Origin of the sequence: Psychrobacter sp. NG27 (assembly GCF_016106655.1) — a bacterium.
GTDB lineage: Bacteria > Pseudomonadota > Gammaproteobacteria > Pseudomonadales > Moraxellaceae > Psychrobacter.
Genome location: NZ_JADGIN010000002.1, coordinates 230,686 through 288,356, shown reverse-complemented (window position 1 = coordinate 288,356; position 57,671 = coordinate 230,686). Strand labels below are relative to the sequence as shown.

General features: G+C 44.2%; 50 protein-coding genes and 1 pseudogene (1 of these 51 running past the window's edge). 22 read left to right on the top strand and 29 right to left on the bottom strand.

Translation table 11 applies throughout. The features are described 5' to 3' along the window. Positions 1-274: 274 nt before the first annotated feature. Positions 275-673 carry a lysozyme inhibitor LprI family protein gene (locus IP485_RS04650; RefSeq protein ID WP_198326232.1) on the top strand — a complete coding sequence of 133 codons (399 nt, stop codon included), beginning with the start codon at positions 275-277 and terminating at the stop codon, positions 671-673. A 119-nt stretch (positions 674-792) separates the two neighbouring features. Here IP485_RS04650 and hemL read toward each other — a convergent pair whose 3' ends face one another. Both hemL and IP485_RS04640 read right to left on the bottom strand, forming a co-directional pair. Beyond that, positions 793-2,094 (bottom strand): glutamate-1-semialdehyde 2,1-aminomutase, encoded by a 1,302-nt coding sequence (hemL, locus tag IP485_RS04645; protein ID WP_198326231.1) that lies wholly within the window; start codon positions 2,092-2,094, stop codon positions 793-795. A gap of 107 nt (positions 2,095-2,201) precedes the next feature. Continuing rightward, the gene (locus IP485_RS04640; protein WP_227669460.1) at positions 2,202-2,555 is read right to left on the bottom strand and encodes a zinc ribbon domain-containing protein YjdM; all 354 of its coding nucleotides are present in this window, start codon (positions 2,553-2,555) and stop codon (positions 2,202-2,204) included. Positions 2,556-2,857: 302 nt separating this feature from the next. Here IP485_RS04640 and IP485_RS04635 point away from each other — a divergent pair, with 302 nt between their 5' ends. Continuing rightward, the gene (locus IP485_RS04635; protein ID WP_198326230.1) at positions 2,858-3,610 is read left to right on the top strand and encodes a YgfZ/GcvT domain-containing protein; all 753 of its coding nucleotides are present in this window, start codon (positions 2,858-2,860) and stop codon (positions 3,608-3,610) included. 75 nt (positions 3,611-3,685) lie between these two features. Then, complete coding sequence (locus IP485_RS04630; RefSeq protein WP_198326229.1) at positions 3,686-5,011, top strand: D-amino acid dehydrogenase; 1,326 nt, start codon at positions 3,686-3,688, stop codon at positions 5,009-5,011. A gap of 112 nt (positions 5,012-5,123) precedes the next feature. Here the strand turns inward: IP485_RS04630 and IP485_RS04625 are convergent, their stop codons facing one another. Then, complete coding sequence (locus IP485_RS04625; protein ID WP_227686415.1) at positions 5,124-7,298, bottom strand: molybdopterin oxidoreductase family protein; 2,175 nt, start codon at positions 7,296-7,298, stop codon at positions 5,124-5,126. A 157-nt stretch (positions 7,299-7,455) separates the two neighbouring features. Then, positions 7,456-8,154 carry a TetR/AcrR family transcriptional regulator gene (locus IP485_RS04620; protein ID WP_198326228.1) on the bottom strand — a complete coding sequence of 233 codons (699 nt, stop codon included), beginning with the start codon at positions 8,152-8,154 and terminating at the stop codon, positions 7,456-7,458. A gap of 210 nt (positions 8,155-8,364) precedes the next feature. On the opposite strand from IP485_RS04620, the gene IP485_RS04615 reads away from it, so the two are divergent. The 4 genes from IP485_RS04615 (at position 8,365) to IP485_RS04600 (ending at position 12,270) form a co-directional block, all read left to right on the top strand. Continuing rightward, the gene (locus tag IP485_RS04615) at positions 8,365-9,603 is read left to right on the top strand and encodes an NADH:flavin oxidoreductase/NADH oxidase family protein (protein WP_198326227.1); all 1,239 of its coding nucleotides are present in this window, start codon (positions 8,365-8,367) and stop codon (positions 9,601-9,603) included. A gap of 479 nt (positions 9,604-10,082) precedes the next feature. Beyond that, positions 10,083-10,286 carry a CsbD family protein gene (locus tag IP485_RS04610; RefSeq protein WP_194363478.1) on the top strand — a complete coding sequence of 68 codons (204 nt, stop codon included), beginning with the start codon at positions 10,083-10,085 and terminating at the stop codon, positions 10,284-10,286. Between the two features lie 780 nt (positions 10,287-11,066). Further along, positions 11,067-11,735: a hypothetical protein gene (locus IP485_RS04605; RefSeq protein ID WP_198326226.1), complete on the top strand. Its 669-nt coding sequence runs from the start codon at positions 11,067-11,069 to the stop codon at positions 11,733-11,735. 154 nt (positions 11,736-11,889) lie between these two features. Further along, on the top strand, positions 11,890-12,270 hold the full coding sequence (locus tag IP485_RS04600) for a hypothetical protein (protein WP_198326225.1): 381 nt from the start codon (positions 11,890-11,892) through the stop codon (positions 12,268-12,270). A gap of 143 nt (positions 12,271-12,413) precedes the next feature. On the opposite strand, the gene IP485_RS04595 is transcribed toward IP485_RS04600, so the two are convergent. From IP485_RS04595 to IP485_RS04560, 8 genes are all read right to left on the bottom strand, one after another. Then, a complete protein-coding gene (locus IP485_RS04595; RefSeq protein ID WP_198326224.1) occupies positions 12,414-12,725 on the bottom strand; it encodes an NGG1p interacting factor NIF3 in 312 nt (103 codons plus the stop codon). Positions 12,726-12,780: 55 nt separating this feature from the next. Further along, complete coding sequence (locus tag IP485_RS04590) at positions 12,781-13,413, bottom strand: DNA-3-methyladenine glycosylase (protein ID WP_198326223.1); 633 nt, start codon at positions 13,411-13,413, stop codon at positions 12,781-12,783. Between the two features lie 280 nt (positions 13,414-13,693). Then, complete coding sequence (locus tag IP485_RS04585; protein ID WP_198326222.1) at positions 13,694-14,608, bottom strand: lantibiotic ABC transporter permease; 915 nt, start codon at positions 14,606-14,608, stop codon at positions 13,694-13,696. Between the two features lie 162 nt (positions 14,609-14,770). Beyond that, positions 14,771-15,484 carry a phosphoribosylaminoimidazolesuccinocarboxamide synthase gene (gene purC, locus IP485_RS04580; protein ID WP_194363473.1) on the bottom strand — a complete coding sequence of 238 codons (714 nt, stop codon included), beginning with the start codon at positions 15,482-15,484 and terminating at the stop codon, positions 14,771-14,773. 133 nt (positions 15,485-15,617) lie between these two features. After that, positions 15,618-15,926 (bottom strand): hypothetical protein, encoded by a 309-nt coding sequence (locus IP485_RS04575; protein ID WP_227669454.1) that lies wholly within the window; start codon positions 15,924-15,926, stop codon positions 15,618-15,620. A 126-nt stretch (positions 15,927-16,052) separates the two neighbouring features. Then, positions 16,053-16,958, bottom strand: a complete 906-nt coding sequence (dapA, locus tag IP485_RS04570; RefSeq protein ID WP_197174767.1) for a 4-hydroxy-tetrahydrodipicolinate synthase — start codon at positions 16,956-16,958, stop codon at positions 16,053-16,055. A 451-nt stretch (positions 16,959-17,409) separates the two neighbouring features. Continuing rightward, positions 17,410-18,618 carry a hypothetical protein gene (locus IP485_RS04565; protein ID WP_198326221.1) on the bottom strand — a complete coding sequence of 403 codons (1,209 nt, stop codon included), beginning with the start codon at positions 18,616-18,618 and terminating at the stop codon, positions 17,410-17,412. A gap of 229 nt (positions 18,619-18,847) precedes the next feature. After that, the gene (locus tag IP485_RS04560; protein ID WP_198326463.1) at positions 18,848-20,239 is read right to left on the bottom strand and encodes a Do family serine endopeptidase; all 1,392 of its coding nucleotides are present in this window, start codon (positions 20,237-20,239) and stop codon (positions 18,848-18,850) included. Positions 20,240-21,068: 829 nt separating this feature from the next. Here IP485_RS04560 and IP485_RS04555 point away from each other — a divergent pair. After that, the gene (locus IP485_RS04555) at positions 21,069-23,372 is read left to right on the top strand and encodes a cation:proton antiporter (RefSeq protein WP_198326220.1); all 2,304 of its coding nucleotides are present in this window, start codon (positions 21,069-21,071) and stop codon (positions 23,370-23,372) included. A 174-nt stretch (positions 23,373-23,546) separates the two neighbouring features. On the opposite strand, the gene tmk is transcribed toward IP485_RS04555, so the two are convergent. Next, positions 23,547-24,194: a dTMP kinase gene (gene tmk, locus IP485_RS04550; protein WP_227686436.1), complete on the bottom strand. Its 648-nt coding sequence runs from the start codon at positions 24,192-24,194 to the stop codon at positions 23,547-23,549. A 178-nt stretch (positions 24,195-24,372) separates the two neighbouring features. Then, positions 24,373-25,662 (bottom strand): endolytic transglycosylase MltG, encoded by a 1,290-nt coding sequence (mltG, locus tag IP485_RS04545; protein WP_198326218.1) that lies wholly within the window; start codon positions 25,660-25,662, stop codon positions 24,373-24,375. A gap of 152 nt (positions 25,663-25,814) precedes the next feature. On the opposite strand from mltG, the gene IP485_RS04540 reads away from it, so the two are divergent. After that, complete coding sequence (locus tag IP485_RS04540; RefSeq protein ID WP_198326217.1) at positions 25,815-26,714, top strand: DNA adenine methylase; 900 nt, start codon at positions 25,815-25,817, stop codon at positions 26,712-26,714. On the opposite strand, the gene IP485_RS04535 is transcribed toward IP485_RS04540, so the two are convergent. Then, positions 26,711-27,391 carry a hypothetical protein gene (locus tag IP485_RS04535; protein WP_198326216.1) on the bottom strand — a complete coding sequence of 227 codons (681 nt, stop codon included), beginning with the start codon at positions 27,389-27,391 and terminating at the stop codon, positions 26,711-26,713. The two genes, IP485_RS04540 and IP485_RS04535, sit on opposite strands and share 4 nt — an antisense overlap. Positions 27,392-27,402: 11 nt before the next feature. Next, positions 27,403-27,615 (bottom strand): helix-turn-helix domain-containing protein, encoded by a 213-nt coding sequence (locus tag IP485_RS04530; protein ID WP_198326215.1) that lies wholly within the window; start codon positions 27,613-27,615, stop codon positions 27,403-27,405. Positions 27,616-27,707: 92 nt separating this feature from the next. Between IP485_RS04530 and IP485_RS04525 the strand changes: the two genes are divergently transcribed. Then, complete coding sequence (locus IP485_RS04525; protein WP_198326214.1) at positions 27,708-27,956, top strand: hypothetical protein; 249 nt, start codon at positions 27,708-27,710, stop codon at positions 27,954-27,956. Positions 27,957-27,958: 2 nt separating this feature from the next. Then, positions 27,959-28,789, top strand: coding sequence for a DNA-methyltransferase (locus IP485_RS04520; RefSeq protein ID WP_198326213.1), 831 nt, complete (start codon positions 27,959-27,961; stop codon positions 28,787-28,789). A 5-nt stretch (positions 28,790-28,794) separates the two neighbouring features. Here IP485_RS04520 and IP485_RS04515 read toward each other — a convergent pair whose 3' ends face one another. Then, positions 28,795-29,778, bottom strand: a complete 984-nt coding sequence (locus IP485_RS04515; protein ID WP_320159114.1) for an aminotransferase class IV — start codon at positions 29,776-29,778, stop codon at positions 28,795-28,797. Between the two features lie 3 nt (positions 29,779-29,781). Beyond that, entirely contained in the window at positions 29,782-30,453 is a 672-nt protein-coding gene (locus tag IP485_RS04510; protein ID WP_198326212.1) for a hypothetical protein, read from the bottom strand. Positions 30,454-30,807: 354 nt separating this feature from the next. Between IP485_RS04510 and aroE the strand changes: the two genes are divergently transcribed. Further along, positions 30,808-31,671, top strand: a complete 864-nt coding sequence (gene aroE / locus IP485_RS04505) for a shikimate dehydrogenase (protein WP_198326211.1) — start codon at positions 30,808-30,810, stop codon at positions 31,669-31,671. Between the two features lie 46 nt (positions 31,672-31,717). On the opposite strand, the gene IP485_RS04500 is transcribed toward aroE, so the two are convergent. Continuing rightward, entirely contained in the window at positions 31,718-32,839 is a 1,122-nt protein-coding gene (locus IP485_RS04500) for an FUSC family protein (RefSeq protein WP_198326210.1), read from the bottom strand. A gap of 394 nt (positions 32,840-33,233) precedes the next feature. On the opposite strand from IP485_RS04500, the gene IP485_RS04495 reads away from it, so the two are divergent. Next, entirely contained in the window at positions 33,234-35,054 is a 1,821-nt protein-coding gene (locus tag IP485_RS04495; RefSeq protein ID WP_194363461.1) for an acyl-CoA dehydrogenase C-terminal domain-containing protein, read from the top strand. Positions 35,055-35,196: 142 nt separating this feature from the next. On the opposite strand, the gene IP485_RS04490 is transcribed toward IP485_RS04495, so the two are convergent. Together IP485_RS04490 and ybaK are read right to left on the bottom strand one after the other, a co-directional pair. Further along, on the bottom strand, positions 35,197-35,565 hold the full coding sequence (locus IP485_RS04490) for a 5-carboxymethyl-2-hydroxymuconate Delta-isomerase (protein ID WP_194363460.1): 369 nt from the start codon (positions 35,563-35,565) through the stop codon (positions 35,197-35,199). An 83-nt stretch (positions 35,566-35,648) separates the two neighbouring features. Next, positions 35,649-36,137: a Cys-tRNA(Pro) deacylase gene (gene ybaK / locus IP485_RS04485; RefSeq protein ID WP_198326209.1), complete on the bottom strand. Its 489-nt coding sequence runs from the start codon at positions 36,135-36,137 to the stop codon at positions 35,649-35,651. Positions 36,138-36,383: 246 nt separating this feature from the next. Between ybaK and plsB the strand changes: the two genes are divergently transcribed. Next, positions 36,384-39,155: a glycerol-3-phosphate 1-O-acyltransferase PlsB gene (plsB, locus tag IP485_RS04480; protein WP_198326208.1), complete on the top strand. Its 2,772-nt coding sequence runs from the start codon at positions 36,384-36,386 to the stop codon at positions 39,153-39,155. Positions 39,156-39,303: 148 nt separating this feature from the next. Here the strand turns inward: plsB and ettA are convergent, their stop codons facing one another. After that, on the bottom strand, positions 39,304-40,965 hold the full coding sequence (gene ettA, locus IP485_RS04475) for an energy-dependent translational throttle protein EttA (RefSeq protein ID WP_194363457.1): 1,662 nt from the start codon (positions 40,963-40,965) through the stop codon (positions 39,304-39,306). 447 nt (positions 40,966-41,412) lie between these two features. Here ettA and IP485_RS04470 point away from each other — a divergent pair, with 447 nt between their 5' ends. The 4 genes from IP485_RS04470 to IP485_RS04455 all read left to right on the top strand — a co-directional run bounded on the left by IP485_RS04470 (position 41,413) and on the right by IP485_RS04455 (position 45,160). Next, a complete protein-coding gene (locus IP485_RS04470; protein WP_198326207.1) occupies positions 41,413-42,669 on the top strand; it encodes a flavin reductase family protein in 1,257 nt (418 codons plus the stop codon). Between the two features lie 159 nt (positions 42,670-42,828). After that, entirely contained in the window at positions 42,829-44,256 is a 1,428-nt protein-coding gene (locus IP485_RS04465; protein ID WP_227686413.1) for a fatty acid desaturase family protein, read from the top strand. Positions 44,257-44,419: 163 nt separating this feature from the next. Then, positions 44,420-44,713: a GNAT family N-acetyltransferase gene (locus IP485_RS04460; RefSeq protein WP_198326206.1), complete on the top strand. Its 294-nt coding sequence runs from the start codon at positions 44,420-44,422 to the stop codon at positions 44,711-44,713. 153 nt (positions 44,714-44,866) lie between these two features. Further along, positions 44,867-45,160: a 4a-hydroxytetrahydrobiopterin dehydratase gene (locus IP485_RS04455; protein ID WP_194363454.1), complete on the top strand. Its 294-nt coding sequence runs from the start codon at positions 44,867-44,869 to the stop codon at positions 45,158-45,160. A gap of 78 nt (positions 45,161-45,238) precedes the next feature. Here the strand turns inward: IP485_RS04455 and IP485_RS04450 are convergent, their stop codons facing one another. Beyond that, positions 45,239-45,394, bottom strand: coding sequence for a DUF1328 domain-containing protein (locus tag IP485_RS04450; protein WP_194363453.1), 156 nt, complete (start codon positions 45,392-45,394; stop codon positions 45,239-45,241). A 464-nt stretch (positions 45,395-45,858) separates the two neighbouring features. On the opposite strand from IP485_RS04450, the gene IP485_RS04445 reads away from it, so the two are divergent. Continuing rightward, complete coding sequence (locus IP485_RS04445; RefSeq protein ID WP_198326205.1) at positions 45,859-47,145, top strand: saccharopine dehydrogenase family protein; 1,287 nt, start codon at positions 45,859-45,861, stop codon at positions 47,143-47,145. Between the two features lie 606 nt (positions 47,146-47,751). Further along, positions 47,752-48,348 (top strand): hypothetical protein, encoded by a 597-nt coding sequence (locus IP485_RS04440; protein ID WP_198326204.1) that lies wholly within the window; start codon positions 47,752-47,754, stop codon positions 48,346-48,348. A gap of 122 nt (positions 48,349-48,470) precedes the next feature. On the opposite strand, the pseudogene IP485_RS04435 reads toward IP485_RS04440, so the two are convergent. Continuing rightward, positions 48,471-49,626: pseudogene (locus IP485_RS04435) on the bottom strand (IS3 family transposase). A 95-nt stretch (positions 49,627-49,721) separates the two neighbouring features. Continuing rightward, positions 49,722-52,259, bottom strand: coding sequence for a Tex family protein (locus IP485_RS04430; RefSeq protein WP_198326203.1), 2,538 nt, complete (start codon positions 52,257-52,259; stop codon positions 49,722-49,724). 398 nt (positions 52,260-52,657) lie between these two features. On the opposite strand from IP485_RS04430, the gene ompR reads away from it, so the two are divergent. Both ompR and IP485_RS04420 read left to right on the top strand, forming a co-directional pair. Beyond that, positions 52,658-53,416, top strand: a complete 759-nt coding sequence (gene ompR, locus IP485_RS04425) for a two-component system response regulator OmpR (RefSeq protein WP_194363449.1) — start codon at positions 52,658-52,660, stop codon at positions 53,414-53,416. 76 nt (positions 53,417-53,492) lie between these two features. Next, a complete protein-coding gene (locus IP485_RS04420) occupies positions 53,493-54,716 on the top strand; it encodes a GTP-binding protein (protein WP_198326460.1) in 1,224 nt (407 codons plus the stop codon). Positions 54,717-54,879: 163 nt separating this feature from the next. Here IP485_RS04420 and IP485_RS04415 read toward each other — a convergent pair whose 3' ends face one another. The 4 genes from IP485_RS04415 to ubiG all read right to left on the bottom strand — a co-directional run. Beyond that, positions 54,880-55,146, bottom strand: coding sequence for a DksA/TraR family C4-type zinc finger protein (locus IP485_RS04415; RefSeq protein WP_198326202.1), 267 nt, complete (start codon positions 55,144-55,146; stop codon positions 54,880-54,882). A gap of 185 nt (positions 55,147-55,331) precedes the next feature. Further along, positions 55,332-56,168, bottom strand: a complete 837-nt coding sequence (locus IP485_RS04410; protein WP_198326201.1) for a YciK family oxidoreductase — start codon at positions 56,166-56,168, stop codon at positions 55,332-55,334. 106 nt (positions 56,169-56,274) lie between these two features. Beyond that, the gene (locus IP485_RS04405; protein ID WP_197174786.1) at positions 56,275-56,985 is read right to left on the bottom strand and encodes an HAD family hydrolase; all 711 of its coding nucleotides are present in this window, start codon (positions 56,983-56,985) and stop codon (positions 56,275-56,277) included. Positions 56,986-57,073: 88 nt separating this feature from the next. Continuing rightward, on the bottom strand, positions 57,074-57,671 hold the 3' portion of the coding sequence (ubiG, locus tag IP485_RS04400) for a bifunctional 2-polyprenyl-6-hydroxyphenol methylase/3-demethylubiquinol 3-O-methyltransferase UbiG (RefSeq protein ID WP_198326200.1). Its footprint extends 251 nt past the window's final position; the window shows 598 of its 849 coding nt (coding positions 252-849); its start codon lies beyond the right edge, outside the window; the stop codon is at positions 57,074-57,076.

Below are 57,671 nucleotides of genomic sequence, written 5' to 3'. Positions count from 1 at the left end.
AGTATGTTTTTCTCAGCATAGCACACTCTAATAACGATTTTTTAAGCGGCTGAGTCACTTTATGGGCTCTGTTATTAGCAGTATTTTTTGGGCCATATGTATCGACTTTTATGACCAGTATATAGGTCAAAAACTTAGCTGAATCAGCCTAAAAATATAGGTGCAATCACATACACACATTTACCAAATCCCTCATAAATTCGAGACATAGCTGAGATATAACCATGTTATGCTCATTTCCTTTTCATAAAAATAATATAAATAACGAGATTATATGTTTATCATGAGTCATATTAAAAAAGTCAGCTGTCTTGCTTTATTGTCAACAGGACTATTTGTCAGTGCTCAAGCGTCAGCAGCAACCACCTGCGACAACGCCTATACTCAAACAGATATGAATAAGTGCGCTGCAGCTAAGTTGGCCGTAGAAGACCAAAAGCTAAACCAGTCTTACCGTGATTTTCAGCGCTTGCTTAGTAGCTCTGAGAAACAACAATTAAAAACGGTGCAATTGGCATGGATTGATTTTAGAGACAAAGCTTGCCAGTTTTCTGCCAGTCCAGTTCGTGGCGGTAGTATTTATCCAATGGTGCTAAATGACTGTTTGACCACTTATACACAACAACGACGCGTACAGTTAGATGCCGATATTAAAAACATTAAAAGTAAATAGATGACTTTAGAAAATAAGTAGCAATAAAAAATAGATGGCAATAAAAAACCAGTACCTTAAGAGGTACTGGTTTTTTATTGCTTTGATCAATGCTACTTATGACGTTGAGTCAGAATAAATTAAGCACTGGCCATTTCAGTAAATATTTCATCAGCCGCTTTGATAGAAATATCAATATCTTCATCGCTATGCTTGATAGACATAAATCCTGCTTCATAAGCAGAGGGTGCAAGATAAATACCACGATCTAGCATGCCATGAAAGAAAGTATTAAATATAGTCATGTCACACTCTGTCACGTCATCAAAGTTCTGAGGCACAGTGGTCGCATTGTCTCTGACGAAGAACATACCAAACATGCCGCCCAATTTATTGGTACGAAGGTTAATACCATGCTTGTCAGCCGCCGCTTGGAAGCCGTCTACTAAACGATCAACTTTCGCGGCTAACTCATCATAGAAGCCATCTACCGTTAAGTCTTCAAACATCGCAATACCAGCACGCATCGCGAGTGGATTGCCTGATAACGTGCCAGCTTGATAGACACCGCCAAGTGGCGCGATGCAAGACATGACTTCTTTTTTACCGCCGAAAGCACCAACAGGTAAACCTGCACCGATGATTTTGCCAAAGCAAGTTAAATCAGGGTCAATACCAAAGTGTGCTTGCGCGCCGCCAAGACCAACTCGAAAGCCTGTCATGACTTCATCAAAGATTAATACCGCGCCATTGGCCGTACACTCTGCACGCAACGTATCATGGAATTCTTGTGTCGGAATGACCATGTTCATGTTGCCAGCGATTGGCTCTAAGATAACGCAGGCGACTTCTTCGCCCCATTTCTCAAAACAGTCTTTAATCGCTTGCGGATCATTATAAGGAATCGTAATCGTGTGCTTGGCAAAATCTGCAGGTACGCCTTTTGAGGTTGGCTCACCGATATCGAGCATGCCCGAACCTGCTTTTACTAACAGGCTATCTGAATGGCCATGATAGCAGCCTTCAAACTTCACGATTTTGTCACGTTGGGTATAACCACGTGCTAGACGAATCGCACTCATGGTCGCTTCTGTACCGGAGCTGGTCATACGAATCATTTCAACGCTAGGAACGATTTCGCAAATCTTATCTGCAACTGTGGTTTCAAACGGTGTAGGCGTACCAAAGCTTAGACCATCATCAGCAGCTTTTTTAACCGCATCAATGACTTTTGGATGTGCATGACCCAAAATCATTGGACCCCAAGAGCCGACATAATCGATATAAGCATTGTCTTCTGTGTCATAAATTTTGCTGCCGTTGGCGCGGTGCATAAAGATTGGCGTACCGCCAACTCCAGCAAAGGCGCGGACTGGCGAGTTGACGCCGCCTGGAATGTGTTTGCTGGCTTGTGCAAAGAGCTGTTCGTTTTTGGTACTCATAGTTATTCTCTACTTATAGGTTCTATGTTTTATAAATTCTATATTTTTTGACCAAATATCTATTTTATATTTGTTTATTATCGAATTTTTCAAGCACGTTTGGCTTACTAGGCTTTTTTGACCACAGAAGACTTGAGCTTCATCGGGCCATAGCCATCAAGTTTGCAGTCAATATCATGACCGTCAGTAGCATCTGGCAACAGACGAATGCTTTTCGCTTTCGTCCCGACTTTAATCACGATTGAAGAGCCTTTCACTTTTAAGTCTTTGATTACAGTCACGGCATCGCCATCTTGTAGCTCATTACCCACTGCATCACGAATAACTGCATCTTGCTCTTCAGCTTGCGCAGCATCGGTCTCAGCCACCGTCCACTCATGAGCACACATTGGACATACCAGTAACGCACCATCTTCATACGTATATTCAGCATCACATTTTGGGCAATTTGGTAAGCTCATTATTTCCTCGGCAGCCATGACAGATTAGGTTTTTACTAGAGCCAACATTGTACCGCAACTGATCATTTTTAACCAATTTGTACGGTTGAAAACTGGGTGCTGAGCCCAATTTAACGCTTAAGTTACCACTTAGTGATGACGTTTTTTATGACAGGGTTTTTTGTGGTACTCTTCTTAGCCTAATTTAGATTTATGTGCACATATATTGTCAATGATAAAAGCGCCCGTATAATTTTTTATCGCTTCGATTTACCCACCATATTATTAATAATAAATAAGCTCTCACCAGAAGGATAATAACAATGACTCAGTCTCCAGACACATCAGCACTGCCGCAGTTTTCACAATTGACCATTCAAGGCGAGGACGCCGAAAAATTCTTTCAAGGACAATTGACCTGTGATGTTACCAAACTTGGGCTTAGCTATCAGGCAGCCGCCATCGGTAACTTAAAAGGTCGTATTGAATTTGGTATTTGGATTAAGAAGCAAGCAGAGAAGCAATATGATGTAGTCATCAGTAGCGACTGCGCTGAGTCATTGCAAGCACACCTTAAAAAGTATGGAGCGTTTTCAAAGTTTGAAACCAGTGCACCAGTCGCGATTTACCCTTGCGTACTCGACAATGTGCCGACTTTTAGCCATAAAGACGATCATAATACGACTGAGGATACACAAGCTTGGATGCAGTGTAGTATTGCCACTGGTAACTATTGGATCGTAGCCGCCACTCAAGGCGAGTTCCAACCGCAAGAGCTGCGTCTGCATCAGCGCGGCGGTATGGATTACGACAAAGGCTGCTATCTGGGTCAAGAAGTCATCGCTCGTATTTATTTTAAATCAGCACCCAAAGCATTTTTGCATTATGTAAAAGGCACTGGCGAGGTACCAGCTGCGGGTGACAAGATTGATAAAATCCAAGTGGTCAATGCAGTTGCTAATGCTGAAGGTTTTGAAGCATTGGTGATTACTCGTCCAGAGTACCTTGTGGATAGCCTACTGACGCCATTGGACTTGCCAGCTGCCCTGCAAGCTGATGTGGCCCGCGCCAAATAAAACTTGCCTGACACAGGGTGTTAGAAGTTTGACCCATTGCTATCAAGCCATTAGACAATCACAGTAGAGAATCCTATGACACATGTTGCAGTACTTGGAGCAGGCGTGGTCGGAGTGACCACCGCATGGTATCTTCGTCAAGCAGGCTATAATGTGACTGTGATTGAGCGCGAATCAGCAGCAGGCATGCAAACGTCATTTGCAAATGGCGGTCAAATATCTGTCTCACATGCCACACCTTGGGCCAATCCTGCGACCCCGATGAAAGCGCTCAAGTGGTTGTTTAAAGAAGATGCTCCGCTACTCTATCGCTTGCGTGCGGACAAAGCACAGCTCAAATGGGCGATGCAATTTCTGCAAGAGTGCCGCGCCGATAGAGCCGATGCCAATCTCGTACAAATGGTACGCTTGGGTTTGTACTCCAGAGATGCTTTGCAGCAGCTGCGTGCGGATATCGGTATTGACTATGAGCAGCAAACACGCGGTATCATGCATTTTTATACCAATCAGGCAGAGTTTGATGCTGCCATCGAACCAACCGAACGCATGCAGGCGCTTGGTTGTGAGCGGCATGTGATTGATATCAATAATGCTGTCAGCTTAGAGCCAGCGCTCTACCCAGTTGCTCATAAGCTGACTGGGGCTACCTATACCAGTCGTGATGAGTCTGGCAATGCGCACCTGTTTACCCAGCGTTTGGCGCAGCGCTGCATCGATGCTGGTGTACAGTTTTTATATGATACCGAGATTTTAGCACTCAATACCGATACAGACTCTTCGCGCCCGCATGTGCACAGTATCACCATTCGCCCAGCAGGTGAAAATGCCCAGACTTTTACTGCAGGTACTTATGTGTTGGCGCTTGGCAGCTATAGCGTATCATTGTTAAAACCTTTGGGGATACACGCGCCAATATTTCCAGCAAAAGGTTATTCAGCCACTTATACCGTTAATCCACGAGCACCACATTTAGCGCCTTTTGTGAGCTTAATTGATGATGAGTTTAAGCTAGTCACCTCACGATTGGGTGACAAATTGCGAGTCGCTGGCACCGCAGAATTTAATGGCTATAACTTAGACTTGAATACCACTCGCTGCGAAGCCATTACTCGACGCGTACAGCAGTTGTTCCCCAAAGGAATTATTGCAAACTCGGTACAATATTGGACAGGACTACGCCCTATGACCCCATCGAACGTGCCTTTGATTGGCCGTGCGCACTGCGGTCAAGTCAAACACGGCAGCCATCATGCCTCAGCTACTTTTGACAATTTATGGCTCAATACTGGGCATGGTACGCTGGGTTGGACGCATTCTTGTGGTTCTGCAAAAGCCCTTAGTTTATTAATCCAAGGCGAAACCCCTAACGTTGATTTTGACTTTGTCGGTATGAGCACTTAATCAAATAAGCGATAGGTTAAGATTTCGTGCAAAAAAGAAGGCGCTTACCTATAGTAAGCGCCTTCTTTTTATTTTAGGACAATTCTTAAGTGATTGCGCTATCCATCAAGGTTTATGATGCCGTAGCCAATGCATCATCCGTTGCTGATTCAAGCGCTTCTAATTGTACCGGTACACCGTTAACTGCCGCGTTGCCACTTAACTGATCTATCAAGGTATCATCAGTCAAATCGTTAACACTCACCCCTGCGTGTGCTTGGGCAATTTTCTGCTTGACGCCTTTACGGCCATGACCAAAGCCATGCGGAATACTAACTACCCCTGGCATCAGCTCATCCGTCACTTCTGCTGCGATGATCACACTGCTGATCCGTGAGGTGACTTTTACAGATTGACCGTCAACGATACCATGCTGCGCCGCTGTGTCAGGATGCAGCATCAATGTACAACGAGATTTTCCTTTTACCAATCGATGGCTATTGTGCAACCATGAGTTGTTACTACGCACATGACGACGGCCAATGAGTAAAATCTCATCATCATTATACTGCTGTACCATCTCTCTAACCCGTGCCAAATCGGCTTGATAGAAATCGACATGAAGGTGAATCTGCTTGTCTGCATGCTTGATAGCGTCTGGCAACATACTATGTAGAGGCCCCAAATCGATACCATGCGGGTTTTCCATGAGTACATCTAACGTGACCTCTTTATAAGGCCCATACTTTAGACCTTGCTCTAAAACAAATTTCGGCCCAAATGCTTTTATCGCTGCACGCTCTTTTTGCGTTGCTTCTGGTGCATCTTTGTCCAAGCGTGCTGCCAGCTCTAAATAAATCTCCCAATCATGTCTCGTTTCTTCTGATCTCTCAAACAAAGCAGGCGAGTATTTGGCGACATTGTGCACTGCAAAACCATTAAACGTCACATCGTAATGGTCGCGCTCTAATGGCGATACAGGCGGCAAGATAATATTGGCATGACGACTGGTCTCGGTCACAAAGTAATCGAGTGACACCATAAACTCTAGTTTTGACAGCGCTTCGTCTAGCTTTTCACCATTTGGTGTACTCAGCACAGGGTTACCCGCAACGGTGACGAATCCTTTTAATTGCCCCTCGCCCTCGACCAACATCTCATCTGCCATCGCGACCACAGGATACTCGCCATTAAAATCAGGCAAGTTGCTCACGCGGCTGTGGCGTTTGCCCAAATAGCCTGGGCCTGAGCTGTTCACAACGTCCATTGCAGGATTAGGGAACATCAGCCCGCCCACTTCGTCTAAGCGTCCTGTAACGATATTAATGACCATAGACAGGTACTGACTCAGTAGGCCAAACTCCTGCACTGATATGCCCATTCGGCCATAACAGACCGAGCTGTCCGCTTCGCAGAATTCTTTGACGATACGTTTGATTTCAGTGGCGGTAATACCAGTAATAGCAGCGACTGACTCAGCTGTGTACTCTTTAGCAAACAAAGCAAGTCGATCAATCTCAGGTGCCAAATCGGCAACCTTGCCATCTAATTTAGCATAGCCTTGCGCATAGATTTCATTGAGCATGGCAAGTAATAGCAACACATCTGTCGCGGGGCGAATAAAATGGTGCTCACTAGCGATGTCAGCAGTTTCTGTACGTCTTGGGTCAATTACCACCACTTTGCCATCACGGGCTTTGATGTCTTTTAGCTTTTGACGCATATTCGGGGCAGTCATGATACTGCCGTTAGAGGCAAGCGGATTGCCACCAATAATGAGCATGTATTGCGTGTGATTCACATCAGGCACAGGAATCCGTAGCATATGGCCAAATAAGTGCATACTGACGATATGGTGTGGCAATTGATCAATAGAAGTGGCAGAAAATCGGCTGCGCGTTTTTAAGCTAGTAAGCAACTGCTTAATAGTCAACATACCGCCCATATTGTGCACATTAGGGTTACCAAGATAGACTCCCAATGCATTTTGGCCGTATTTTTGCTGGACTAATTGAATACCTGCGGCCACTTTATCCAACGCTTCTGGCCAACTGAGCGTTTTCCAACCATCCGCCGTTCTCTCTACCGGCTGACGCAGACGGTCAGGGTCTTCATGCAAATCCTGCAAAGCCGTTGCTTTTGGGCAAATATAGCCTTGAGAAAAGGGGTCGTTTTTATCCCCTTTAATCGACAAGACTTTTTCGCCGTCGTGCTTTATCTCAACCCCGCACATGGCCTCGCACAATGTACAAGTTCTAAAATGCGTTTGCTCTTCGCCTAACGTTGGTGTAGCCATGGTTGTGGCCATAATAACTCTCCCTGTTGTGTTTGATTAATCCTAGTTTTTACGATAGCCGTCATGAGTGGAAATAATTACCAGACGTCATCACCAAAAATCATGACTAAGTCTAATGATTAAGTTTAATGACTAAACCTAAAAGCTCATTATCACTACTTTGTTATCGTTACTTGCTCTGATTGCTTCCGTGCAAAAAATTGGCGAACAGCGTATCAAAGCTGCTGCTTAACGTATCAATCGCTTGTTGCCTTGAGTAGCGCTGTTGATGACAGCCCAATATCAACTCGTGTACTTGTGCTGCTGCCATATCGACACAAAGATTGATAGCCGTCCGCTCAACCGAGCGATTCGATAGCTGCAATCCTTGAATAAATATCTCTGTCCACTCTGCTTGTATTTCGGTGACTAGATTGCCCAATCCGTTGTTTAACGAAGATTGGTTTTCTATATTGGCGCTAAACCTTGGACGGTCCTCTATTAAATGCTGAAACAAGGCGATGTTTTGAAAGGCAGAGTCAAAAATCATCATCAGACAGTTCTGACACTGCTGAGTAAACTGCTCTTCGCTTAGGACATCGTAATCCTTGAGCATATTGACCCACGCCATGCGCATGGGCGATAGGTAGTTGTCTTTTAGCTGAGCACTCAGCTCGTTTTGTAGAGCGTCCAAGCTGTCAAAGTGGTTATAAAAACTGGGCTGTGCAATACCAGCACCTTTGGCCACCTTATTCATACTCATACCCTGAGCACCTTCTAAGCTGTACAGTCGTAGCGCACTTTTTAGCAGCGCACGTCGCGTCTTGGCTTTTGCCAGCTCGCGCTTTGACTCTATGGGTGCGGTGGTCTCTTGGATTAGTACAGTCACGACACAGGTATCCCTACTGGTTAAGCCATTTAGTCTACACGTCAGTAATTTATCTACAGTGCTATTGCAGCAAAAAAATGTGATGATAATACTCAAATGCTGACAACTATTATTTCAACTATAAGATTATAGTCATTTAAACAATAAGTCTATAGTCAAACCCATAGCAGAACTCATGCTTCACAAAACAATATTTTTGAGGTTACTATTATGACATCTCCCGTTTTTTCACCTTTTACATTGCCGTGTGGCGTAGTGCTATCTAATCGCTTGGCAAAGGCGGCTATGGAAGAAAACATGGCGGACACAGGGCAGGTTCCAAGCGGAGATTTGTTATGTCTGTATCAAAGCTGGGCAAATGGCGGTACAGGATTATTGATTACAGGCAATGTCATGGTCGATGGTCGCGCGATGACTGGGCCTGGTGGAGTCGTATTAGAAAAAGATAGTGATGTAGCCCCTTTTAGAACGTGGGCGCAGGCTGCCAAGCAAAACGACACGCGCGTTTTAATGCAGCTCAATCATCCGGGTCGCCAAGTGTATGCGGCGATGGGCGGTGATGTGTTGTCCCCTTCTGACGTGGCTATGGATTTGGGCAAATACTCTCATTTGTTTAGCAAGCCTCGTGCTATGACCCAATCAGATATCAATCAGCTGATACAACGATTTGCTGATACGGCCTTGAAGGCTGAGCAAGCAGGTTTTGATGGTGTGCAGATTCATGCCGCCCATGGCTATCTTATTTCACAGTTTTTATCGCCACTGACCAATAAACGAGACGATCAATACGGCGGCTCGATTGAAAACCGAATGCGCCTACTGATTGAGATTATCAAGGCAGTTCGTGCTCAAGTCTCAGCCAGTTTTGCGGTTGGGGTAAAAATAAATTCGGCAGATTTTCAACGGGGCGGATTCGATACCAAAGATGCAAGGCTGGTTGTTCTAGCGATGAATGAGTTGGCGGTTGATTTGGTCGAGCTATCTGGGGGCAGTTATGAAAGCCCCGCTATGCAAGGCAATACAGCAGATGGACAGACTCTGCAGCGAGAAGCCTACTTTTTAGACTTTGCAAAGGAGATTGCGCAGGTCGCTACAATGCCTATTATGACTACCGGCGGCGTTAGACGATTGGCTGTTGCAGAAGATGTGTTGGCTCAAGGAATTGATATCGTCGGTATGGGAACGGCATTGGCCATGAACCCTTCCTTACCCAATGATTGGAAAAAAGACAGCACGCTGATTGCTCATGACCCCGTTGTACGCTGGAAAGACAAGACAATGAGTGCACTCGCGACCATGTCTGTCATCAAACGCCAACTACAGCGTATGAGTAAAGGCAAGCGACCAAAACCAAATGCTTCACCGATACTCTCGCTCGTTAAGGATCGTATTCGCATAAAGAGACTGACCAAACGTTATCAGCGTTACTTATCGACTCTAGCAAAATAACGAAATCCTTTCATTCTTAATGATGACCAATAAAAAAAGAGCCGCTGCTTCATATGCAAACAGTTGCTCTTTTTCTACTGGCCATTTTCAATGATAAAATCTGTCAAAATGTTGAGATAATTCGTCCATCATCATAACGCACAATAGACATAATTTACGATTTATGACTATAGCGACCCTCCCGATAACACACACTGCACGCTCACCATAATTAAGCAACACTATAAACATTGGATGTACAGACACGATTTATAAATGAGCCTATATTTAATACCACAAGGCGATCAATACTTAGTGAAAATAATAAAAAGGCGCTAATAATAAAAAGGCAGTAAGATGCCCACTAGATGCCTTTGTTTAATATGTGATTATAAAAATAATAAACAATAATAAAATATGCTCCACCCGTTCCACAGAAGTTAATAACGAAGTAAGTATCTATAAAAGTAATAAAATAACCAACAAAAAAGGAATTAAAAATGAACGAACATACGCTAAAAGGTGAATGGAACCAAGTTAAAGGGTCAGTAAAGCAGAAATGGGCTGATCTAACGGACGATGATTTGCTACACGTTGAAGGCAGTCGTGACAAGCTAGTCGGCAAAGTCCAAGAGCGCTATGGCCACAGTAAGGATGATGCTGAACGTGAAGTCGATGACTGGCGTCGAGAAAACAAGTACTAAGTAGGCTTTCTTATAGGATAGTGCTTTTAAGAGGTCAAGTTTGAAACAATAAGTTTAACGTACAAAGCAAAAAACCACATAGGATATTATGTGGTTTTTTTATGGGCGGTTAATAACGTCACACATTCAACTGAGCAATAAATTTGATATTGGTATGATCGGATATGCAAATTAGCATCACCCAGACACGATAAAACCGCATAGCAATGAATTGTTATGCGGTTTTATTGTTAACTATCCATGTTACCTATCACGACTGCTTTCTATGCATCCTTGCATAAATATTCAGTATGTTGTGATACTGGGCATCCTGCCCTTTTACTACACTACAGCGTTCAGTATTAACTGCTGCTATCAGCACAAGTTATGTGTCCGTATTCCAGCTACCATCGTCATCCTGATTCTGGTAATTGAAACATCATCCTTAATGCGGTTAACTCAATCCTTGAGTCACATTCCCTAATGCCGTGTGACTATAATGCCAAACTATCACTGCCATGTTAAGTCGCGTAAACGTCATTGTGTGTAAGCATATGCTTACACGGTTTTAATTATCTCAATGATTACAACTTGTTAACGTAAAAGACACTTAATATAAAGCTTTGTGTCTTACTATGGATAATGTAAGAAAATATTTCAGAGAAGATAATCTCTGACATTATTAACAATAGAGACTTATCAAAATATTGCTATATCAAGACAATCTACAACCTATCATGCGGCGAGTGATACTACTGCACCTATCGCATGCACTCTGAAAACCTCACAGGATATTGCATTATGAAAACTCTAAAGCCATTCTCATTTAAGACGACTGTGTCTGCTGGTCTTGTTATTGCATTATTGGGTACTACTGTCGGTTGTACGGTAGTAGGGCCAGGCTATGACAATCAGTCTGTGTATCGCAGTGATAACAATCGCCAAAACGATAGCTTTAACCGTGTCAGCCAGCAGTTACGTCAGGACTTACGCCGTAAAGGCTATCAGGTTATGGATATTAGATCTGACAGTTATCGTGGCGATCGAGCCATCACTGCCTTTGCCAAAAAGAACAACCAAGCTTATGAGCTCAAATATACCTACCCTGCTCTCAGACTCATCAGCTCAAATAAAAGAGCATGGTCGAATAACTGGGAAGATAAAAAGTATCAACAAGATAATGACCGTGATAAGAATGATAAGTATAAAGGTAATGGCAAATACAAGAATGACAAGCGCTATAAAAAAGACGATGTAGAAGACAGTATCAAAAGAGAGTCACGTTACCCAGCGATTCAGCGCCGCGCTGTCAGCAAAGTAAGGTCTATGGGCTATCGTGTCGACAGTATCGACCTTGAAGAAAAAAATAAGCGCGGTGTTTTTGAGATTGAGGCAAAACGCGGTTCACAAAAATATGAGATATTGCTGAGCTATCCAAATCTAGACGTTATCAGAGTTCAAAAAGACTGATTACTTTAAAGCTTCTTTGATCAGAGCAATGTTGCAAGTCCGTGCTTTGAGGCCATAGTGCTTCGTTGAGCTTATCTATTTATGTCTTTAGCCAATTACTTTGCAATGCTCAATCCCTGATTAGCGGCAGTGCATATATTATGAGGAAATCTTTATGAAAACTTTATCAGCTTCAACGCTAAAAACTGTCGTATCTGGCAGTATTGTCGCAGCCGTATTGGCGGTAACGACTGGCTGTGTTACCACACCTAGCGGCTATAACGTCTATGACGACATCTATGGAGATGTCCACAAAGATGATAAAGAGCATAAAAAACACAAAGACAAGCATAAGAAAGCGGATAAAAATGTCTACTCAGCTACCATCGAGCGTCGAGCTGCTAATAAAGTTAGTAGCATGGGATACCGTGTCAAAGACGTGAAATATAAAAAAGGCGATCGCAAAATCAAGGTCGAAGCTGAGCGTGGTCGCGATGATTATAAAATCGAGCTTGGCTATCCAAGCTACAATGTGATCAAGATCAAAAAAGATTAGTGACGTTCTAAATACTTATGATCTCTTTTAGTTTGTAGTTAAGGCATCGTAATCTTTAAAGCCCAACAGGTTGTTTAATGGCTTGTTGGGCCTTTTTATAACCAGTTTTTTATGTTGTCAGCTGATGTTTTAGCTTTATCAACTCAAAAATCCAGCACCTCGATGACATCATATGCTGGTGTCTCATACGGGTGCGCTGCTTTTAACGCGGCGATAGCCGCAGTAATAAACGCGGCATCGACGACCATCTCAACCCGCCATTCATTGACAGTTTCTAGACTGTCATGCTTGCCTATGTGGGGGTTACTGCCTGCCAATGGCATAAACTGCCCTACCCCTTGAACTTGCCAACAACACTGCTCGTAATCGCCAATGCTGCCAGCACCAGCTGTAAATAAAGCAGACTTCACTTTGTCTAATGCCTCATCAGGAATAAAAACAATGAGCTTATACATGGACTTGCCTCATAAAACTTGCCTCATAGAATAGGTTTAAAAAACAATCAAACTGCTACTTCTTGGATAAAGAAGGATGATCGGTCCATATATAGCGTAATAGCCAGTCTTTGGCATCGCCTGCATAATCAATACCAATACGTGGACGCAGCGACACGGGTGGCTGGCAACCATCATCTTCGACCCAAACGTTTGAGGCTGGCGTGATAGGCTTACCATATAAATCACGGTCAATTTGCAAATGCTTTGTCAGCTTCCCAGGACCTGCAAATTGCTTAGGATGCGTGAGCTGCTGATTTGAGATGAGCTGCTTTTCTTCAATCAAGCGATCACTATCATCCGTCAAAAACCCAGCGCGAATCAATACCGACTCAGGAGACTCTGAATGGCCACTGATGAGATTTAACATATGATGCACACCGTAGGTCAGATAGATGTAGAACACACCACCTTGCTCGTACATAATCTCTGTGCGTGCCGTTCGTGACCCTGCATGCGAATGACAGGCTGGATCGTCTTGACCAATGTAAGCTTCGGTCTCAGAGATACGCATGCGTAAAACTTTTTCTGATCCGTCGCTGTCGGTCAGCTTTCGACATAAGACCTTGCCCACCAAGTCGGCCGCGACCACACAGGTAGGACGAGTAAACCAACTAGGGTCTAAAACAGTTGATGAGGCAGTAGACATTAGCAAAACCTTTTCTTATTTTTACCATCTGACTGATATGACCAGATTTTAATAAACTAGTATCAATAAATTAGCATAAAAGTAAGGCAAGGTATTGAAGACAATGTTGGCACTATGTTTGATTTTTTATACGAGTTGAGCTAAAAAATTGTGCCTAAAGGTATGATGTTCACAGCGTGTAGTGAACATCAATAGTTATGGCTAGAGAGGATTTTATCACTAAGCATTATTAGTAGATGGATAAGAATCGCAACCTGACTTTAGATCCATAGGTAGAGTTTTATGTTGTATGCCGTTTTGCCATATATTTGCCCAGTAAGGGTAAGCAAAATGCTGGTAATTGAAAAGCACCCAGTAATGGTAAAAACACTGCACCCATAAAGGGTGCCGTTATGGTGTAAGCAAGTAGTACATTGCGGCCACCACACACCAACGCAGCGACAATGGCATTTTCATAGCCAAAACGCCGATATATGATATAAGCGGTAAAATAAAACACCAATGCCAATACCGAACTTAGCACCAGTAATAGCAAGGCTTGCCACGGATTATGGTCAAAGGTAGTACGAAATCCTGCCATTAGTCCCAGTGGAAACAACATCAACAGTAAAATATTAAACTGTCCAATTTTAGGATAATAACGTGACAAAATAGTAGGTGAAACGAATCGACGCACCCCTAAAGCTAGCACCATTGGCATAGCAATATAAACCAATAAGCGATTGATATAAGTGCCAATGTCTACATGCGCATTTTTATCGCCTAATAGCCACAATACGCACAATAATGTACAGGGCATGATTAGTGTGGCCGCGATAGTTTTTGCCGTCGCCAGTTGTGCGTCAAACCCCACTGCATTGACCAATGCACCACTGCCAAACAATGGGGCAGTGGCACCAAGACCTGCAATCGCCAATAGCCAATCGCCACGCACACCGAGCGCATAAGCAATTAGTATTAAAACCAGACTCATACCCCCGCTTTGCAACAAGGCAAAAACCCACACATAGCTTGTCGCTATACGTTTTAACAGCGCATACTGATCGATACCTAATAACGTAAAAAACATCAAGAAGAACAGTATTTGGGGTAAATATACCAATACTGCGTTGGACAAGTTTGGAAAAACAAAGCCCACAATGGCACAAGCTGGCATAATTAATGTGCTATGACGTGCAATAAAACGAAGAAGCATGACCTTTCCTAATAAAAATATTTGTAAAAAAGCGGGTATTACTTTTCTTTTTTACCATCTGTTATGCAAATAATTCCTACTAGGAAACCCAAACTAATATGACGCCATAAAAAAACTGAGCACATGGCTCAGTTTTTTTGCTTTACGCTAAACATTGACTGCTTAGCTCAGTGGCACACCAATACGGTCAGCGACTTCTTCATAAGCTTCGATCACATCACCTAATGACTGACGGAAACGGTCTTTGTCCAGCTTTTTCTTAGTATTCTTATCCCAGATACGGCAGCCATCTGGTGAGAACTCATCACCTAACACGATGCGGTCATGGAACACACCAAACTCAAGTTTAAAGTCAACTAGGATTAGATCACCCTCATCAAACAATGCTTTTAGTACATCATTAACTTGATAGGTAAGCTCTTCCATCTTAGCCAATTGCTCTTTGGTTGCCCAGCCAAGCGAGATTGATAAAGACTCATTCACCATCGGATCACCGAGAGCATCATCTTTATAAAATAGCTCATAGGTAGGAGACGTCAATTCTTGGCCTTCTTCTAAGCCCAAACGACGTACCAAACTACCAGCAGCAAAGTTACGGACCACGCACTCAACAGGAATCATATCCAAACGCTTGACCAATACTTCATCATCAGATAATTGCTTTTCGAAATGCGTTTCGATGCCCGCATCAGACAGTTTTTGCATGATAAACGCATTGAAGCGGTTATTGACCACGCCTTTACGTGCCAATTGTTCGATACGTTTGCCATCAAGCGCTGAGGTATCGTCACGGAAATGTAGAATCAGAAGATCGTTGTCTTCTGTTTCATATACAGATTTGGCTTTACCTTTATACAGCATTTGTTGCTTTTGCATTATAGGGGTTCCTGTTCGTTCAAGCTTATGTGGTAAAAACGCGCAGCTACCACTGACTTTTATTTGATGCTATCAATCTGATTGTCATAAATAATGATTACGTCAGTGGTATGGATAAATTTAATTTGAAGGGTTACTGATTGCTCACAGCACGCTGAGGCTTTGGCAATTGGTACTGGTTGCCTGATTCGTTCTGTAGCGTGAGGGTATTTGCCCCAGCATTGGGTGTTGAGTATAAAGGGACAAATGGCGCTGTTTCTTGAGCTGCAGGCAACTCTATCGGCGCAAGCTTTTTGCTTTGCTGATAATCAAGACTGCCGTTATCACGCTTACCAAGCAAGTTTTTGGTGCTTTGGCAACCGCTCAAGACTAAAGTACTACCCAAAACTAAGGTCAGCATTGCAGGAAATATCTTTGCCGTTGTTGATGATGTTTTCATCATAGTGTCTCTCTGAATTAGCAGTGATGGCTCATTTGGGCGATTGACTTATCATGATAAGTTAACTTGCTGCTGGCTTGAATATCAACCATCGAGCTTGTAGCAAGTCTAAAATCGCTGAGTATCAGTTTATAGTATATTTGCTCGGATCAACGCTTCATCAATAGTCGCATGATGCTGCTCCGCGAGCCAGACGAGTGGCAGACGGATACCTTTATCGATAATGCCCATTTTATGCAATGCGTACTTGGCTGGGATAGGGCTTGATTCGATGAACAGATCGCGATGCAGATGCTTGACCACGTCATTGATTCTATCTGCAGTATCAAAATCCCCGCGTAAGCCTGCGGAAAAAGTCTCGCTCATGGCTTTGGGTGCTACGTTGGCCGTGACTGAAATATTGCCTTTGCCGCCTACTTTCATTAATTCAAGTGCGGTGCCGTCATCACCAGATAGGATGACGATTCTATCGCCTACGACTTTGATCAATTGTTCGCCGCGGCTGACAGAGCCTGTCGCATCTTTAATCGCCACAATATTATCGATATCAGCCAAACGTTCTACTGTTTCTTGAGCGATATCAACGACTGTACGTCCTGGCACGTTATAGAGCATCTGCGGAATGTTCACAGCTTGGGCAATGGCTTTATAGTGTTGATACAGGCCTTCTTGAGGCGGTTTGTTATAATAAGGGGCAACCAATAATGCACAATCTGCACCAGCGTCTGCTGCATCTTGAGTCAGCTTGATGGCTTCCATCGTATTATTAGCACCCGTACCTGCGATGACTGGTACACGACCTTTGACATGCTGCACAAAGTAGCGAATGACATCGCTGTGCTCTTGCATAGATAGGGTTGCAGACTCACCGGTAGTACCGACAGCGACAAGGGAATGGGTGCCTTGCTCAATCTGCCAGTCTATGAGATCTGCCAGACGTTTATAATCAACCTTACCGTCAGGGTGCATGGGCGTTACCAAGGCTACCATTGAACCTTGTAATCGGGTTTTGATCTCGTCGTATGCTGTGCTCATAGCCGTGCCTTACTATATTATCCTAGCTTTTATCAAAGCTGTCACATGATAGGTCGTATGCAAGTGCCAACAGTCGCTTATGCATTGATAAACGGTCATGGTCATATCTTGCCTGATGATGATGCTACGTCTTTATTTACTTATATCTATTTATAATAGTGACAAAGATACTTCGTATCCACGTCAATATCGGCATTGTCTATATAGATGACTGCTAATATCTCTCAGATGGCCAAAACATAATCATAAAAACGCCTGTTAGTGTAGCATATTTTGGTTTGACCGCTATCAATCAATTGATGCGCAATAGATAAATTGCATGCAAAAAACATACAGTGATCTGTATACCAAGAGCCACAAATATTCGACCAAACCCTTATAGCTAAATGGACTTATGCATGGGTATCAACGTCGCATCATACACAATCTCTGATGAGACTTTTGAATATGATTAACGAATCGTCAACACGTCGATCGTGGGGCGATACAGACGAAACGGCAAACCACGTGTACCAATGCCACTGCTGACAAATATTTGTGCACTGGCATGCTGATATAAACCGTGCGGTTTACCCATGCGACTGTTATTTAGTAAGGTCGATTGCTCATGACTACGCTGGATGTCTTTTTGCTTATGTGCCAGCCATATATTTTTTTGGATGGCTTTGGCAGCACCCGTAATCAACAATGGACGTGGCTGTAAAGCTTTTGGCAAATCGCTAACACTATCAAATCGTGAGCCCAAGATAATGACAGGATTGGTCGCATTGGCAATTTCGGCACCGAGCGTGGCTTTGTCAGTCGTGCTTGCCGCTTCACTATCCTGATTGGTATCCGGAAAATCTTGCCAACCGCACAGTATCGCGACCATCGCTCTATTTAGATTGCCCTGCTCGATGATACCTTTGTCATCTGATTTAACAGGTGTATTCACCGCTGATTTTTTATGGGCAGATCCAGCAGACGTAAGCGGCAATGAGGTACATTGCTGACCAATATAGTTGATATCTAACACATCAAACGTACTGGCCAAGGTATCTTCTAATAATGGCTGACCTTGCTTGGTCGTATTTATAGACTGATAGTTTAAATCAGAAGTACTCATCACGGTATAAACAGGTTTATTCACCCCTTTAAACAGCATGAGCTGCCCTACCAGATCGGCACTTGGGTAATACAACCAGTCACCAGTAATCAACACCGCATCTGCCGATATGGCATTGATAGTCGTCACAAGCTTACGAATATGGCGCGGCTTGCCACCATATATGCCGATGCGTAAGTCTGACAATACCGCTACCTTAAGGGAGGTCGACAAATCCAAATCGATGGCATGATGCTTTAACCGTAAGCGATTGGGCTGTATCACCACGGTGTAAAAGTACAGACCCATCAGTGAGAGGGCTACCAGCAGTAGCGATAATGGCATCTGTCCTAACACTGATACCGACACTGAGTCTTGCGACCAGACCATCATTAATAACACCGCCCAAAAAGGCATGGTATAGGCGGCATAATACAATGCCAACTTGAGCCAAATACGCATGAAACGGTTGGTCGGATTGGCATTGAACGTTTGTAGCCCTGACCACAGTACGGTATACGCTAGCAATGCTGCTGACGTGTAAACAATGAGCGTGTGAAGTGCGGGGTCAGTCATAATTACCTAGCTGTTGCATAGTGCAATGAGCCTATCTAGAGACTCATTGCACATGAGAGCGTGTTGAATGTGCAATACCTCACCCAAATAATGAGCCATTATGTAAGGGACATTCTCAGCCATTTTATAAAAAATCAAACATTATAGAGGTCGAGCTCTACGATAGACAAGTACAATTGTTAATAGCTGCTGTCATGATTGCTGCTAAATGGTGTACTCACCAGTGTCGCTATTCAATGCGCAGGCCAATAATCGCAGGGATGCCTTGGCGGATGATTTCGATGGTGACCACGCCTTTTTGGGGCAGTGATGAGATTGCGCCTGAAAAATCCGTGACTTGTTTAATAGGTTTTTGGTGAAAATTGGTAATCACGTCTCCAGCCAAAATGCCTGAGCGTGCTGCCAATCCAGTTGGATCGACCATTGTCACCAAAATACCTGTCTTATTATCGACAGCAATCTCTGCTTGCTCATCTGGTGTCAAATCACGCAAACGTAACCCGAGCTGCACATCATTACTCTGCTGATCGCCACTTTGTGCTCGGACGTCATCAGGGGCATAGGTGAGCTTACCACTGACTGTCATTTTTTTACCATTGCGCTGAATATAGGCTCGAAAGGCATCATTTGGACGAGCGCGGTTCAGTAGATTTAATAGATCAGCGGCTTGCATGATTTGCACATCATTGTATTGCAAGATAATATCGCCAGGCTTCAATCCTGACTTTTGGGCTGGCGAATCTGGCGAGACACGAGTGAGTAGAGCACCTTGAGGTTTATCTAACTGATATGCCTCGGCCAGATTACGATCGATATCTTGTGGATAAATACCCATATAGGCACGGGTCACTTCACCATTGGTCTTGAGCTGCTCATAGATGTCCATAGCCGCATCGATTGGAATAGAAAATGACAATCCCATGTATCCGCCAGTTCCACTAAAGATACGCGAATTAATACCAATCACCTCACCGCGCTGATTGAATAAGGGACCACCTGAGTTGCCAGGATTCAGTGCCACATCCGTCTGAATAAAGGGCACACTGGTCTCGCGCGAGAAGCTACGAGATTTTGCACTCACGATACCGGCGGATGCTGAGTAGTCAAAACCAAAAGGTGAACCAATCGCTAAGACTGGCTCCCCTACTTTTAAGACATTCGAGTCCCCAATTGGTAATGCCGGGAACTGTTTACCTTCAACCTTCAATACAGCCACATCTGAGCGCTCATCGCTCCCGACCAACGTCGCATCAAGCTCTGTTCTGTCATTGAGGGTGACGGTTATTTTGTCAGCGCCTTCGATCACATGATGATTGGTCAGCATATAACCATCCGTTGTGACAAAAAAAGCCGTCCCATAAGCATGCTCAATCGCTGGGGTGGCCGCTCGATCAGGGATACGTACACGATCTCCAAAAAACTGTCTTAACAACTCTGCCGTTTGCGCTTTGGCAAGCTCAGCCTCACTCACAGTTTTAGTGACGTTCACGCGAGCAACGGCGGGCGTGACCTGTTGAACCAGACCAGAGAAGTCAGCTGTGGTTACTGCTGCCTGCGCACTGTTTATTGTCGTGACATTGATACCAGCAATCATCGCAGTACTGACAGTAAGTGCCAGCATACTGCGTTGTAGCCAGTGCTGTATTCCGACAGCACTCTGTCTGTTAGGCGTATTGATAGGCATCTCGTCTTCCTTATGAGTCATCATTGTTATGGGTGATAGCCACAGCTCTATTGATAGCGATAGGCATTCTGATTGCTACTTACTGGCTTACTGATTGCTACTTACTGACAGTCATCGCTTGCAGCGTGCATGACAAACGCCGCTACTGTATGATGAATAAAAACGTTATCTCGAACTGCTCTCCATCATGCAGAATAACCCAAGGCAAAGCGATTTCATACTGACTTTGTATAACTTTATGGCGACAAGATGGTATCGTGGCCAGCGCTGTCTACATAGGGATGAAATAAAACCGTGCTATGATGACAAGCAACACCATTGATTGAATAAACAAAAATCAGCTATCTAATGATGCGGTTGGTCATGCGTTTATCTAACTGATTGTCACCGGCTTTATTTTCTCTCTTTTGTATTTTTAGAGCCGCGCTATTTATCTAGCGGTGCTTTTGTCTTTGCTACTTTATACCATATATCATATCTGGCGAATATTGTATTTCATAATAGTCGGTCGTCTCATAGGTCATGGACAAATGCTCTCAATAACAGCTCATGATTGAAAACTATCGCTGATTATATAATAAAGAGCGTCATTACCATTGAGCACCTATATCGAGCGCCTATATAGTTATGAAACGTTACGCCAAATGAATCTGATCGCTCCTTCATAATGAGTGCACTGTTTTATAGTTGGTTTGACTATAAATGACCATTTTACAGGTTCTATTGCTAGATATAACATATGACAAGATTATAAAAGGATTAATTTATGGATACCGCCCTACTGCTATCCGGCGTGGTTGGGATCGGCATTGCCGCCCAATGGTTGGCTTGGTATTTGAAGCAACCATCCATTTTGTTTTTATTACTAATTGGTATCGTCATAGGACCAGTACTGGGGGTATTTGACCCTGATTTGGTATTGGGTGAGCTGATGTTCCCCTTTATCTCTTTGGGCGTGGCGATTATTCTGTTTGAAGGCTCGCTCACCCTAGAGTTTGACGAAATCAAGCAACACGGTACCGTCGTGCAAATGTTGGTGTCCGTCGGCGTGCTTATCACGATCGCTATCGTAGCGTTATCGACTTATTTATTGTTTGATGTCGATCCACTGATTGCCCTGCTGTTCGGGGCACTGGTCTGCGTCACTGGCCCAACGGTGATTATGCCGCTGCTGCGGAGTGTACGACCCAATAAAACCATCTCCAACATCCTAAAATGGGAAGGTATCATCATTGATCCAATCGGCGCGATCGCCGTGGTATTAGTGTATGAGTACATTATCTCTGGCGGCGAAGCCAGCAGTATCTTACTGTTTGCCAAAATCGTCGTATTGGCAACAGCCATGGGAATGGCAGGTGCTTGGGCGCTCGCGTTCCTCATGCGTCGTCATATGGTGCCTGAGTTTTTGCGCAATGTGTTTACGCTTGCCTTTGTCTTGGTACTGTTTTCGGTCTCGAACCATTTAGAGCACGAATCTGGGCTACTAACGGTCACCGTACTGGGTGTGGCCTTGGCAAACTGGCCAAAATTCCCGCGCGAGACCATTTTAGAATTCAATGAATCATTAACCGTTCTACTCATCTCCGTCCTCTTTATTATTCTTGCGGCACGTGTGGAGCTGGCAAGCTTAATGAGTGTGGGTTTTGCAGGCTTGGTGCTACTCGCTATCGTGATGTTTGTGGCGCGTCCACTATCGGTCTGGGCATCCGCTATCGGCTCAAACCTAAAGACCAACGAAAAACTCATGATCAGCTGGATTGGGCCACGTGGTATCGTAGCTGCTGCAATCTCGTCACTGTTTGCGATTCGTCTGCAAGAGTATGATATTCAAGGCGTTGAGCTACTTGTGCCTCTCGTATTTATGGTCATCATCGGTACGGTTATGATTCAGGGTCTGGGTGCAAAAATAGTCGGTAACTTGCTGGGTGTTCGTGAGCCTGAAACCAATGGTATTCTAATCGTTGGCTCAAACCCCATCGCCCTACTCATCGCGACGTCGCTTAAAGATCAAGGCTTCGATGTTATCGTCGCACACAATAACTATACCAATATTGCTCGCGCACGCATGAGTGGTCTGCGTACTTATTTTGGCAACCCTATCTCGGATCATGCAGATCATCACCTTGATCTCATCGGTATCGGTCGTCTGTTTGCCATGAGTATGGACAAGGAGATGAACACCTTATCCGAGATTCATTATCGTCATGAGTTTGGCGAGCGTAAACTATATCGTCTCAAATTCAGTGATGAAAAGGTCAGAAGTGAGCGCGAGGACAAGCAATCAAACTTTCATTCGCAGTGGTTGTTTGGCAAAGACGCTACTTACACCAAGCTTGCCAGCATGCTGTCCAAAAAAGCACGTATCAAAATCACTAATATCACGGACAGCTATAGCTTTGAGCAGTACAAAGCGGACAACAAACAGTTTGTACCGCTTTATACAATAGATAAAGAAGGCAAGCTACATGTCATCACCGACCAATTCGATGGCACTGTACCCCGTGATCGCAAACTTATCTCATTGGTCGTAGAAGATGAGGTGCAACCAAAGCCAGTCGACGTGACTTCTAAGCAAGAGCAAGCACGTATCGCCGCAGATGCTAACTTTGAATCCAGCTCAAAAGCCCCTGACAAACGTAAAGAAAAAGAACTGGATGATGCTAGTGACGCATCAGAGAACTCTACAGACATTGATAAAACGAGTGATAAAACTGTAGAGCAAGATACGAGCAATCCAGCGGCGAGTAATAAGTCGTTAGAGAACCAAAGTAACAGTAAGGAATCTACTGCTTCATCTGATGCACTTGCTACAAAAACGGTCGTATCAGAATCACAGACAGCAACAACCAGCTCAAACAATAAAGGCGTGATGTCTGCAAACGCAACAGCAGTGTCAAAGACTCAAGCCTCTACTAGCAGCCATACAAACGGTAATGGCAGTGCGCCTAAAACCAAAAAGGGCGCGCTTGACCCCAATCGTTTGCCAGATTCTGGACAGGATACTGCTGTTAATAAAAGTCCTGACAGTGATACCACTGATATCGCTAAGGATACGAAGCAAGATAGCTAATACAGTCGGAGCAGTTGCAAAATACCTCAATTTTATGAAGTAGCTGCTACTATCTTAATCGCTCATAAAAAAGCCCCAACACGATGTTGGGGCTTTTTATTTTTGTTATTGTCATCTATAACGCGCCAAGCACACGTGTCATCAGTGAGTGGATGAGCGCTCTGAGCAAACAGACTATTTAATATCTAACTTATCTTGTACCACTTGCCATATACGCGCACTGACCTCATCGGCACTGCCAGAGGCGTCGATACGTTGTATACGCTCAGGGTACTGGGCGGCAAGCGTACTAAAACCGGTATGCACCCACGTAAAAAACTCAATCGCTTGCTGCTCAAAACGATCGGCGGTACCACGCTTATTGGCACGTGCCATGCCTTCTGATATCGGTAAATCTAACCATAAAGTCAACTCAGGCAACTGCGGTACGAACTGATTAATAAGCGTGTCAATCTTAGCTCGGGCGGCGACATCACCATGTGCACGTCCGAATCCTTGATAGGCGATCGTTGAGTCCGTGAATCTGTCACATATCACCCATGTACCCTGCTGTAGCGCGGGTAGAATCACTTGCTGCATATGATCACAGCGCGCGGCAAACAGCAGCAAAAGCTCGGTATCATCTTCGATATCCGTTGCAGGGTCTAATAATATAGCACGCAAACGCTCCGCAAACGGACTGCCACCTGGCTCACGCGTACGAATATAGGGAATACCACTGCCCTCTAGTCGCAAGCACAGCTGCTCAATCGCAGTGGTTTTCCCCACGCCTTCTGTGCCCTCAAAGCTGATAAAACGCCCTGTATTGGGCGTGCTAATCATAGGAGAGGTATTTGATTGTTCTGGATTCGAAGATGATACGTTGGTGTGCACGGGTACTGACATGATATGACCTTATGTCATCGATGAGCGCCATAGTGAGATTATAGCAATTAGGTTATAGCGCTCAATAAACGATAGGTTTTTTAAGAAAAAGTAGAGGTGCTGCTTTTATAGACAGTTACTGCGCTGCTGCTTGAGATTTTTTCTCACGCATGACGCTCAAATAGTCTTTGACCGCTTGATTGTGCTCAGCCAAGCTGTTGGTAAATTTATGCCCGCCGTTACCGGTTGCCACAAAATAAAGCGCGTCGCTATCGGCAGGATGTAGCGTCGCTTCGATAGAGGCCGCAGACGGTAGAGCAATTGGCGTAGGCGGTAAACCATCGATTTGATACGTGTTATAAGAGGTTTTTTCATCGATATCTCTACGGCGAATATTGCCATCATAACGACTGCCCATACCATAGATAATAGTCGGATCAGTCTGCATACGCATCCCTTTATCCAAACGATTTCTAAACACCGCAGAAACGATAGGACGCTCATCTGATACGCTGGTTTCTTTTTCGATAATAGAGGCCATGACCAGTGCTTCGTAAGGCGTCTTATAAGGTAGGTTTGGCGCACGATTTTCCCATGCATCGGTCAGTGCTTGTTGCTGGCGCTTGTATAGGTCAATGAGCACTTTTTTATCCGTAGTGCCTTCACTATAGTAATAAGTATCAGGAGCAAACCAGCCTTCGAGATTATAATTGACGATAGGGTCGCCACTGTTCGTCACGCTGTCTGGCAATATACCCACCAACTCCAATGCGCTAGCAATACTGGCATTGTCGCTATCTGCGGTCAGCACTTCTTTTTTGATCTTGTCATTATCGCGCAGCACTTGATACAAATCTTTAGAGGTTTTACCTTCGATAATCTGTACCTTTATGACGGCAGCTTTGGCACCTTGCCCTAGTATCTGTAGCGCTTCTGTGATGGTAGGGTTTTCTGGTAGTTGATATGTCCCTGCATGCAAAGACCCATCCATTTGTGATTTAATATACAGCTTAGCCACACTTGCTGAAAACAGCGGGATTTGCTGCTGCCACTGCGGCAATAGACCATAGTAGGTCTGCCCTTTTTCGATAGTGACCATTTGCTTGGGTTGTTCAATACGCCCAAACAATGTCTGATAGACCATCACTAATAAAAACGCAGCAATAAGCCCCAGCACGAGTAACACTTGATAGCCGCGCTGCATAAAAAACGAAGGGTTGTTCACTCTATAACGACGAGGCTTGTTTTCACCACTGATGAGTGAGACATTGGTCGCTGGCGTTACTGATGTTTCTTCCACCTCATCTACCACTGGCTGCGTGTCTGGCAATGTGGTGTCGACACGCTCCTCAACTGTGCCATCTTGGGTATTTGACGGCGACTCATTGGGACGTTCAGGTGGTGTATTGGGTGTAGGTGTGCTCATGGCAACTCGCGAGGCAGATGTTTGCTAGAATTTAGCACTGAACCGTGCGATTTTCAATGGTATTTGCTTAGCTTGTGAATTGATGAGTGAAAAATGCTATAATTTTGCGCTCAAATTCTGCAATAAAATCCATGTAAAGAAGGTTATTAGGAATGGCAAAACCATTTATAAAGTGGGTGGGCGGTAAAAGCCAATTAATACCAGAGATCACTCAGCGTTTACCTGAATATGTGAAAAATGGTATGCCATATATTTATGTCGAGCCTTTTAGTGGTAGCGCTGCATTCGCATTACATCTTTTAGATAGTGAGCACCCTCCTACTGCCGTTATCTTAAACGACATAAACACTGATCTCGTTAATCTTTATAAAGTTATAAAGTCCTATCCTCATGAATTGTTAGCATATCTAAGATTACTTCAATCAGAATATGACCAACTTGAAGATAAGGAAGCTAAGCAGCCTTATTATTATGCCAAACGTGACGAATTTAACACGCGAGAAGCTGATGATATCAAGCATGCTGGTCTATTTATCTTTTTGAATCGTGCAGGGTTCAATGGCTTGTATCGAGTAAACAGTAAGAACAAGTTCAACGTCCCTATCGGTAGCTATAAGAAACCTAATTTTATATTTGAAGACGCTATCTTGAAGGCCTCAGAAGTGCTGAGCAGGGTAGAGATATACAATCAAAGTTATGAGGACACACTCACTCATTTAGAACAATCAAACAAAAGTAGTTTGCCTGCTCTATTTTATTTTGACCCACCTTATAAACCTATAAGCGAGTCTTCTAGTTTCACTTCTTACTCTAAAGATAGCTTTAATGATGAAGATCAGGAAAAATTAAAATCTTTTTGTGATTTGATAGACAAAAAAGGCTATCAGTGGCTGCTTAGTAATTCTGATACAACCAATCTCGATGCTGAAAATAAGTTCTTTGACACTCTATATTCAGACTACAAAATAGAGAGAGTCAAAGCTAGTCGAAGTATTAACTCAAAAGGTTCAAAACGTGGTCAGATCAACGAGTTACTAATTAGGAATTACTAGAGAATGATATTACTTGGAATTTCCCCGTTTTGAATTGCTTTCATGAAATCAGTTTTAAAGTAAAATGCATGGTTTTTATTAGAGACATATCTATTTAAGACTTTTGAATATATAGGGTTATAGCTACCATCCTTCCTTTTAGCGTCTTTACTTCTAATTTGAATGTACTTTCCATTCGAGGTATGGATGTACCCATCATCTGAGCTGTCAAGATGATCTAATATCTGCTGTTTGATACTAAGGAAATCCTGCAAGTACATTTCTTTTAGTGCTCGATTTTGTTCAGAGTCTACATGATGTGCTGGTAAGAAATACCATTCTTCAGGAGAACTACCATCAGGCTTTACTACAGGTAAATAAAGAAGGTTATCAATTTTATCTAGTAACCTGTTAGCTTCTAAGTTCTCATAAAATAAGCTATCAAAATCTTTTGATATTTGAGTGATAAACATAGTTTCACGCGGCATACCATTAGGGTGTGACTTGTTTGTTTTTAATTCTCCATCGCTAAAGTCCGTTAGATTGCTGTTATTCGGCATACCAAGTAACTGTTGCAGAAACTGCCCAGTGTTCCCTTTGTTTATTGTAAAACCTGAAATATCTTCTTGTAACTTCAAGTCTCCAAATTTCTTGTTATAAAGTGCTGGTAACTTTGAAAATACTTCTTCTAGCTTCATATATTGCTACCTTATAGTATAAGTAACTCTGACAAACTGAGCTCAAATGTATTAGCGAATACTTCTATATTCACTAATGCAGGATTACGCTCGCCTCGCTCTATCATTCCAATATAATTACGATGAAAGCCTGTCAGCTCAGCCAACTGCTCTTGACTAAGACTCCTCGCTTTTCGCAATTCACGAATACGTTTTCCAAACTTGATTAAAACTGTTTCTTTCATTTGCATTATTCTCAAGAGTTAGGTATCCTTTAAATACACACAATAAGTGTCATTTTTAATATTTTCAGAGTGTGTTAGATAAGGAACTTCCTGTGATAAATATCGAAAACATGACTATTAACATTGGCACCAGCTCAACAGTACCTAATGAACTATTAGATACTGAAGACTCTGTAGTAGTGAGAGATGAGTTAGTAAACATGCTTCGCATTATTAGTGAAGATAAAAGGTTTGTCGGTCAAACTGTTGTTATTCCAGATGATTGCGGGCAGTATGGTTTTGTACAGGGAGTATTTAATTTACCTGAGCTTCTTTACTTCTTAGCCGATATGCTGGAATAGACATGGAAAGTCATTCGTTTTTTAAAAGTAACAATTTAGATTTTAGCTTGCTCCAAGGTAATTGCTTGTCCATCATTCCTCAGATAGATGCAAAAGTAGATATGGTTTTCGCTGATCCACCCTACTTCTTGTCTAATGACGGTCTAACAGTCAAAAACGGTAAAATCCAGTCAGTCAATAAAGGCCAATGGGATAAGCTTGTCAGTGACGATGACGCTTATACATTTACCTATGAATGGCTTTCTGCTGTACGTGAAAAAATGGCAGATAATGCAACCTTGTGGGTCAGCGGTACGCACCATAATATTTTTACCTTGGGACGTATCCTACCGCAGCTTGGTTTCAAAATACTCAACGTTATAACTTGGGAAAAAACCAACCCACCACCCAATTTTTCCTGTCGGTTTTTCACTCATTCTACAGAGTTTATTATTTGGGTAAGAAAACACCCTAAAATACCCCACTACTTCGATTATGATTTGATGAAGCGGCTCAATAATGATAAACAGATGAAAGATGTATGGCGTTTACCCGCTATTGCCAAATGGGAAAAATCTTGTGGCAAGCACCCAACGCAAAAGCCGCTAGCGTTACTAGCCCAAATTATTTTAGCATCCACTAAAAAAAATGCTTTGGTTCTCGACCCTTTTGCTGGATCTTCGACGACAGGTGTTGCAAGCAACGTCTTAGGAAGACGCTTTATTGGTATTGAGCAAGAAACTGAGTATTTGCAACTTAGCCAAGCGCGCTACGAAGATCTACAAGGCGCTGGTAGGAAAGAGTTTTTCAAACAACATTTTTATCGTTTATTAAACAAAGAAGATAAAAACTAAACGGATTAAAAATTCACAACCTCACCTGACAGCAACGTCAAACTGCTCATCGGCATGATGCCGCGCAGCGCATTGCAAAAGAATAACTGCGTTAATTGAGGCAAGTCTTCATCTGTTAACGGTCTGATCTCAACTGGACACTCCGTACTTGATAAAGCATCGATAATGACTTGGCGCATGACACCAGCGACACCCGATTTCGCCATAGATGGTGTGTACCACTGACCTGTAGTGAGCGTAGTTAGATAGTTGTCATTATTTTCATAATCGTTAGAGAGTTTTGTAGGTTCTGATAATGGCTTATCAGCTAATTGATAAAACACATTGCTCATCGTCCCTTCCACCCAGTGTCCGCTCATATCACGTAGCAGTCCTTCACTGAGGGTTTTTGCGATAGCAGACGCTAGTGGTTCAGCCTTAATCTGTTGCAACTCGCCACTGGCAAGCACATTGTCTAGGCGACTGAGGGTTTTGAGTCCTGCCAGCGTGGGCGGCAAGCAAGCAATTTGAGACGACAGGCATATCGCGGCGGCCACGGGCTGCATCGGTACCAGCTCCCCATCAGGCAAAGTCAATTGCAGCGCAGTAGACACTCGCATCACAGAAGGCTTTAGCCATATCTCACAAGCACTGCCAGACTCGCTTGGCGTATAGCCATACCCTCTGATATCTTGCGCAGCGCGAGTCACTATCAGCTTAAGCATACCCTGCTCTAACTGCTCGGCATACAGTTTTAATACGGCTATTATTTCTGAAGCGTCTATATCAAACTGTAGCGCATCAGCATGAGAGACAAGGCGCTGATAGTGATAATCGTCCCACAGTATCTGTCCATCGATGACACCTATGGTGGTAAAGAACCCATCAGCATAGGCCAATCCACGGTTGTCTGGCGACACGGCTACTATTGCCGAGGCTGCGGCTGTTACCCTATCGTTCTGTGGATATAGACAGACCCAGTGGTTGGGCAGTGGTATCGTGGCGGTCACTGATTAGCTGTCATCTGTTTGAGCGGCGGATTTATTGATGACCAGCATACAGCTATAAAACTCACATTTGGCCAGCTCGACTTTTTGTCCACCGACGACTCTGTTTTTGATGATTTGGCTATTGAGCATATCAGCCACCAGTTTGCCACCGTCATCACCCATCAGCTGACGTGATAGCTGGTAGGACTTTTTGGCATGGTTTTGGCTGAGCTCTTTTTCTTTGTCTGAGTCGGTAGGATTGGCGTAATACCAGCCAAGCTCTAGATATTTTTCGGAATCAATAATATCCAAATATGGTGCATCGTTTTTCATGAAGCGATATTTGGCAGCAGGGTTACTGGCATAGTCTAGGCTGTTTTCGTCGGTGCTCATGACCTTACCAAATGCGGACTGAATACTGTCTAGCTCAGTGGTGTTCAGTGGCGCGGCCGCACTAGTGCCCCATGCTGCGACATCATATTTGACAGGCGTTCCTTGCTGCGCCGTTGCCCCGTCCAAATCAGGGTTATCGGCAGTACTGTCTTGCACTGGTGTATTCGTCACTGCCTGCTCATTACTCTCAGCGTTTGCATCTGGGTTTTGAGCCTCTTCTTTTGTGCTGTCACAGCCACTGAGTGATACACCAACTGCTATGATCGTAGCTGATAGAAGGGTTTGTAGATTATGATTCCACATGAATAGTTTACTCACACTTTTAGTTGATCTCAAAATATTAAGAAGCTGGCAAAATGCCGCTGATAACCAAAAATTCAATAAAGGATGTAACCTGATAGTTGTTAGCGCTCGTTAATGTAGAAGGCTTATGATTTATAGTTTACCCAACTGCTTAGCACTTGACTAGCTTTTACGTTACACCGAACACGCCCAGAGAGTACAGATTTGTTAACTATATCACTGGCCAAAAACCCTCTTTCATAGAAGGTTACTTGGACGCGTGCTTGATTTGTCAATCATCACATTATCGCTTATGATGACCGCGTATCTGTTTTTTACTGCTCTCTCTTGTCGCCTTTCGCCACTGGACTTCCTATGACCCAACACTTTATCGTTATCGGCAACCCCATTGCCCACAGCAAATCTCCTGAGATTCATGAGCAGTTCGCGGTACAAGCTGGCATCGATATCAGTTATCAACGTCAGTACTGTCCTGATGATACTGCCAGTTTTATTGCAGTGGTGGAAGCTTTTTTTAATGGTGGCGGTGTGGGTGCGAATGTGACGGTACCATTTAAACAATTCGCTTATGATTGCTGCGCGGCACGCGGCGGACTATCAGCGCATGCCAAAACCGCAGGCGCCGTCAATACGTTATCGATCAATCAAGCGATGCTACAACAAGGCGCTTCGTTAACAGAGGCGCTATACGGTGACAATACCGATGGACAAGGGCTTATCAATCATATAAATAGCTTAGATTGGCCGTTGACTGGTGCTCGTGTGGCACTGATTGGCGCAGGCGGCGCAGCACGTGGTGTCATATTACCGCTTATTGAATCGGGTATAGGTACGCTCACTATCGCCAATCGCACAGAGAGCAAAGCGACCAATTTAGTAGATGAGCTGAGTACCGCGAGTGAGACTATCGGTAAACACAGTATCAAAACTTGTGCGACCAGTGAATTGACCGGACAATTTGATATCATTATCAATGCCACGTCTATCGGCTTATCAGGCGACACATTGCCGCTGGATGATAATCTACACTGCCAATACGCTTATGACATGATGTACGGACGTCCGCTACCATTTTTACAGCACTTTGCTGCGCGTGACGCGCAAACATCAGAAGGCTACGGCATGCTTATCGGACAGGCAGCGCTGAGCTTTGAGCGCTGGACTGGCTACCAAATCGATGTTGCAACAGCCACCGAAACATTGCGTCAAAACAAATAACGCAGACTATTGAGCAACATTCAGTGTAACAAGCAGCGACTGGCTATCAGCTAAAGCGTGTTAGCAGCCAATTTTCTAGACGTCGTAGCGGTACACGTAATCGCGTGGAGTGTATCGCTAACCCACCGCCCAGACCAATCGCACAGCCAAGTGCGGTATCGATCATTCGCGCGTGAATGATAAATTCAGCCACAGGCGGTGCAAGCATCGTGCTGCCGTATTCTGCGATAAATATCGTCAAAGGCGTGATAAATATCACGGCGATGCCATAATGCCGATCGACAAACGACTCAATCAACAGCATCATAAGTAGTATCGCAATGGCAACGCCCCATACTGACAACCCCCACGATAGCATCCAACCAGCGACGCCCATCCCAACCAACGTGCCCAAAAGACGATGTAATTGCTTGATCCATATTGTCCGCATCTGCATGCCTTGGATAATGATAAAGCAGCTCATGGCCGCCCAATACGGATAAGGCATCTTTAACAATACGGCAATTACCAGTGCCAGACTGACAAAACTCACCACAATGAAACTATCACTGAGCATATCTGGCTCATAGCGATAGGTAGGTGCAGAAACAATAGGACGTGTCGCGAGTAAAAATAGCGTATAGAGCAGCGCCAATAACATCGACGAGCCGCTACCCAACAACACAAGCCCGATCGCTGAAACCACATCCTCAAGCGGTACAGGGATAAACAGCGCAATCGCACCCGCCATCAATACAAACAACCCGGCTGGTGGCGGCTGTCGATAGTAACGACCCAGCATCACCACACCAAAACCAATCAGCATAAATACAGGTAGTCGCAGTACCGGCAACTGCTGTGCCATAAGCCCCAGTGCAAAACTGAGTATCATGGCAAACCCCCACGCCATGACCGTTACTAACCGATAAGGTAGGGCACCGACCAATGGCAAGTTCAAAATAATCATCGACCCAAGCGAGGCTTTGATGCCAGAAGATAAGTCGCCAAAGTAAGCACCCACGAACACTGGGAAGCTGATAGCAATCGCCGCAATAATCGGCATATGCCATGGTCTTTGGCTACGATTGACGGTCAGTAAATGATTCAGCTCACCACCGATAAGCAATGCCATACGATCTAATAACATGGATAACCATGACCCTCGTCTCTGTTTTTTTATCACAGTCATAAATGGCTTCCTTTGTATGATAAGTCCATTCTTTTGACGCTTTGAATGCTTATTATCGTCTATGACACATAAGTGAAGAGCACTGATAAATAGTATTAAATTAAAACTAAATGTAATGTATAATATTGTTATACATGAATAATAGTTATTAATTGTATATTTGTCACTCTATAAGATTTATAATCATATCAACACCATAATAGCTGGGATGACTAAAATCACCTTAACCCTCATGGCACTTAATGCTAATAGCCAGAAGCGCCGTGTTTTAGCCAGCCACATAATAATCTTTATTATCTACTACATCCAAAATAAGTGAACATCGTTTACCTAAGCTGTGACTCATATACTGCGCCATAAGCCTATTATAGCGAACCAACCAAAGAGAGCGATTATGTTAACTTACAAAGCACCTCTACGTGATATCAAATTTTTGATTAATGATGTATTTGATTTTCAAACCCACTATAAAAGTCTAGATAACGGCGAAAACGCTGACCCTGAAACAATCGATATGATTTTGCAGGGCATGGCTGACTTTGCTGAAAACGTCCTTGCCCCTATCTATCAATCAGGTGATGAAGAAGGCTGTCATTTCGAAGATGGCGTAGTCACCACACCAAAAGGCTTTAAAGAAGCGTATGCCCAGTTTGTAGAAGGCGGCTGGCAAGGTATCTCATACCCTGAAGAGTACGGCGGTATGAACCTGCCAACGTCAATCAACTTAATCAAAGCTGAAATGATAGGTACGGCTAACTGGCCTTGGGCGATGTACCCTGGCCTATCAACAGGCTGTATCAACACCCTACTCCAATACGGAAGTGATGAGCAAAAAGCGCTGTATTTGCCAAAACTAATCGAAGGCTCGTGGGCTGGCACTATGTGTCTGACTGAACCACAATGTGGTACGGATTTGGGTCAAGTTAAATCAAAAGCCATTCCACAAGATGACGGCAGCTACAAAATCAGTGGTACCAAAATCTTTATCTCAAGCGGCGAGCATGACTTAACAGACAACATCGTTCATATTGTCTTAGCACGTCTACCGAACGCACCAGAAGGCACGCGCGGTATCTCGCTATTTATCGTACCGAAATTCACGCCAAACGCGGAAGGCGAATCTGGCGAGCGTAATGCGGTAGTCTGTGGTTCGATTGAACACAAAATGGGTATCAGCGCGTCTTCAACGTGTGTATTGAACTTTGATGGTGCGACTGGCTACCTGATTGGTGAACCGCACAAAGGCCTAAAAGCCATGTTCACCTTTATGAACACTGCTCGTATCGGTACTGGTATCCAAGGTCTGGCGCATACTGAGTTGTCTTTCCAAAACGCCTTACCGTATGCAAAAGAACGTCGTTCTATGCGTACGTTATCTGGTACTAAAGATCCTGAAAAAGTAGCAGATGCCATCATCCATCATGCTGATGTACGCCGTATGCTATTGACGCAAAAAGCCTTTGCTGAAGGCGGTCGCTCGATGATTTATCACTCAGCGCGCTACGCCGATAAAATGGCACAGGGCATCATCAACGGCGATGATGAAGAGTTTGAAAAATGGGATGATAAATTAGGCTTCTATACGCCAATCCTAAAAGGCTTCTTGACTGAGCTAGGTATCGAAGCGGCCAAACATGGCCAGCAGATCTATGGTGGCCACGGCTATATCAAAGAATGGGGCATGGAGCTGATCGCTCGTGATGCGCGTATCGCAACGATGTACGAAGGTACCACTGGCGTACAGGCGCTTGATTTGCTAGGTCGTAAGGTTATCTTGCAATCTAAAGGTAAAATCATCCGTGATTACACCTCTAGCATCATGAAATGGTGTGGCGAGTATGCGCTTGATAAAGACATGCGTAAATTTGTTTGGGCACTGACTAAGCTGTGTGCTGAATGGAACACCTTGACCGTACGCTTGATGCTAATGGCACGCAAAGATCGTGAAATTATCTCAGCTGCATCAGATGACTTCTTGATGTACTCAGGCTATGTGATGATGGGTTATCACTGGGCACGTATGGCAGCAGTGTCGTACGAAAAACTCAAAAATGGTGGCACTGAATCACCAGAGTTCTACAAGGCCAAAATTCAAACAGCTGAATTCTACTTTGATAAGTTATTGCCACGCACTTCAGGCCATGCCGAAGCTATGGTCGCACCAAGCGACAGCATGACCTCTATGGAAATTGAGAACTTCGCTTTCTTAGACTAAAACTGACTAAAATTGTAGCCCTAATCAATAAAAAAGCGCCTATCATTTAGGCGCTTTTTTATTGTCTGACCAAAACCAGTCAAGCTACTTTTGGGCTGTGCAGATCATTAGAGTGAGGTGTATTTTTTATTAAGGCCGTTTATTAGAGCATTTTCTTATGATAGACCGCACTAATCTCTTCGACTTCGACACATATTTGCAATGCGACTCGGCCTGACTGCTCGGCACCTAGTATATCTTCTATGGCTGTCGTCAGTAGCTCTGCCAACTGATTGCGAACGGCGATATCGCGTCCCGTCATCATCTTTAGATGGGCATAAATAAATCCATTGGCCTGCTCATCATCTTCCACACCCACCAAAAATGTCTGGATAGGTAGGATACGCGCTTTGATATCAGTTTGTTGTTTGAACTGACCACTGTCCCATAGCACTTTATTGAGTGATTTGAGCAATGATTCCTCATGAGCAATACTGACGTTAGGCGTCACTTGAATGGTTAAATGCGGCATCGGTATGTCCTTATTAAGTATAAATAAAAAGTAATAGATAATCGGGTATGGCAGTTTACGTTTACTCTCACTGCCGTAAGAGGTTATTCGTCCGTAATATCTGTAAAGACAGCAGCCAGTGTATTGGCCAGTTGCATCGGTGGCAGCTCAATCTCTAGGCCGCGGCGACCACCACTCACATAGATATTTGGCTGCTCTTGAGCAGTCATATCTATCACTGTTTTTAGACGCTTTTTTTGACCCAATGGACTGACGCCGCCCAGCACATAGCCTGTACTACGCTCTACTTGTTTGGGATCTGCCATCTGTACTTTTTTGCAGGCCAGCAATTTATGAGCAGATAAGGCTTTGGCCATTTTTTTAAAATTAAGCGTTTTATCCACTGGCAATATCGCCACCGCAAGCGCGCCTGTGTCCGTCGCTACAACGAGCGTTTTAAACACTTGTGTCACAGCCACGCCAAGCTTTGCGGCGGCTTCTAAGCCAAACGAGGCTGCATGGCTGTCATGAGTGTATTCGTGTACTTGATAATCAAGCCCAGATTTTTTGGCAAGGTCGATAGCTGGCGTCATAAGGTTTTGTCTTCATCAAATAGACATAAAAAATAGATATTAAACTGAATAATCAGCAATTATGCAAATGTATTATTGCGCCAAACGCGTTAACTTTCAAACACCTGAGCATGTGTAAGATTGACCACTCACTGCAGCGTAACTAGGACGTATTAATATTGGCAGTATGTACAGACACTATATATCGCTTTGATAGCTTTTATGGCATCATAAGCGCAACATATTTGACTAATTTTGATATCCATTATGATACCCAGTTTCTTAAAGAATAAGTTCCTAAAAAAACGGATTTTTAAAGCGCCCGTGGCAACTGATAGCACGGCTGAAACGGCGACTGATTCAGCTGCCATCAAGCCTTATGCTAATGCACCGATCAATCAGCTCTACCGTAAGCTGTCGGGTCAGCTACTCGACGTCGCCGTCAAGCCCAAGCTATTAGGTGAGCTGCCTGAGTTCGATAATGACGATCAGACAATCAGATTTTATGTGTTGCAAGATTATTCTCGCTCCAACAGTATCTTGATTGACTTACAGACCCAAGAGCATAAATTACCACCCGCCTTGGTTGGGGTATATGATGCCGCGCACGATATCAAAGAAAATGCGGCCATTATATTTTTGAATCATCCACACGCCAAAGACAGCCAGCTATCACCTCGCCTGTCTCGTTTGGTCTCTGCGGTACTGCAAAACCCTGAACTAAAGGTACATCTGGTACCGGTATCTATTCTTTGGGGTCGCGCACCTGAAAAAGAGGACTCGCTGTTCAAACTACTGACGGCAGACAACTGGCAAGATCCTAGTATCACAAAACAGCTATTTAATATCGGGGTGATGGGCCGCGATACTTTTGTACAGTTTCATCCACCGCAGGATTTGCGCACGCTTATTAATAGTCATCTGAGCGGTGACGTAGAAGGGCCTGCTATTTTTGATTCGGTTGCGTCTGACACGCAAAAGACAGCATCAACCAGTACGCATCCTGATTCATCAGTGCAAGCTGATAAGTTACCCAGCTATGCATTAGTCGCAGCAGCGGATAGCAACCGTGAACTGGTTCGGTCTCTACAGCAGCAGCTATCGACTTATTTGGATAAGCAGCGTGCCAGCATGCTCGGCCCTGATCTATCAGACAGACGCAACTTGGTAGACAAATTGGTGTACTCGCCTGCCATCAAGCATGCGATAGAGATGGAAGCCGCCGAGACCGGTACCAGCGTTCGAGAGGCTCGCAGTCAGGCCAGAGGCTATGCCAATGAGATGGTCAATGACTATTCGCACTCTATCATCCGCGGGTTTTATAAGTTTTTGACTTGGTTGTGGACGCAGTTATATGATGGCGTCGAAGTACATCACTTTGAGCGCGTACGTGATCTTGCAACCGATTATGAGCTGATTTATGTGCCTTGCCATCGTAGCCATGTTGATTATCTACTACTGTCTTATGTCATCTACAAGCGCGGCCTGAGCATCCCTTATGTGGCAGCAGGTGATAACTTAGATGTGCCTGTATTAGGGCCACTATTGCGCGGTGCCGTCGCCTTTTATATACGTCGCAGTTTCCGTGGTAACGCGCTGTATACCGCGGTATTGCGTGAGTATATGCACACCCTTATCACACGTAACACGCCGATTGAATACTTTATCGAAGGTGGTCGCTCACGTTCGGGTCGCTTGCTGCCACCTAAAATGGGTATGCTGGCGATGACGGTACACAGCCAATTGCGCCAAACCAATAAGCCTGTGGTGTTCATTCCAACTTATATTGGTTACGAGCGTATCATGGAAGGTGGCACTTATATTGGTGAGCTCAAAGGCAAGCCAAAAGAGTCAGAGTCTCTGATCGGACTGCTCAAAGTGGGTCGTAAGATTGAGCGTATCTTTGGCAATGTGCATTTAAGTTTCGGGACACCACTGCACCTCACCGAATTTATGAAAAAGTTTGATGTGCCTGCCAGTAGTTTGCCCTCAGACCGCACGGACTCGCCGCTCGATGAAAAAACCAGCGCCATGGTTGATAACATCGGCGTAAAAATCATGCAGCATATCAATAAAGCTGCGGTTGTGACTCCTGTATCGCTGCTATCATTGGTCCTACTATCAGCACCGAAAGCAGCACTGGATGAAAATAGCTGCCGCGAGCAAATCGCATTGTACCAAGGTCTAGCGCAGCAGCTTGCTTATTCAGATGATACTGTCATCACCGATATGACGCCGCAGCAAATCATTGATTATGGTATCAAGCTCAAGCTTATCGAGCGCACCCCGCATATTTTAGGTGATATTATTCAAGTCGCAGGCAAGCAAGCGGCACTGCTGAGCTACTTCCGTAATAATATTTTGCATGTCTTTATTCTGCTGTCTTTCTTATCAGCGCTCGTGGCACGTAACGGCCGTATCAAACGCAGTCGTCTAGATAGTATCGCCGAGCAGTTATATCCGTTCTTGCAAAGCGAGCTGTTTTTGTATTATCCAGCGCATGGTCTAGCTGAAACCCTCAATAAGAAAGTCGATAGCCTACTCTCTCATGGACTGATCGTTGAATTGGGTGATGGCGTGCTCAGCGTTCCTGAATCGAACAGCAAGTCTTATCAGCAGCTACAAGCCCTAGCAACACCCGTTGGACAGAGTCTTGAGCGTTACTTTATGACGCTTGCCCTACTCGCGCAGCAAGGCTCAGGTAATTTGACCGAAAACGAAGTCGTTGATCTGTGCCATTTGCTTGGACAGCGTTTGTCTGTGCTCTATGCAGATGATATTCCTGATTTCTTTGATCGCGCCTTGTTCACCAGTTTCATCGGCGCTTTGACCCGTCTTGATTATCTACAAAAAGACGAGGCTGGTGTACTGACCTTTGATCATCGTATCAACGACATTGCGCATCATGCCAAGTACGTCCTAACGCCTGATATGATGCAAATCTTGCAGCAAGTTGCGAGCTTAGATGAAGAGGAAATCACTCACGCGATTACTGAGATTAGCAATAAAAAGCAGCGTAAATTTGGTCTTAAGCGCTAATCTATTAAGTGGTAGGCCTTTAATTAATTGCCGCTTAACCGATAACCTCTAACTAACGCTAACGTCTCGCCAAGTCAGACAAATAAAAAAAGACCTCTAATGATTAGAGGTCTTTTTTTATTGCGTTTGAATAGTCTAAAAAGCCGTATTAGTTGGTAATTTTCTTATACTTGGCACGTTTAGGACTGGCGTCATCACCCATGGTCTTTTTGCGATAGGTTTCAAACTCAGAGTAGTTACCATCGTACCAAACAGGGCCTTCTTCTTCGAATGCCAAGATATGAGTGGCGATACGATCAAGGAACCAGCGATCATGCGATACGACCATGACGGTACCTGGGAATACTTGAATCGCATCCTCTAGTGCACGTAAGGTTTCGATGTCCAAATCGTTTGATGGTTCATCGAGTAGCAATACGTTTGCACCCTGCTTTAGGGTTTTTGCCAGTTGCAGACGGTTACGCTCACCACCTGATAGCTGACCGACACGTTTTTGCTGATCTGAGCCTTTGAAATTAAAGCGGCCGATATACGCACGGCTCGGCGTGGTGTAATCACCAACCGTGATGATGTCAAGACCGTCAGACACTTCTTCCCAAACGGTTTTGCTATCATCTAAGTGATCACGTACCTGACCAACATAAGCAACTTTAACACTTTCACCCAAATCAACAGTTCCAGTATCTGGCGTATCGCGTTCAGTAATCATGTTAAATAGCGTGGTTTTACCCGCACCATTTGGACCAATGATACCGACGATCGCACCAGCTGGCACGTTAAAGCTGAGGTTTTCATAAAGCAAACGATCGCCAAATGATTTAGAGATATCGTTAATCTCAATAACCTTGTTACCCAAACGTGGACCAGGTGGAATATAAATTTCAGCCGTCTCATTACGCTGCTGGAACTCAGTTGAGTTCAACTCTTCAAAACGCTGTACACGAGACTTAGACTTGGCTTGTTGGCCTTTTTGGTTTTTACGAATCCACTCAAGCTCTTTTTTCAGCGCTTTAGCAAATGACTCTTCTTGCTTGTTCTGCTGCTCTAGACGCGTGTTTTTTTGCTCGAGCCACTCAGTATAGTTGCCTTCATACGGATAGCCATGGCCACGGTCAAGCTCTAGAATCCACTGAGCAACGTTGTCCAAGAAATATCTATCATGGGTAATGGCAACGATAGTACCGCTGTAGTTCTGCAAGAACTGCTCTAGCCATGCGACGGATTCTGCGTCCAAATGGTTGGTCGGTTCGTCAAGTAATAGCATGTCAGGGCGAGACAATAGCAAACGGCACAGTGCCACACGGCGTTTTTCACCACCAGAGAGTTTGCTAACGTCCGCATCCCATGGTGGCAGACGTAGCGCATCGGCTGCTTTTTCTAACTGGTTGTTTAAGTTATGCGCATCCCAAGCTTGGATGATGTCTTCCATCTTACCTTGCTCTTCAGCCAATTTATCAAAATCAGCATCAGGCTCTGCGTATTCTGCATAGATAGCATCTAGACGTGCGAGCGCATCTAATGCTTCACGCATACCGTCTTCGACATTACCACGAACGTCTTTACTGTCATCAAGCTGTGGTTCCTGTGGCAAATAGCCGACTTTGGTACCAGCTTGCGCGCGTGCTTCACCACTGAACTCAGTGTCGACGCCTGCCATGATACGTAGCAACGTTGATTTACCTGAACCGTTGATACCTAGGACACCAATTTTGGCACCAGGGAAAAACGACAGATTGATATTTTTTAAAATTTCACGCTTAGGGGGAACAAGTTTTGACACGTTGTTCATCGTGTAAATATATTGAGCCATTAACACTCCGATAGACTGCATAGAAGAGAACAGCAAATGCAACTCGGCGATGATGCCAAGCGTGCCGTACCTCAAAATCAGGGTTACAAATTATAGGTCATTATCGCATTGTGGCGCATACCCTGCAAGCTGACAGGTTGTTTTAACACCTGTTTTGCTAGTTTTGTCACCGTCAGCGATACTTTAACGCTAAAAGCCACTAAAAATGTATGCTGCCAATGACATGGTTAACATTTTGATTCAATACTGTTTTATAAAGCCCACAAAAAATAGCATCAAAACTTTCGCAAATTTAATCAATAGCCGTTAGCATGTTAGGGTAACTTAATAGACGTGAGCAGATTGAGTTGAGATACAGTCGATAAAACCATCAATAAGACCATCGATACTCTGACTGAAAATTTGTGACGTACACCCTTTAATAGCATTCATAAAGGTATCAATTATATGGCCACCGGCTATCGCCCTGAAATTGTTCAACGTGCGTTTGTCGATTTTATCGGGTCGCGCCTGCACCCGTTTCGGTCACTAACCACACCAAAGCTGCGCCTCGTTGAGCGGTATGATCTGAGTGACGACCTGATAGCGCTTCGATTTGAAACCAACCGTGCTTTTAGACAGCAAACGAATGGTGCAAAATCAGGCTGGCAAGGCGGTCAGTATATTGATTTGCGTGTTTTGATTGATGGCATTTATCATCAGCGCAGTTATTCGCTGGTTGGTTTGGCCAATCAGCCCCTATGGTGGCACGATGCCACTGTCGATATCGATGTCGATGTCGATGTCGATAATAATCCTATCAAATCCAAGCGCCATACGGTGACGCTTGCGATTAAGCCGCAAGGTATGGTCTCCCATTACTCGACCAAGCATCTACCGATTGGCGCGACCATTAACACGAGCATCCCACGTGGTCATTTTACGTTGGCACAGTCATTGATGACCGCGCAGAGAGAAGCTTCGGATAGAGAGCACTCAGACAAAGAAAATTTTCAGAAAAACACGTTGCTGTTCATCGCAGGTGGCAGCGGTATCACCCCCATGCTAGGGCTCATTACTCAAGCATTAGAGGATCAGCATCAGGTCGTACTGCTGCACTACAACCGCAGTGCATTGGCTGCATTCACTCAGCAGTGGCAGCAACTGATTGCATTATATCCAAACTCATTTAGGTATCATCTGATTAATACGAAAGACCAAAACAGCTACTTGTCAGGTAGTCGACATTTAACGACAGACAGCTTATTATCATTAAACCTACCATGGGCAGATACGCAGATATTTGCGTGCGGCTCACAGGCATTATTGGCTGGTTTATACCAAGCAGCGACGGACATCACACTACCGCAGGGCCAGTCTCTACGCGACAGCATTACGATAGAAAACTTCGGCAGTGCGTTGGCTGATATTAGTTTTGACCGTCACCAAACTGGCGATAAAGCAGTCGATATACAAGAACACACTATTTATCTGCGAGCGCGACAACGGCAGTTTAGCAGTGACACGACATTGCTGGTGGCAGCTGAGCGTGAAAATATACGCTTAGCCTATGGTTGCAGGCAAGGCGTGTGTCAATTATGCCGCTGCAATAAAGTGAGTGGTGTGGTCAAAAACATTCAAACCGGTCGGCTAAGTGGCGATGGTTATGAGCCGATTCAGACTTGTATCAACGTTGCAATGACTGACGTGGTATTAGATATTTAAAATATACGATTGATTAATCGCTAGCCAGTTTAACAACCCTTTGCTATTTCGTATTACGTGCCAAATTTTGTATCAACGCTGTCTGTGTGAACACTCAGCCGACTCATTAAACCGAACTCAGTACTGCTTATTCGTGCCATGTCGGTTAAGGATTTATTTATGCGCTTATTACCCCCTATTATGACGCCGAAATCTGCTGTACCGATTTTTACTCCGTTGTCAGGCAATCAACTGGCAAGTCAAGCACGTGTGCCGCTCGCGCCAAAAGCACCTTACGCTCATGATAATAATGCCGCCAATGACAGCACAAAGTCCGATCAGGCTTTCTCTTCAGTTCGGTATCCAACGCTGACAAGTGCACCCTTGACCAAAGCACAGAGCGATGCGTTAGCCGTAGAGCTAAACGAGATATATGCAAATGTGATGGACTCATTAGGTAACGACGATACCAAATACATTCAGCGGGTTTATGCCACAGTGGTCTATAGTGAAATTATCGCTCGTGGCCTGCTCGCAGCAGCCGGGCGCATGCCATTGAAACGCAGTCTGGCCGCTACTTGGCTTCTTGGTACTTCATTACTTAGTTTTAGCAAAATACTCAACAATATGGAGCTGGGGCATAATGTCATGCATGGTCAATATGACTGGATGCAGCACCCTCATCTCAACAGTCAAAAGTTTGATTGGGACATCATTTGCCCTGCCCCGTTATGGCAACACTCACATAATTATTTACACCACACCTTTACCAATATCGTAGGCCGAGATCATGATGTGGGTTACCATTTGATTCGGGTCACTGATGAGCAGCCTTGGGTACCAGAAGACCGTTATAACCTGCTCAGTACCGCAGGATTGGCACTTGGCTTTGAGTGGGCCGTTGCCTTTCATGATATTCAGATCAGCGCCGATGAGTATGCGGACTCACCTGATTTGCATGACATCATGCAGCAGAAATCTCGCGCCTTATTCGCCAAGATTGGACGTCAAGTAGGCAAAGACTATGTTGCATTGCCAGCGATAGCCGCAATAACCCTAGGTCGTCGCAGCGCACTCAGCACATTGAGCGGAAACATGACGGCAAATACTGTCCGTAATCTATGGACGTGGGCAGTGATTTTCTGTGGTCATTTCACAGAGCAGGCACATATCTACACTCACCTCGATGCTGATGAAACCAAAGGCGACTGGTACGTACGCCAGATACTGGGCTCGAGCAACATCAAAGGCAGCAAATGGTTTCATATCTTGACAGGCAACTTATCCCATCAGATTGAGCACCATATCTTCCCTGACATGCCCGCCCGCCACTATGCAAAGATTGCGCCCCAAGTGCGAGCCCTATGTCTTAAATATGGTCTGACGTACAACACAGGCAGCTTTGGCACGCAGCTTCGACAAGTCATTGGTCGTATTCACCACTTTAGCAAACCTAGCGTCCAACAGCTGCAAGAGTATGAACAATCTATCTCGAATGCTGATAATACTGTCCGCCACAATGCCCAGACAGAAATCCAAGCTGAAGGCGGCCTCAGTCGGTTTTTGCCACCAGTGGTTCAAAAAGCCATATCCTATGCATGGGGTTAGGACAAAAAATCAGTATTTGAGGTATGGATGAGATTAACGATTGCCCTATCCGTTATTACGGTAAGGGTCTAGATTGTTTGGCATTGATGCTACATACTAAACTAGCACTATTAAAATATTCAATTACTAATAAAAATTCGATAATAATAAGTGGAGTTTATCAATGAGCAATCAAGATTCTAAATCAAACCTAGATATTACTCACAATGAGTCAGCAAAACGTTTTGAGACAACCATCGACGGTCAGACAGGTTATATCAGCTATCAGAATAATGAGGATAAGCTGGTATATGACCACACTATCGTCCACGAGCAATTGGGCGGACGCGGTGTTGGTTCGGCATTAGTGAAGCATGCTTTGAACTATGCACGTGAGCAAAATAAAAAGGTCGTGCCGCAGTGCTCATTTGTTGCCTCGTATATCAGCAAACACCCTGAATACCAGGATTTGGTTTAAACTGTCGCGGCTCATTATTTAATAGCATCGAGAAAGCCCAACATTGAGCACATTAGAGATATAATATATCTATCTTAGATTAGGAGAGACACGTAGCACTACCCTAGTAGCACTTTTAATAAACCAATCGACATAACAATAAAGGTTATTAATATGAGTAGTTTATCTGACAAACAAATCAATATGCAGCTGGAAGATCTGCCGGGCTGGCAGCGTGATGGCAATAGTATTGTCAAAACCTATCACTTTAGCGATTTCATTGAAGCCATGAGCTTTATGAATCAAGCAGCATTCCATGCTGAAGCAATCGAACATCATCCTGAATGGCGTAATACGTATAACATAGTAGAGGTACGCTTAACCAATCAGGATACAGGCGGTATCTCTAGTTTGGATATTCGCTTAGCAAAGCGCATGGAGCATATCGTTCAGCCAAAACGCCTATAAAATCTAAGCACAAAAAAAAGTCCTCGATTGAGGACTTTTTTTGCTTGAAATATATTGTCTTTAACAGCGCCTTTCAAATTACATTTTGCGGCTGACAAACGCGACAATGAATAAGATGACTGCAACTGCTAAAAAGATATATGCTAAATTAGCAGATAAGCCAGCTACGCCGCCAAAACCTAGGAAACTTGCCAACAGCGCAACCACTGCAAAAATAATAGCCCATCGAAACATAGTATTCTCCTCAAATAATTGTTAAAAAACCAGGTAGTGAACTTATATAGTATCCATTTAACTTTTTGTTTTTTTAATACTGGTCATATCTGTGTACAAACATAGAGTAGCAATATTTTTTTCTAAAAAACGTGCACTTTAGTAATGATGTCGGTAGGTTATGTAAACTTTGTAGCAAGTCGTCATACCTTTTATTTTTTCTTGTCTCGGTGAGTGCAAATTGAACATTAGTATGCTTAGCGAGGATGATAATTTAGCAGATTTATGTGGATTTAACTATATTTTATAATGTCGTATAGATAACTCTATCATTGTCTATCAACAATTTAGCATCACGATGACATTTTTTGAGACAGAAGTTTACCAATGGAAACTGTAGCGACCCCATAAACTCCTAACGTATCCAAACAACTTGGTTTATAGTTTACTGTCTATTCATCATACATTTATTAAGGACAATACCTATGAATACCGAGACGGATACCGCAGACTTAACATCACAGAACACTAGTGAAACGCGCCCTTATGCCGTTGTGTTATACGGTGCAACCAGTTTTGTGGGACAAATCACTGCTCATTATTTGGCCACGTTTTTGGCTGATGCCAAAAATACAGATGGCTCTGCTGTCACCTGGGCAATCGCAGGGCGTGACGAAGACAAGCTGAATAAATTGCAGTCCAAGCTTGATAGCCAAGTCGATATGATCATTGCCAACAGTAAAGACACGGCCAGTCTAGATGACATGACCAAAAAAACTAAAGTCATCATCTCAACCGTAGGGCCTTATCTTAAATACGGTGAGCCTTTGATTAAATCTTGTACCAAAAATGGTACCGATTATGTCGATCTGACTGGCGAGGCGATATTTATCAAAGATATGATGGACAAATATCAAGACGCTGCCAAGCAAAGCGGTGCACGTATCGTCAATTCATGCGGTTTTGACTCTATTCCATCTGATTTGGGCGTTTACTTTACGCAAGCCAAAGCAGAAGAGGCATTTGGTGAGAGATGTAATGTGATTAACATGCGTGTCAAAGCAGCCAAAGGCGGCATCTCTGGCGGCACTATCGCCTCGATGGCAACTATCTTTGAAGAAGCCGGTCAAGACAAAGCACGCCGCAAACAAGTGGCCAATCCTTATCTGCTGAATGACGACACCGATGCGCCAAGCGTGCGTCAGGATAATGTCAGCAAACCGTTATATGACAGCGAGCATAAACGCTGGCTGGCGCCTTTTGTCATGGCAACCATCAATACGCGTATCGTACATCGCAGCAATCAATTGCTAGGGTATGACTATGGTCGCGATTTTAAATACGATGAAGCCATGTGGATGCCGGATGGTATCAAAGGAAAAGTCTCAAGCTATGCCATGAGTGCAGGTTTATTGGGTTTTGCCACGGCCATGATGATCAAACCGAGTCGTGAGCTACTCTCCAATCATGTACTGCCCAAAGCAGGATCAGGCCCCTCTAAAGACGATCAAGAAAATGGCTTTTTTGATATTCGTCATTTTGGTCAAACCACCAAACATGACACCATCACCGTTAAAGTGACAGGCGATCGAGATCCTGGTTATGGCAGCACCTCTCGTATGCTGTCACAAGCAGCACTATGTCTCGCGCTAGATGTCAGCAAAGAAGAGGTCGGCGGTGGATTTTGGACACCTGCTGCTGCCATGGGTGACAAGCTCATTACTCGCTTAGAAGCACATGCTGGTCTCAGCTTTGAGGTGATTGACAGCTAACTGGTTAGCCTTTCCTTTTCCATCTTTGAACACCGTGTCTTAGCAATAAGGCACGGTTTTTTATTGGATTATACTTATCATGACTTTAGCAGAAGTTAATAAAGCTCTATATCGTATTTCTTTGGTGAATAGTGTTGCGCTTTTCTGACTTTTTAATACGTTGTGCTGTGAATTTTTTGTCGCAACATAATAATATCTATTGGCACGCTATATAGACTCGAGTCATTATTAAATTTATTCAAATAATGAAATATATAAAAATTTTATATGTAAAGCGTATGTCTAATATAAACAGTCGTTTATATTTAATACGGGCAGATATAGTTCGGTCAATTGAAATATACAGATTAATATCGATGCTATCTAAAACGAAAGCCGATAGTGGACGATTGCACAACATCACAATAAAACATCAAGCTGTTAGAACAGCAATGAGTTTACTACTGAATCACAAGACATATAACTGGTACTTTCCCCTACAGCATTTTTGCACAGCGCAATAATAAATAATCCTAATAGAAAACTGATGACAGGTCAGCATTATTATTTAAGTGCTGAATCACAGTTTTTAATCATTACCAATTTTATATGTTTTGGAGTTTTATCATGAAGAAAAATATCTTATCGTTAATCATGGGTGCCACACTTGTATTACCAACGATGGCTATGGCTATGCCAACCAGTCATGGCGACATGATGCCGCCGAGTATGCCAAGCGTTTCTGCTAAGAGTACAGCACAGGCTGATATGCAAAGCCCTAATGCCAAGCCAATGGCTCACCAGACTAATGCAGTCGAGATCGACGAATCTGATGATATGCAGATGGATGACGAATCAGGTGATATGGACGAAGACACTAGCGACATGAATTATGAATCTGGTGATATGGAAAATGCACCTCGTGATATGAATAAGCAAGCTAGCCCTATGAATAACAATACCGCTGCAATGACACGCACTGCAACAACCAATACTGCTACCACTGCTCGAGCGTCTGCACCAAACACTCAAGCACCTAATATGCAGCATAGCAATGCAGACTATCAGCCATTAATTACAGGCGAAGCTGCTGCCGAAAACAAAATGGCCAATACTGCTAGTACCTTGCAAGAGAAAACAAAAGACAAGCGTGGTGAATTGTTAGCCACTCAGCCAGCCAATGTACAATTTAAAGAAAACCGCCGTATTGCTGTATCACGCTAAAAGCAGTTTTTATAAAGCATAATTTTTATAGCGCTATGTTTTAACGCTTTATTTTGTCCCGTCCTAAAATAGATTGATGATTTTTTAATGAGCCAGATACCCTGAGTATCTGGCTCATTACGTTAAGCAGGACATAAATAACGGTCATGTACCTGGGCAGGTGTTCTCATATTCAAACTTAAATGAGGTCTGATATTGTTATAGATATAAACAGACTCATCGATGAGCTGTTTAAGCTCACTCATCGTATTGCACTCATACAATAAGAATTCATTCTTTAAAATACCATTGACCCGCTCAGCCAACGCATTTTGATAACAATCATAGCCATCGGTCATAGACGGTGTGATGTTATTTACTCTAAGCACCTCTTGATACTCTGATGCACAGTACTGAAGGCCTCTATCAGAGTGATGAATCACTTCATGAGTATAACGTCGCCTTTGGGCCGCCATCTTGAGAGCTTTTACAACCTCAGTCACTGGCATACTCTCACTTAAATGATAGCCCATAATCTGTCTTGAATAAGCATCTGTCACTAAAGATAAATAGTGCACCCCTTGCTTAGAGGTGACATAAGTAATATCGGCGACCAATGTCTGCTAAAGGTAGTCTTGGTATAGTTACGTTTGGGCTTAACCAACAAGCGGTGTGCTCTTAAATAATCAAAGAACCCATCACGGCCAATCTTTATACCATGCGCTATCAGCTTAGGCTTAATGAGCCAATATAACTTCCGACCTCCTATACGAGGCATTAGCATTCGATACGCTTGTACCCAGTCCTTGATGACTGCAAACCTGCATGCTTTGTCATGCTGCCGGATACGGTGTTGATACACCGCTTGCGGGCTAACACTAAGCAACCGGCATCCTCGGGCTAAACTTATTTGTTTGTCTGTTTTGAGCTGCCAGAGGATGCCGTAGCAGACTCTTTTCTAGCATGTGCTCCATAGTCGCTTTCAAATACTTCGACGACTTTGCTTAAAATAAGGTTATGCGCTTTGGCATCAGCCAGTTCACGTTCTAGACGTTTTATGGTTTGCGCTGGGGTTTCTTTAGATGGCATAGTCTGACTCTTAGGTAGGTGGATCCAGTCTAATTTACCATGACGTCGCAGCCATACCAATACGGTACTGCGTCCTTGTATGCCATAAATCGCTTGCGCTTGTTTGTAGGTCATGTCGCCTTTTTCTACACTGTCAACGACGGCTAGTTTAAAGCCTAGCGTGTAATCTTTTTGCGTACGCTTAACCCTTGTAGTCTCTAACTTGTCCATGAATAAGCTCCTTTTTCGTAAACTTATTTCAGGACGGGACATTTAGCATAAAAAAAGGCAGCCATATGGCTGCCTTTTTTGTATGCTACTAATGATTATTTTTTGTTTTTGGTCACGCCAGCTTCTTGTAATAAGGCGCCAAACGTACCCAACTTGCTAGGGGCTTCTGCTTTTTCAGTTCTTGGTGCTTTAGCATGACTGCTATTAGCGTTGTTTTTATCCTGGCGCTTACCACGTGGCTTAGTGGGACGTTTATCAGCAGCTGGACGATTGCTACTTGGACGGTCACTACGCGAGCGAGTGCCCTTCTCGTCAGAACCCGTATCTTCGACAGTCGATTTTGCTGCTGGACGTACTGGTTTCTCTGACTCAGGCTTCATGCTAAAGCCAATGCGACCACGTTTCTCATCAATAGAGATGACGCGGACTGAGATGATATCGCCTGGTTTGACACGATTCATTGGATCTGCGACAAAGTCATTGGCCATTTGTGAGATATGTACTAGGCCATCCTGATGGACACCAACATCGACGAAACAACCAAAGGCCGTCACATTTGTCACAACGCCTTCCAAAGTCATGCCTTCGCTCAAATCTTTGATGCTATTCACATCATCACGGAAATTAGCTGTTTTAAACTCTGGACGTGGATCACGTGCAGGTTTGGCAAGTTCTTCCATAATGGCTTTGACGCTGACATTGTCATCGTTAGCAGCCAGTGCCGTGGTATTGATAGTGTTTAGCACACTATCATTCCCGATCACTTCTGATAATGGCTTGTCAGCTTGTACCAATAAGCTATCCACTAATGCATAGCTTTCTGGATGCACACCGGTCGCATCAAGTGGATTGCTACCATTATGAATACGTAAAAAACCTGCTGCTTGCTCAAAAGTCTTAGCACCCAAACGCGGCACGTTTTTGAGCGATTCGCGGCTATCAAAGGCACCATGCTCTTTGCGATAGGTGACGATTTGCTGTGCCACATTGCGATTAAGACCAGCAATGTGAGCTAGTATAGCAGGGCTCGCAGTATTTACATCGACACCAACGGCATTCACGCTGTCTTGAGTCACTTTATCGAGGCTGTCTGCCAGCTGACTTTGGTTCACGTCATGCTGATATTGACCCACACCGATGGCTTTTGGATCGACTTTAACCAATTCTGATAATGGATCTTGCAAGCGACGTGCGATAGAGACGGCTCCACGTACAGACACATCTAAATTACCAAGCTCATCAGTGGCAAGCTCACTAGCTGAATAAACAGAGGCGCCAGACTCATTGACGATGACGGCTTTGGCTTTTAATGCATCATTCGTGGCCAAAATCTCTTTGATCATCGCATCTGTTTCGCGGCTTGCCGTACCATTACCGATAGCCACTAGATCCACATTGTAAGTGCTTAATAGCTCATCGATGACTTTTTTGGCTTCATCCATCTTATTATCAGGGGCGAACGGATAAACGGTCGCGATGACAGGCTTTTCTTCGCTATCTGACATGACATGACCTTGCGCATCAACGATGGCCATTTTTACGCCATGACGGATACCAGGATCAACACCTAAGATGACTTTGGGGCCTGCAGGTGCTGACATCAGTAGATGCTGTAAATTACTAGCAAACACATCGATGGCATCGGCTTCTGCTGCCAAACGCTTTTCAGTTAACAGGCGGTGCTCGATATGCGGGCGCCACTTGTCTTTCCACAAGCTACTGGCTGCCTCTGACAAAAACTCACTTCGTTCAGAAGGTGCTTTAGCAGTAATCTCAAAATGCTGAATGATTTTGTCAATAAATGGGGCGTCTTCGCCTTCAATCTTTAGACCCAAGACGTTTTCTTGACGACCACGTAACATCGCTAATAGGCGATGGTTTGGCAAGCGAGCCAAGCTTTCGCTATGCTCAAAATAGTCTTTGAATTTCTCACCGACTTCACGCTTTTCATCACTGGCAACGCTCGATACGATACTGGCCGTTTTGGCAAAACCATTACGCAAGCTATCCAATAGGCCCAATGCTTGTGTCCATTCATCAACGATGATGGCTTGCACGCCGGCCAGTTGTTTTTCGATATCGCTAAAATCAACCTCGATCTCATTACCACTATCGTCAGTAATCGTTGACTGAACTTGGTAATCAGCCAGTGCTTCTGTTGGCGTAATCTCTTGCGTCAATACTGCCTGAGCAGCAACATCGAGACCCGCAGCACGAGCTTTGGCAGCTGGCGAACGACGACGTGGACGATATGGCAGATAGATGTCTTCAAGCTCAAGCTTAGAGGTCGCATTATCAATACGCGTCTGTAGCTCATCGGTCATATTGCCCTGTGTGCTCAGCAGCTCAGTGATTTTGAGACGACGTGTGGCCATGTCACGCTCATAATTAAGAGACTTCTCTAAAGCACGCAACTGCGCATCATCAAGATTCTGGGTTTTCTCTTTGCGGTAACGCGCAATAAAGGGAACAGTCGCACCTTCATCGTAAAGTTTGACAAACGCATTGACTTGAGCAGTCTTAATGCCAAGCGCGCGAGCAAGCTTGTCGTGAATATTCGCGTGTGTGGTTGCATCCAAAACCTGTGCATTTGTCGAGGTTTGAGATGACGTTAAGGTATCAGTGCTACTCATATACGTATCAATCGTTGAGAAATGTAGCTTTGCATTATAGCAAAAGCTGCATGAATAAAAATCCTTTTTATCTTTTCGTTATTTATCGGCTGTTTTGTGGCCCAAATCATTTCATATCATGCGTTCTATCGCATCGTTAAACAAACGCATACAGCATTTATCTTTATGAGTGATGCAATTGGCCGTGCAATCTTATACACTAAAGTATCAATAGCGCGAATATTGATAGGTGCTGCCATATTGAACAATAGTCTTTGATTTTATGACGTACTTATTTTTGACCAATTATTAAATAATAATACTTGGTTAGCAGTCATTTTTTACTCATGGATTTTTATTTTATAGTCTCTGCTAACCGCCGTTTTTGCTAACAATAATTTTTATAAGAGGATGCCTGTATGCCTGATAATAACAGCCCTGATACCTTGACCCAGCGTATTTTGGTCGTCGATGACGATGCCCGTCTACGCTCTTTGTTACAGCGCTTCCTAGAAGACGACGGCTTTGTGGTTCGTACTGCTCATGATGGCGGCCAGATGGACAAACTCATGCAGCGTGAGCTTTTCTCACTAGTGGTATTAGATTTGATGCTACCAGGCGAAGATGGCATCAGCATCTGTAAGCGTCTACGTGAAGACAACGCTGACATTCCAATCATTATGCTCACTGCTAAAGGTGGCGATGCCGATCGTATCGCCGGTCTAGAAGCTGGCGCAGATGATTACTTGCCGAAGCCTTTTAATCCAAAAGAATTATTAGCTCGTATCAAAGCAGTATTGCGTCGTCAAAACCGTGAGCTACCTGGCGCACCAAGTCATCAGCTAGAAGTGGTTGAATTTGGTCCGTGGACATTGGACTTATCGACTCGTACCCTCAAACGTGATGGCAACGTAGTCACGTTGACAACAGGTGAGTTTTCAGTATTAAAGGCACTGGTACAGCACCCACGTGAGCCATTGACTCGTGACAAACTAATGAATCTTGCCCGTGGTCGTGAATGGGGCGCGATGGAGCGCTCTATCGATGTACAGGTATCACGCCTGCGCCGCCTGATTGAAAGCAACCCTTCACAGGCACGCTATATCCAAACCGTATGGGGTGTGGGCTATGTGTTCGTTCCTGACGAGACCGAAGTAGAGACCGCTAAGGGTGAGTAATTCTCGTCAACTATAAGTCTTACCTAAAGCATGTCATTAGGGCGTGTTAATGACATGCCCTAATATCTCCAAACGAATGAGCCTATCTTTGAAAACATCTACTATTTTTCAAAACATACCCTGCACGTTAGTGACAGGGTTTTTGGGTGCTGGAAAAACCACCGTGATTAACCAGTTACTGGCCACGAAACCTGTTGATGAGCGCTGGGCTTTACTCATCAATGAGTTTGGTCGTATCGGTATCGATGGCGCGTTGCTAGCAAGCTCACAAGACAACACTGCTGAGCAAGACAGCATTGCGATTCGAGAAGTCAGTGGCGGCTGTATTTGTTGCACCAGTCAATTGCCTCTACAGATTGCAATCAGTCGTTTGCTGAGCGACCATCATCCACAGCGATTACTCATCGAGCCGACTGGGCTTGCCCATCCACGTGAGCTAATCCGACAACTCAGCGCCTCGCATTGGCAAACTGCACTGAAAATGCAGGCGGTGATAACCGTATTGAGCGGCGTACAGTGGCAACAAGTCAAGTATCGTCATCATGATGGCTTTCAAGCGCATGTCCGTGATGCCGATGTACTGGTGGTCAATCGCTATGACCAACTGAATGCGGGTGAAAAACAAGCTTTGATAGAATGGATAGCCACGCTAAATTCGCAAGCAAGCATCATTTGGGCAGTATCTGAGCCAATGACCACTGATATAACCGAGGCATCAGGTGTTGGTCTGGCAAAGGCTTATGCCGCAGCACTAAGTACCCAACTGAGTAAACCTAGCCAAGTTATCTCAGCACAGCGCAAAGTGGCTATTGCTCGCCCTCAACGGTCTACTGTCAGTTTACAACCGCAGATCCACTCTCTCACAATGGCATCATCAGCGAGCACTTCTATAGATGAGAGTGATACTCAGATCAGCACTTATACTGACCTGCCCTATCGTTACCATGAGAATCAGCAAGATTTGACCTTGGCGGGATGGCGACTGCCAGCGAGTTATATGTTAAACGCTGATGAATTACCAAACTGGTTATTAGCATTACCAAACTGGCAGCGTATCAAGGGTGTGGTACATACGTCTGATGGTTGGCTACAGATCAACTTCACACCCGATAGTCTCACCACGAGCACAGTTGACGCACAGCCTGATAGTCGGTTAGAGATTATTTTGCAGTTAGAGGATACTTTCGATACTGCTGTGGAAACCATAGACTCTCAGTATCCGCCTAAATCATCAACTGCGATAGATTGGGAAGTTTGTGATCGTGAACTGATGGCCATGGTTATAGTCAATCCTCTATAAAAGAGTGACAGCGTTAACCTCACTTAAGGTATCACCTATACATCTGCGCTCGGTTGCCTTGACTCTCTTTTAAACTGAATCAACTATAGCTAAAATCAATGTATAAATAAGATTTGCCACAAAAAAGCGACCCTGTTATTTTCATAACAGGGTCGCTTTTTGATTAACGTAATTGACTGTCTTTACTACCGCGCCGGTTGAACAGTTCAGTGGCTTTTGCTTCTTGTTCAAGCTCTGTCTGACAACCAACACAGTGCTGGATACCAGGCACCACTATCCGCCGTGCCTCCGGAATAGGATTGCCACATTCATCACATAACTCGGCACTGACACCCGTCGGTAACGAACGTCTCGCCCGCTCCAATGCATCATTTACCGTTGCATCCATCTGTTCATGCTCAGCACCATCTCTTGACCAACCACCTGCCATAATTTTATCCTATTTATTATCATTAGATATTATAAATTACTTTAATAACAGATAGATGGGGTTATATTGAGTCAATTACAAGCGATTAACGGCTATATAAACCATGGTTAATTAAGCATAAAATCAATACGTTACTGTTAGTGTTTTCCAACTAGCATTTTTTGTCCCCTAACAAACCGACGCTATTAACCTTTTGGCTGTAGCTCAACCACTTGACCGCGCACACCGATACTTTCATCACTCATCAGACAGACGTACCCTGCCATAATATCTTCAGGAGTTTTAAGGCTCATCGGGCTTTCTCCTGGGTATGCATGGGCGCGCATATTGGTACGAGTGCCACCAGGATTGATACAATTAAAACGCAGATTCGTGGTGTTTTGCGTCTCTTGAGTGAAGATATCGCTCATCCCTTCCACTGCTTGTTTTGACAGTGCATAAGCACCCCAAAATGCACGCGGATGTGTGCCTACCGTGCTAGAGGTAAAGACGATAGAACCCTGATCGGCATCTTTTAGCAACGGTAGCAGCGCTTGGGTAAGCATAAAGGTCGCGGTAAAATTGACTTTCATGACTTGAGCAAAGGTATCGATGTCATACATCTCAAGGGGTGTCAGCTGTCCGAGCACACCTGCATTATGTAAAATACCATCTAACTGACCGACCTCTTTATCGATCAGTCTTTCTAGCTGCTGCATTTCAGCATAACTGGCGCCTTCTAGATTCATGGGTAACATTGCAGGCTGCTTACCACCGAGGCTTTCGATCTCATCATAAACGTATTCAAGCTTACTACTGGTACGTCCCAATAGCAGTACTGTGGCGCCATAACGGGCATAAGTTAATGCTGCTACACGGCCAATACCATCGCCTGCCCCAGTCACTAAGATAGTTTTGCCATCTAGACAGTTTTCAGGTGGTACAAAGTTACGAATATCGTCATGAGTCAAAGGTTGTGTAAGACTTTGAACGGTTTTTGGGTTGTCTTGCTGACTGGCCAGCTGATTAATATTGTCACTCATGGCATTACTCACTACTTATCATTGAATCGTTGGGGATAGGTGCTTATCGTTGCGAATTTAGTATTACTAATGCTGCTAATCTATTTACTACTCATAAAATAGACGTTTATAAATATTCAAATTTACCAGAAGAAAGCAGCAACTTATTTAACTGCTTCGGCGTATCAGTGATGTAGTCTGCGCCCCATTTTTTGAGGGACTTTTGCTCATCGCTCGGGATATAACCATAAGCGGCCAAAATTGTTGGCATACCAGCAGCATTGCCTGCTTCGATATCACGAATATGATCGCCGACATAGATGACGCAGCCTGCAGCGCCGCGTGGTATCGCAAGCTTCTCTAACGCCATATACATCGGTTCTGGGTCTGGTTTTGAACGTGATACATCATCAGGACACACCAAGGCTGCGCAGCGTTCATCCAATTGCATTTGGCCTAGTAGTTTTTCTGCCAAGTAACGCGGCTTATTGGTGACAATTCCCCATGGCACGCCTTTTTGCTCAAGCTCGGTTAACACTTCTTCAAGCTCAGCGAACACACAACTATCGACACAAATATCTGCTTCATAATCGTCTAAAAACTGCTGACGAAAATTAAGCAAATCCTCTTCACTGACATCAAGTTGGTCATTATGTCGCAGCATTAATTGCACCATAGCAGAGGCACCTGCAGAGACTTGTTCTCGGATTTCGGCTTCAGGTGGTGCTTGCCAACCGTTTTCGAGACTCATCTTGCCAATGATACGAACAAAATCAGCAGCAGTATCGATTAATGTCCCATCAAGGTCAAATAAAACAGCTTTTACAAATTGGGTCATAGTGAAATGCTCTTGAGATTAAAAATGTGTTTGATGAATAGGCGAGAATGTTGCCACCATCGCATTCGCTTAGCGCCATCATATTCGATTAACGTAACGGTTTTTGTACTGCCATCATATAGTTGACGTCGACATTTTGAGCGAGCCAGTAGCGTTTGGTCAACGGATTATAATGTAACCCAATAATGTCCTGACGTACAAATTCAGCAGTGATGGCCATTTTGTCTAGCTCAGCTGGGGTGATGAATTTGGCATAATCATGTGTACCGCGATCAAGCAGTCGTAGTACATACTCTGCCCCAACGATGGCAAACAGATATGATTTTGGGTTTCGATTGATGGTCGATAACACACAAACACCGCCCGGTGCCAACAGCTCAAAACAGGCTTGCACAATCGAGCTTGGATCAGGCACATGCTCCAGCATCTCCATACAAGTCACCACATCGAACTGACCTGCATGCGTCTTTGCCAGCTCTTCAACTGGAATATGCTGATAGCGAAGCGTGTTTTCTAGGCCACTTTGCTCTGCATGCACGGTTGCTGCCTTGAGATTTTCAGTACCCAAATCAATCCCAGTCACGTCAGCACCGCGACGCGCCATTGACTCTGCTAAAATACCACCGCCGCACCCTACATCGAGTACTTTTTTGCCAGTCAGCCCCTGCTCAGCTGTTTTACCGGCA

Coding starts and splice junctions, on each gene's coding strand:
- IP485_RS04650 (WP_198326232.1), top strand. CDS start 275: ATGTTTATCATGAGTCATATTAAAAAAGTCAGCTGTCTTGCTTTATTG.
- hemL (WP_198326231.1), bottom strand. CDS start 2,094: ATGAGTACCAAAAACGAACAGCTCTTTGCACAAGCCAGCAAACACATT.
- IP485_RS04640 (WP_227669460.1), bottom strand. CDS start 2,555: ATGAGCTTACCAAATTGCCCAAAATGTGATGCTGAATATACGTATGAA.
- IP485_RS04635 (WP_198326230.1), top strand. CDS start 2,858: ATGACTCAGTCTCCAGACACATCAGCACTGCCGCAGTTTTCACAATTG.
- IP485_RS04630 (WP_198326229.1), top strand. CDS start 3,686: ATGACACATGTTGCAGTACTTGGAGCAGGCGTGGTCGGAGTGACCACC.
- IP485_RS04625 (WP_227686415.1), bottom strand. CDS start 7,298: ATGGCCACAACCATGGCTACACCAACGTTAGGCGAAGAGCAAACGCAT.
- IP485_RS04615 (WP_198326227.1), top strand. CDS start 8,365: ATGACATCTCCCGTTTTTTCACCTTTTACATTGCCGTGTGGCGTAGTG.
- IP485_RS04610 (WP_194363478.1), top strand. CDS start 10,083: ATGAACGAACATACGCTAAAAGGTGAATGGAACCAAGTTAAAGGGTCA.
- IP485_RS04605 (WP_198326226.1), top strand. CDS start 11,067: ATGAAAACTCTAAAGCCATTCTCATTTAAGACGACTGTGTCTGCTGGT.
- IP485_RS04600 (WP_198326225.1), top strand. CDS start 11,890: ATGAAAACTTTATCAGCTTCAACGCTAAAAACTGTCGTATCTGGCAGT.
- IP485_RS04595 (WP_198326224.1), bottom strand. CDS start 12,725: ATGTATAAGCTCATTGTTTTTATTCCTGATGAGGCATTAGACAAAGTG.
- IP485_RS04590 (WP_198326223.1), bottom strand. CDS start 13,413: ATGTCTACTGCCTCATCAACTGTTTTAGACCCTAGTTGGTTTACTCGT.
- IP485_RS04585 (WP_198326222.1), bottom strand. CDS start 14,608: ATGCTTCTTCGTTTTATTGCACGTCATAGCACATTAATTATGCCAGCT.
- purC (WP_194363473.1), bottom strand. CDS start 15,484: ATGCAAAAGCAACAAATGCTGTATAAAGGTAAAGCCAAATCTGTATAT.
- IP485_RS04575 (WP_227669454.1), bottom strand. CDS start 15,926: ATGATGAAAACATCATCAACAACGGCAAAGATATTTCCTGCAATGCTG.
- dapA (WP_197174767.1), bottom strand. CDS start 16,958: ATGAGCACAGCATACGACGAGATCAAAACCCGATTACAAGGTTCAATG.
- IP485_RS04565 (WP_198326221.1), bottom strand. CDS start 18,618: ATGACTGACCCCGCACTTCACACGCTCATTGTTTACACGTCAGCAGCA.
- IP485_RS04560 (WP_198326463.1), bottom strand. CDS start 20,239: ATGCTGGCACTTACTGTCAGTACTGCGATGATTGCTGGTATCAATGTC.
- IP485_RS04555 (WP_198326220.1), top strand. CDS start 21,069: ATGGATACCGCCCTACTGCTATCCGGCGTGGTTGGGATCGGCATTGCC.
- tmk (WP_227686436.1), bottom strand. CDS start 24,194: ATGATTAGCACGCCCAATACAGGGCGTTTTATCAGCTTTGAGGGCACA.
- mltG (WP_198326218.1), bottom strand. CDS start 25,662: ATGAGCACACCTACACCCAATACACCACCTGAACGTCCCAATGAGTCG.
- IP485_RS04540 (WP_198326217.1), top strand. CDS start 25,815: ATGGCAAAACCATTTATAAAGTGGGTGGGCGGTAAAAGCCAATTAATA.
- IP485_RS04535 (WP_198326216.1), bottom strand. CDS start 27,391: ATGAAGCTAGAAGAAGTATTTTCAAAGTTACCAGCACTTTATAACAAG.
- IP485_RS04530 (WP_198326215.1), bottom strand. CDS start 27,615: ATGAAAGAAACAGTTTTAATCAAGTTTGGAAAACGTATTCGTGAATTG.
- IP485_RS04520 (WP_198326213.1), top strand. CDS start 27,959: ATGGAAAGTCATTCGTTTTTTAAAAGTAACAATTTAGATTTTAGCTTG.
- IP485_RS04510 (WP_198326212.1), bottom strand. CDS start 30,453: ATGTGGAATCATAATCTACAAACCCTTCTATCAGCTACGATCATAGCA.
- aroE (WP_198326211.1), top strand. CDS start 30,808: ATGACCCAACACTTTATCGTTATCGGCAACCCCATTGCCCACAGCAAA.
- IP485_RS04500 (WP_198326210.1), bottom strand. CDS start 32,839: ATGACTGTGATAAAAAAACAGAGACGAGGGTCATGGTTATCCATGTTA.
- IP485_RS04495 (WP_194363461.1), top strand. CDS start 33,234: ATGTTAACTTACAAAGCACCTCTACGTGATATCAAATTTTTGATTAAT.
- IP485_RS04490 (WP_194363460.1), bottom strand. CDS start 35,565: ATGCCGCATTTAACCATTCAAGTGACGCCTAACGTCAGTATTGCTCAT.
- ybaK (WP_198326209.1), bottom strand. CDS start 36,137: ATGACGCCAGCTATCGACCTTGCCAAAAAATCTGGGCTTGATTATCAA.
- plsB (WP_198326208.1), top strand. CDS start 36,384: ATGATACCCAGTTTCTTAAAGAATAAGTTCCTAAAAAAACGGATTTTT.
- ettA (WP_194363457.1), bottom strand. CDS start 40,965: ATGGCTCAATATATTTACACGATGAACAACGTGTCAAAACTTGTTCCC.
- IP485_RS04470 (WP_198326207.1), top strand. CDS start 41,413: ATGGCCACCGGCTATCGCCCTGAAATTGTTCAACGTGCGTTTGTCGAT.
- IP485_RS04465 (WP_227686413.1), top strand. CDS start 42,829: ATGCGCTTATTACCCCCTATTATGACGCCGAAATCTGCTGTACCGATT.
- IP485_RS04460 (WP_198326206.1), top strand. CDS start 44,420: ATGAGCAATCAAGATTCTAAATCAAACCTAGATATTACTCACAATGAG.
- IP485_RS04455 (WP_194363454.1), top strand. CDS start 44,867: ATGAGTAGTTTATCTGACAAACAAATCAATATGCAGCTGGAAGATCTG.
- IP485_RS04450 (WP_194363453.1), bottom strand. CDS start 45,394: ATGTTTCGATGGGCTATTATTTTTGCAGTGGTTGCGCTGTTGGCAAGT.
- IP485_RS04445 (WP_198326205.1), top strand. CDS start 45,859: ATGAATACCGAGACGGATACCGCAGACTTAACATCACAGAACACTAGT.
- IP485_RS04440 (WP_198326204.1), top strand. CDS start 47,752: ATGAAGAAAAATATCTTATCGTTAATCATGGGTGCCACACTTGTATTA.
- IP485_RS04430 (WP_198326203.1), bottom strand. CDS start 52,259: ATGAGTAGCACTGATACCTTAACGTCATCTCAAACCTCGACAAATGCA.
- ompR (WP_194363449.1), top strand. CDS start 52,658: ATGCCTGATAATAACAGCCCTGATACCTTGACCCAGCGTATTTTGGTC.
- IP485_RS04420 (WP_198326460.1), top strand. CDS start 53,493: ATGAGCCTATCTTTGAAAACATCTACTATTTTTCAAAACATACCCTGC.
- IP485_RS04415 (WP_198326202.1), bottom strand. CDS start 55,146: ATGGCAGGTGGTTGGTCAAGAGATGGTGCTGAGCATGAACAGATGGAT.
- IP485_RS04410 (WP_198326201.1), bottom strand. CDS start 56,168: ATGAGTGACAATATTAATCAGCTGGCCAGTCAGCAAGACAACCCAAAA.
- IP485_RS04405 (WP_197174786.1), bottom strand. CDS start 56,985: ATGACCCAATTTGTAAAAGCTGTTTTATTTGACCTTGATGGGACATTA.